General features: G+C 41.0%; 57 protein-coding genes and 1 pseudogene (1 of these 58 running past the window's edge). 36 read left to right on the forward strand and 22 right to left on the reverse strand.

Annotation, left to right across the window (positions count from 1 at the left end; all coding sequences use genetic code 11):
- The first annotated feature begins 84 nt into the window (after positions 1–84).
- The 10 genes from bshC (at position 85) to I5349_RS07100 (ending at position 10,141) form a co-directional block, all read left to right on the forward strand.
- Positions 85–1,647, forward strand: a complete 1,563-nt coding sequence (gene bshC, locus I5349_RS07055; protein ID WP_226390042.1) for a bacillithiol biosynthesis cysteine-adding enzyme BshC — start codon at positions 85–87, stop codon at positions 1,645–1,647.
- A complete protein-coding gene (locus tag I5349_RS07060; RefSeq protein ID WP_226390043.1) occupies positions 1,637–2,206 on the forward strand; it encodes a 5-formyltetrahydrofolate cyclo-ligase in 570 nt (189 codons plus the stop codon). The genes bshC and I5349_RS07060 overlap by 11 nt, the downstream gene beginning before the upstream one ends.
- A gap of 23 nt (positions 2,207–2,229) precedes the next feature.
- On the forward strand, positions 2,230–2,706 hold the full coding sequence (locus I5349_RS07065; protein ID WP_226390044.1) for a hypothetical protein: 477 nt from the start codon (positions 2,230–2,232) through the stop codon (positions 2,704–2,706).
- Positions 2,707–2,859: 153 nt separating this feature from the next.
- Positions 2,860–3,309 (forward strand): MarR family winged helix-turn-helix transcriptional regulator, encoded by a 450-nt coding sequence (locus tag I5349_RS07070; RefSeq protein WP_226390157.1) that lies wholly within the window; start codon positions 2,860–2,862, stop codon positions 3,307–3,309.
- Between the two features lie 55 nt (positions 3,310–3,364).
- Positions 3,365–4,072, forward strand: a complete 708-nt coding sequence (locus tag I5349_RS07075) for a pirin family protein (protein WP_226390045.1) — start codon at positions 3,365–3,367, stop codon at positions 4,070–4,072.
- A 4-nt stretch (positions 4,073–4,076) separates the two neighbouring features.
- On the forward strand, positions 4,077–4,619 hold the full coding sequence (locus I5349_RS07080) for a nitroreductase family protein (protein WP_226390046.1): 543 nt from the start codon (positions 4,077–4,079) through the stop codon (positions 4,617–4,619).
- 30 nt (positions 4,620–4,649) lie between these two features.
- Complete coding sequence (locus tag I5349_RS07085) at positions 4,650–5,177, forward strand: YceI family protein (protein ID WP_226390047.1); 528 nt, start codon at positions 4,650–4,652, stop codon at positions 5,175–5,177.
- 151 nt (positions 5,178–5,328) lie between these two features.
- Positions 5,329–6,957, forward strand: coding sequence for an alkaline phosphatase PafA (pafA, locus tag I5349_RS07090; RefSeq protein ID WP_226390048.1), 1,629 nt, complete (start codon positions 5,329–5,331; stop codon positions 6,955–6,957).
- A gap of 225 nt (positions 6,958–7,182) precedes the next feature.
- Complete coding sequence (acs, locus tag I5349_RS07095; protein ID WP_226390049.1) at positions 7,183–9,081, forward strand: acetate--CoA ligase; 1,899 nt, start codon at positions 7,183–7,185, stop codon at positions 9,079–9,081.
- 70 nt (positions 9,082–9,151) lie between these two features.
- Positions 9,152–10,141, forward strand: coding sequence for a M20/M25/M40 family metallo-hydrolase (locus I5349_RS07100; protein ID WP_226390050.1), 990 nt, complete (start codon positions 9,152–9,154; stop codon positions 10,139–10,141).
- 27 nt (positions 10,142–10,168) lie between these two features.
- On the opposite strand, the gene I5349_RS07105 is transcribed toward I5349_RS07100, so the two are convergent.
- From I5349_RS07105 to I5349_RS07120, 4 genes are all read right to left on the reverse strand, one after another.
- A complete protein-coding gene (locus I5349_RS07105; RefSeq protein WP_226390051.1) occupies positions 10,169–11,338 on the reverse strand; it encodes a hypothetical protein in 1,170 nt (389 codons plus the stop codon).
- 112 nt (positions 11,339–11,450) lie between these two features.
- Positions 11,451–11,933, reverse strand: coding sequence for a free L-methionine (R)-S-oxide reductase MsrC (locus tag I5349_RS07110; protein WP_226390052.1), 483 nt, complete (start codon positions 11,931–11,933; stop codon positions 11,451–11,453).
- 3 nt (positions 11,934–11,936) lie between these two features.
- Positions 11,937–12,971 (reverse strand): bifunctional diaminohydroxyphosphoribosylaminopyrimidine deaminase/5-amino-6-(5-phosphoribosylamino)uracil reductase RibD, encoded by a 1,035-nt coding sequence (ribD, locus tag I5349_RS07115; RefSeq protein ID WP_226390053.1) that lies wholly within the window; start codon positions 12,969–12,971, stop codon positions 11,937–11,939.
- A gap of 82 nt (positions 12,972–13,053) precedes the next feature.
- The gene (locus tag I5349_RS07120) at positions 13,054–13,854 is read right to left on the reverse strand and encodes a DUF4382 domain-containing protein (protein ID WP_226390054.1); all 801 of its coding nucleotides are present in this window, start codon (positions 13,852–13,854) and stop codon (positions 13,054–13,056) included.
- An 87-nt stretch (positions 13,855–13,941) separates the two neighbouring features.
- Between I5349_RS07120 and prmC the strand changes: the two genes are divergently transcribed.
- Positions 13,942–14,790, forward strand: coding sequence for a peptide chain release factor N(5)-glutamine methyltransferase (gene prmC, locus I5349_RS07125; RefSeq protein ID WP_226390055.1), 849 nt, complete (start codon positions 13,942–13,944; stop codon positions 14,788–14,790).
- Here prmC and I5349_RS07130 read toward each other — a convergent pair.
- Positions 14,782–15,360 carry a hypothetical protein gene (locus tag I5349_RS07130; protein WP_226390056.1) on the reverse strand — a complete coding sequence of 193 codons (579 nt, stop codon included), beginning with the start codon at positions 15,358–15,360 and terminating at the stop codon, positions 14,782–14,784. The genes prmC and I5349_RS07130 overlap by 9 nt on opposite strands.
- Positions 15,361–15,506: 146 nt before the next feature.
- Between I5349_RS07130 and I5349_RS07135 the strand changes: the two genes are divergently transcribed.
- Positions 15,507–17,681: a tetratricopeptide repeat-containing sensor histidine kinase gene (locus I5349_RS07135; protein ID WP_226390057.1), complete on the forward strand. Its 2,175-nt coding sequence runs from the start codon at positions 15,507–15,509 to the stop codon at positions 17,679–17,681.
- Positions 17,682–17,730: 49 nt separating this feature from the next.
- On the opposite strand, the gene I5349_RS07140 is transcribed toward I5349_RS07135, so the two are convergent.
- Positions 17,731–18,153, reverse strand: a complete 423-nt coding sequence (locus I5349_RS07140) for a nucleoside-diphosphate kinase (protein WP_226390058.1) — start codon at positions 18,151–18,153, stop codon at positions 17,731–17,733.
- A 278-nt stretch (positions 18,154–18,431) separates the two neighbouring features.
- Here I5349_RS07140 and I5349_RS07145 point away from each other — a divergent pair, with 278 nt between their 5' ends.
- The 9 genes from I5349_RS07145 (at position 18,432) to I5349_RS07185 (ending at position 26,955) form a co-directional block, all read left to right on the forward strand.
- Complete coding sequence (locus I5349_RS07145; RefSeq protein WP_226390059.1) at positions 18,432–19,448, forward strand: DHH family phosphoesterase; 1,017 nt, start codon at positions 18,432–18,434, stop codon at positions 19,446–19,448.
- Position 19,449: 1 nt separating this feature from the next.
- Positions 19,450–20,388, forward strand: coding sequence for an FKBP-type peptidyl-prolyl cis-trans isomerase (locus tag I5349_RS07150; RefSeq protein WP_226390060.1), 939 nt, complete (start codon positions 19,450–19,452; stop codon positions 20,386–20,388).
- 65 nt (positions 20,389–20,453) lie between these two features.
- Positions 20,454–20,957, forward strand: coding sequence for an FKBP-type peptidyl-prolyl cis-trans isomerase (locus I5349_RS07155; RefSeq protein ID WP_226390061.1), 504 nt, complete (start codon positions 20,454–20,456; stop codon positions 20,955–20,957).
- 45 nt (positions 20,958–21,002) lie between these two features.
- A complete protein-coding gene (locus tag I5349_RS07160) occupies positions 21,003–21,578 on the forward strand; it encodes a non-canonical purine NTP diphosphatase (protein WP_226390158.1) in 576 nt (191 codons plus the stop codon).
- 68 nt (positions 21,579–21,646) lie between these two features.
- Positions 21,647–22,276, forward strand: a complete 630-nt coding sequence (gene udk, locus I5349_RS07165; RefSeq protein ID WP_226390062.1) for a uridine kinase — start codon at positions 21,647–21,649, stop codon at positions 22,274–22,276.
- Positions 22,266–22,958, forward strand: a complete 693-nt coding sequence (locus I5349_RS07170) for a potassium channel family protein (RefSeq protein WP_226390063.1) — start codon at positions 22,266–22,268, stop codon at positions 22,956–22,958. Before udk ends, I5349_RS07170 begins: the two co-directional genes overlap by 11 nt.
- 45 nt (positions 22,959–23,003) lie before the next feature.
- Entirely contained in the window at positions 23,004–23,375 is a 372-nt protein-coding gene (locus tag I5349_RS07175; protein WP_226390064.1) for a hypothetical protein, read from the forward strand.
- A 94-nt stretch (positions 23,376–23,469) separates the two neighbouring features.
- Positions 23,470–26,415, forward strand: a complete 2,946-nt coding sequence (gene secDF, locus I5349_RS07180; RefSeq protein ID WP_226390065.1) for a protein translocase subunit SecDF — start codon at positions 23,470–23,472, stop codon at positions 26,413–26,415.
- 81 nt (positions 26,416–26,496) lie between these two features.
- Positions 26,497–26,955, forward strand: a complete 459-nt coding sequence (locus I5349_RS07185; RefSeq protein WP_226390066.1) for a hypothetical protein — start codon at positions 26,497–26,499, stop codon at positions 26,953–26,955.
- A gap of 25 nt (positions 26,956–26,980) precedes the next feature.
- Here I5349_RS07185 and I5349_RS07190 read toward each other — a convergent pair whose 3' ends face one another.
- The 5 genes from I5349_RS07190 to guaB all read right to left on the reverse strand — a co-directional run bounded on the left by I5349_RS07190 (position 26,981) and on the right by guaB (position 33,817).
- Positions 26,981–27,925, reverse strand: coding sequence for a VOC family protein (locus tag I5349_RS07190; RefSeq protein ID WP_226390067.1), 945 nt, complete (start codon positions 27,923–27,925; stop codon positions 26,981–26,983).
- 7 nt (positions 27,926–27,932) lie between these two features.
- The gene (locus I5349_RS07195; protein WP_226390068.1) at positions 27,933–28,562 is read right to left on the reverse strand and encodes an alpha/beta hydrolase; all 630 of its coding nucleotides are present in this window, start codon (positions 28,560–28,562) and stop codon (positions 27,933–27,935) included.
- Between the two features lie 9 nt (positions 28,563–28,571).
- Positions 28,572–29,615 (reverse strand): maleylacetate reductase, encoded by a 1,044-nt coding sequence (locus I5349_RS07200; RefSeq protein ID WP_226390069.1) that lies wholly within the window; start codon positions 29,613–29,615, stop codon positions 28,572–28,574.
- Between the two features lie 71 nt (positions 29,616–29,686).
- The gene (locus I5349_RS07205) at positions 29,687–32,143 is read right to left on the reverse strand and encodes a TonB-dependent receptor (RefSeq protein ID WP_226390070.1); all 2,457 of its coding nucleotides are present in this window, start codon (positions 32,141–32,143) and stop codon (positions 29,687–29,689) included.
- A gap of 198 nt (positions 32,144–32,341) precedes the next feature.
- Positions 32,342–33,817 carry an IMP dehydrogenase gene (gene guaB, locus I5349_RS07210; protein ID WP_226390071.1) on the reverse strand — a complete coding sequence of 492 codons (1,476 nt, stop codon included), beginning with the start codon at positions 33,815–33,817 and terminating at the stop codon, positions 32,342–32,344.
- Between the two features lie 237 nt (positions 33,818–34,054).
- On the opposite strand from guaB, the gene pnuC reads away from it, so the two are divergent.
- The 8 genes from pnuC to I5349_RS07250 all read left to right on the forward strand — a co-directional run bounded on the left by pnuC (position 34,055) and on the right by I5349_RS07250 (position 39,613).
- On the forward strand, positions 34,055–34,678 hold the full coding sequence (gene pnuC, locus I5349_RS07215; protein WP_226390072.1) for a nicotinamide riboside transporter PnuC: 624 nt from the start codon (positions 34,055–34,057) through the stop codon (positions 34,676–34,678).
- Positions 34,671–35,180 carry an AAA family ATPase gene (locus I5349_RS07220; protein ID WP_226390073.1) on the forward strand — a complete coding sequence of 170 codons (510 nt, stop codon included), beginning with the start codon at positions 34,671–34,673 and terminating at the stop codon, positions 35,178–35,180. Before pnuC ends, I5349_RS07220 begins: the two co-directional genes overlap by 8 nt.
- A 71-nt stretch (positions 35,181–35,251) precedes the next feature.
- Positions 35,252–35,761: a hypothetical protein gene (locus tag I5349_RS07225; RefSeq protein WP_226390074.1), complete on the forward strand. Its 510-nt coding sequence runs from the start codon at positions 35,252–35,254 to the stop codon at positions 35,759–35,761.
- A 5-nt stretch (positions 35,762–35,766) separates the two neighbouring features.
- Positions 35,767–36,492: a hypothetical protein gene (locus I5349_RS07230; RefSeq protein WP_226390075.1), complete on the forward strand. Its 726-nt coding sequence runs from the start codon at positions 35,767–35,769 to the stop codon at positions 36,490–36,492.
- Between the two features lie 4 nt (positions 36,493–36,496).
- On the forward strand, positions 36,497–37,255 hold the full coding sequence (locus I5349_RS07235; RefSeq protein ID WP_226390076.1) for a sensor histidine kinase: 759 nt from the start codon (positions 36,497–36,499) through the stop codon (positions 37,253–37,255).
- Positions 37,256–37,289: 34 nt separating this feature from the next.
- Entirely contained in the window at positions 37,290–37,916 is a 627-nt protein-coding gene (locus I5349_RS07240) for a response regulator transcription factor (RefSeq protein ID WP_226390077.1), read from the forward strand.
- A gap of 53 nt (positions 37,917–37,969) precedes the next feature.
- Positions 37,970–38,473 (forward strand): hypothetical protein, encoded by a 504-nt coding sequence (locus I5349_RS07245; protein WP_226390078.1) that lies wholly within the window; start codon positions 37,970–37,972, stop codon positions 38,471–38,473.
- Positions 38,474–38,566: 93 nt separating this feature from the next.
- Positions 38,567–39,613 (forward strand): DUF4407 domain-containing protein, encoded by a 1,047-nt coding sequence (locus I5349_RS07250; protein WP_226390079.1) that lies wholly within the window; start codon positions 38,567–38,569, stop codon positions 39,611–39,613.
- Between the two features lie 35 nt (positions 39,614–39,648).
- Here I5349_RS07250 and I5349_RS07255 read toward each other — a convergent pair whose 3' ends face one another.
- Positions 39,649–40,887 (reverse strand): purple acid phosphatase family protein, encoded by a 1,239-nt coding sequence (locus I5349_RS07255; protein WP_226390080.1) that lies wholly within the window; start codon positions 40,885–40,887, stop codon positions 39,649–39,651.
- Between the two features lie 184 nt (positions 40,888–41,071).
- Here I5349_RS07255 and I5349_RS07260 point away from each other — a divergent pair, with 184 nt between their 5' ends.
- Positions 41,072–41,545 carry a hypothetical protein gene (locus I5349_RS07260; RefSeq protein ID WP_226390081.1) on the forward strand — a complete coding sequence of 158 codons (474 nt, stop codon included), beginning with the start codon at positions 41,072–41,074 and terminating at the stop codon, positions 41,543–41,545.
- A 20-nt stretch (positions 41,546–41,565) separates the two neighbouring features.
- Positions 41,566–41,946 (forward strand): PH domain-containing protein, encoded by a 381-nt coding sequence (locus tag I5349_RS07265; protein WP_226390082.1) that lies wholly within the window; start codon positions 41,566–41,568, stop codon positions 41,944–41,946.
- A 79-nt stretch (positions 41,947–42,025) separates the two neighbouring features.
- On the opposite strand, the gene I5349_RS07270 is transcribed toward I5349_RS07265, so the two are convergent.
- The 3 genes from I5349_RS07270 to I5349_RS07280 form a co-directional block, all read right to left on the reverse strand.
- A complete protein-coding gene (locus tag I5349_RS07270) occupies positions 42,026–43,612 on the reverse strand; it encodes an amidohydrolase family protein (RefSeq protein ID WP_226390083.1) in 1,587 nt (528 codons plus the stop codon).
- 116 nt (positions 43,613–43,728) lie between these two features.
- The gene (locus tag I5349_RS07275) at positions 43,729–46,242 is read right to left on the reverse strand and encodes an ABC transporter permease (RefSeq protein WP_226390084.1); all 2,514 of its coding nucleotides are present in this window, start codon (positions 46,240–46,242) and stop codon (positions 43,729–43,731) included.
- Positions 46,239–46,934 carry an ABC transporter ATP-binding protein gene (locus I5349_RS07280; RefSeq protein WP_226390085.1) on the reverse strand — a complete coding sequence of 232 codons (696 nt, stop codon included), beginning with the start codon at positions 46,932–46,934 and terminating at the stop codon, positions 46,239–46,241. Before I5349_RS07280 ends, I5349_RS07275 begins: the two co-directional genes overlap by 4 nt.
- Positions 46,935–47,028: 94 nt before the next feature.
- On the opposite strand from I5349_RS07280, the gene I5349_RS07285 reads away from it, so the two are divergent.
- Entirely contained in the window at positions 47,029–47,730 is a 702-nt protein-coding gene (locus tag I5349_RS07285) for an arylesterase (RefSeq protein ID WP_226390086.1), read from the forward strand.
- A 4-nt stretch (positions 47,731–47,734) separates the two neighbouring features.
- On the opposite strand, the gene I5349_RS07290 is transcribed toward I5349_RS07285, so the two are convergent.
- The 7 genes and pseudogenes from I5349_RS07290 to I5349_RS07320 all read right to left on the reverse strand — a co-directional run bounded on the left by I5349_RS07290 (position 47,735) and on the right by I5349_RS07320 (position 54,534).
- Entirely contained in the window at positions 47,735–49,273 is a 1,539-nt protein-coding gene (locus tag I5349_RS07290) for a YifB family Mg chelatase-like AAA ATPase (RefSeq protein WP_226390087.1), read from the reverse strand.
- Positions 49,274–49,286: 13 nt separating this feature from the next.
- On the reverse strand, positions 49,287–49,598 hold the full coding sequence (locus tag I5349_RS07295) for a hypothetical protein (RefSeq protein ID WP_226390088.1): 312 nt from the start codon (positions 49,596–49,598) through the stop codon (positions 49,287–49,289).
- Positions 49,599–49,698: 100 nt separating this feature from the next.
- The gene (locus tag I5349_RS07300; protein WP_226390089.1) at positions 49,699–49,986 is read right to left on the reverse strand and encodes a helix-turn-helix domain-containing protein; all 288 of its coding nucleotides are present in this window, start codon (positions 49,984–49,986) and stop codon (positions 49,699–49,701) included.
- Positions 49,986–50,156 (reverse strand): annotated as a pseudogene (locus I5349_RS07305) (type II toxin-antitoxin system RelE/ParE family toxin); the annotation flags it as partial. The pseudogene I5349_RS07305 and the gene I5349_RS07300, both read right to left, overlap by 1 nt.
- Before the next feature lie 255 nt (positions 50,157–50,411).
- A complete protein-coding gene (locus I5349_RS07310) occupies positions 50,412–50,978 on the reverse strand; it encodes a pentapeptide repeat-containing protein (RefSeq protein WP_226390090.1) in 567 nt (188 codons plus the stop codon).
- Positions 50,979–50,980: 2 nt separating this feature from the next.
- Positions 50,981–52,816 (reverse strand): ABC transporter ATP-binding protein, encoded by a 1,836-nt coding sequence (locus I5349_RS07315; RefSeq protein ID WP_226390091.1) that lies wholly within the window; start codon positions 52,814–52,816, stop codon positions 50,981–50,983.
- A 44-nt stretch (positions 52,817–52,860) separates the two neighbouring features.
- Complete coding sequence (locus tag I5349_RS07320; RefSeq protein ID WP_226390092.1) at positions 52,861–54,534, reverse strand: hypothetical protein; 1,674 nt, start codon at positions 54,532–54,534, stop codon at positions 52,861–52,863.
- Between the two features lie 191 nt (positions 54,535–54,725).
- Here I5349_RS07320 and I5349_RS07325 point away from each other — a divergent pair, with 191 nt between their 5' ends.
- The 4 genes from I5349_RS07325 to I5349_RS07340 all read left to right on the forward strand — a co-directional run.
- Positions 54,726–54,968, forward strand: a complete 243-nt coding sequence (locus tag I5349_RS07325) for a type B 50S ribosomal protein L31 (RefSeq protein ID WP_226390093.1) — start codon at positions 54,726–54,728, stop codon at positions 54,966–54,968.
- 73 nt (positions 54,969–55,041) lie between these two features.
- A complete protein-coding gene (locus tag I5349_RS07330; RefSeq protein WP_226390094.1) occupies positions 55,042–56,229 on the forward strand; it encodes a GlmU family protein in 1,188 nt (395 codons plus the stop codon).
- A 3-nt stretch (positions 56,230–56,232) separates the two neighbouring features.
- A complete protein-coding gene (locus tag I5349_RS07335; protein WP_226390095.1) occupies positions 56,233–57,366 on the forward strand; it encodes a DNA polymerase III subunit in 1,134 nt (377 codons plus the stop codon).
- Between the two features lie 11 nt (positions 57,367–57,377).
- Positions 57,378–57,671: the 5' portion of an ATP-dependent zinc protease family protein gene (locus I5349_RS07340; RefSeq protein ID WP_226390096.1), read on the forward strand. Its footprint extends 135 nt past the window's final position; 294 of the gene's 429 nt are visible here — the first part of the coding sequence; it begins with the start codon at positions 57,378–57,380; its stop codon lies beyond the right edge, outside the window.

Raw genomic sequence — 57,671 nt, forward strand, 5'->3', positions numbered from 1 at the left:
CACCAGCGGTGGGGGATTTTAGAACTCTGCTTGAAAATTTGTAGTTTAGATAGCAGCAAAGTCAACAGACAAAAACCAACAGACATGACGCACGAAACGATAGCGCTGGAGCAAACCGGCCATTTTGCCCCTATTTTTTTAGATTATCTCAAACAAACACCTCAACTTAAGCCATACTATAGCTACTTCCCTACTTTAGATAATTTCAAGCAGGCAATTGCTGACAAGCAATTCAGCCAAGCCAACAGAAACATTTTAGCGGATGTATTAAAATCCCAGTATGTTACAACTGAAGGTGGTGATCAAGCAATGGCTCAGATCGAAAAGCTACAAAAAAGCAATACTTATACAGTGACTACTGGTCATCAACTTAATATTTTTACTGGACCGCTATATTTCATCTACAAGATCGTCTCTACGATTAATCTGACTAAGCAGCTGAAATCACAATATCCTGATCAGAACTTTGTGCCTATCTACTGGATGGCTAGTGAGGATCATGATTTTGAAGAGATCAGTCATTTCTTACTTTTTGGTAAAAAATACCAATGGGAAACTAGTCAAACAGGTGCTGTAGGACGTATGAATCCACAAGAGCTTAGTGCGATCTTAGAAGAAATGCCAGAGAAGCCAGCGATTTTTGAAAAGGCCTATTTAGGCCAGAAGACTTTGGCAGCTGCTGTGCGTCAGTATGTGCATGATTTGTTTGGAGCAGAGGGATTGGTAGTGATCGATGCCGATGATAGTCGATTGAAGAAAATTTTTGCCCCAATCATCAAAGATGATTTGATAGCAAATAAGGCTAATGAACTGGTAGAATCTACCACTCAGTCACTAGCTGACTTAGGATATAAAAGTCAGATATTCCCTAGGGAGATCAATTTCTTTTACCTCAAGGATCATTTTAGAGAGCGCATCGTGAGAGAAGGAAATCACTTTGAGGTGCTCAATCAAGGCATTCAGTTTACCGAAGAGGAACTATTAGCAGAGCTTGAGCAATATCCTGAGCGCTTTAGCCCTAATGTTGTGATGAGGCCACTCTATCAAGAGAGTATTTTGCCCAATATCGCTTATTTAGGAGGGCCTGCTGAGGTAGCTTATTGGATGCAGTTAAAAGGAGTTTTTGCACATTATCAAGTAGCATTTCCAGTGTTGATGCCGAGAAATTTCGCCCTTATTATCAATAAGACTAGTGCAAAGAAAATGGAAAAGTTGGAATTGACTACTACACAGATTTTCCAAGAGTTTCATGAGCTTAAGCATGCTTATGTTACTGCCAATGCTGATTCATCACTTGATCTAGGTCCGCAACGAGATGCTATTGAGAAGGTATTTGAGAGTTTGAAAAGTAAGGCGCATCAAATAGATCCTACGTTAGAAGGCTTCATAGGCGCAGAAGCAAGCAAGGCGCTCAAAGGACTAGAAAATATAGAAAAGCGACTAGAAAAGGCAGAGGAAGCTAAGCTAGAGACGGGCATCAAGCAGATAGAAAGTATCAAAGAAAAACTCTTTCCTGGTGGAGGGCTTCAAGAGAGAAAGGAGAATTTCCTTAACTTTTATCTAAATGACCCAGACTTTATCAAAATACTTTTGACTCATTTCGACCCCTTAAATTTCAGCTTTAATGTACTGACAGATGAAGGATAAAGCAGCACTCAGAAAGGCATATAAGCAAGCAAGATTAGCAATCACTGAAGCTGAGTTTGCTGGTAAATCTGCGGAAATCTATGCTCGACTGTTGCCGTGGCTCGCTAACCAGTCTGTTCGAGGTATCCATGTCTATATGCCCATAGAGAAGCATCGAGAGGTAAATACCAAGCCAATTTTAGAGGCGATATGGTCCAACCCTAAGCAGCTAGCGATTACTTCTATCAGTGATTTTTTTCAATTAAGCATGCAGTCGTTTTTGATTCATCCTGATACTGAATTTCAGAAGGATGCTTGGGGAATACCCAGTCCCATAGGAGCTGAAGGTGTAGCCGAAAAGGCTATAGACATTGTAATTATCCCACTCTTGGCATTTGATTTGCAAGGATACAGACTGGGTTACGGCAAAGGTTTTTATGATCGTTTCTTGAAAATCTGCCGAAAGGATGTACTGAAAGTAGGTATATCACTTTTTGAACCGGAAGACTCACTTCCGGTAGATCCGCATGACGTGAAGATGGATTTTTGCTTTACCCCGAGTCAATTATTTGAATTTTAAACAAAACCAAACCTAAGATTATTATGAAAAGGATTTTTGCAGTTGTTGCTCTTTTTTTCACCATTGGCGTGGCCTCATCTATGGCACAAAGTTACAATACTGGTATCGGTATTAGAGCTGGATTTGAAAGTGGACTTAGTGTAAAGCATTTTCTTAACGAAAAGGCAGCCTTAGAGGGTATTCTCGGCTCTAGATGGAGAGGCGTGACGATCACAGGTCTCTATGAGGTGCACAATGACATTGCGGATGCACCAGGCTTAAGATGGTACTATGGTGGTGGTGCTCACATCGGATTTTACGATAGCTATAGAGATAGACCTTGGGGTGATCCTAACAGAGATTATACAGTAGTAGGTATCGATGGTATTTTAGGTCTGGAGTACACTTTTAGTGAAGTACCTATTAACCTGTCCTTAGACTGGAAACCAGCCTTTGACTTCAATGGTGACAGAGGGTTCTGGGCTGATGGGGCGGCACTATCTATTAGATTTGTATTTTAATAACCAAACCATATCAATTTAAAAATCGGCTCATATGAGCCGATTTTTTTGTTTTTAGGGTGGTGATAAATTTTTTTTTTAAAAAAATGTATGCTTCTCAAAACCTTTTAATCGTATTTAATGTATATACATTGAATACTAATAGCATTAATGATGAGAATAGAAGATGTGATCAAGCAAAAGGCATTTAAAGATGAGTATAATAAGGTCATTGTGAATATGCTGTACACCAATAGCTGGATTATCTCTGAGCAAACTAGACTGATCAAGCCATATGGTATCTCTCAAGAGCAGTACAACGTCCTCAGGATCTTAAGAGGTCAAGCTGGCAAACCTATCACGATCTCATCTATCCAAGAGCGTATGCTCAACAAGATGTCAAATGCTTCAAGACTGGTCGAAAAGCTGAAACAAAAAGATATGGTGACTCGCGCAGAGTGTCCTAACGATCGCAGACAAGTAGATGTCTTGATTACCCAAAAAGGACTTGGTCTACTGCATGAGCTGGATGAGCAGATTATCAATCATAACAGGGCTATCATACAGCTGACAGAAGATGAAACAAGGTTATTGAATGACCTTTTAGATAAGTTAAGAGGCTAAGGCCTTTTTATTTGAATAAATACATGTATATACAGTTAATAAGGAAAGGAATCAAATGAAAACGATCATAGATAGAGCAAATACTAGAGGTAAAGCCAATTTTGGTTGGTTAGATTCTAGCCACTCTTTTAGCTTTGGTAGATATTACAACCCTCAAAAAATGGGTTTTGGTCTTTTACGTGTACTAAATGACGACTACATCGCACCGGGTACTGGTTTTGGTAGACATCCGCATGACAATATGGAGATCATCTCTGTGCCGATTTCTGGAGGACTAGCACACCAAGATAGTGAGGGAAATGAGCATGAAATACGTGCTGGCGAAGTACAAATCATGTCCGCAGGTACAGGCATAGAGCATGCTGAGATGAATTTGTCTAAGACAGAGACAACAAATTTCCTTCAGCTTTGGATCTTTCCTAAGCGTCAGAATATCAAGCCAAACTATGCACAGAAAAGCTTCCCTGCTGCAGAGAGAAAAAACAAAATACAGACTATAGTGTCTCCTACTGATGAGGAGGCTCTATGGATCAACCAAGATGCGGTACTCTCTCTAGCTAATTTTGAAAAAGAGCAATCTGCTGACTACAAATTTCACTTTAGTGGAAATGGCGTCTATGCCTTTGTGATCAAAGGACAGATCGCAGTAGGAGACCAAGTGATCAATCAGCGTGATGCTATTGGAATATACGACACGGAGCAGTTTTCTTTCAAAGCCCTCGACAATGCAGAGGTACTTTTGATAGAGGTTCCTTTGAATTAATACTATGCTACTAGATATTATCAAGAACAGAGTCAGTCCAGTCATATTTGACAAGAAAGAATTGACCGAAGAGCAGATAACAACATTATTGGAAGCCGCGAGATGGGCGCCTTCTTGCTACAATGAGCAACCTTGGCGTTTTTTTGTCATCAAAGGAGATAAGGATATCAGACAGAAGGTGATGAATACGCTTTTTGGGACTAACCCGATCATGGTGGCTAATGCACCACTCCTACTAGTGACAGTGGCTAAACGTAAGCTAGACATGACAGGAGAGGTGAATGCCTACAGCTGGCATGATGTAGGACTCGCTATGGGTCAGCTTGGATTACAAGCTACTTCTATGGGGCTAGTGCTACATCAGATGGGAGGATTTGATCATGCGAGAGTAAAGGATATCCTCAAGCTAGATGAAAACTTAGACGTGATCTCTGTGACAGCTATCGGATATAAAGGTCAAGAAGCTGATATCCATGAGTCACTCTTAGCTAAAGCAGCGAAACCTAGAAGTAGGAGAGCACTAGATGAAATCGTAACATATTTATAATCTATAATTTTAAACTACAAAACAATAATCATGAGTACTACAAAATGGAATTTGGACCCAACTCACTCTGAGTTAAACTTCAAAGTAAAGCACTTGGTCATCTCTACTGTGACAGGATCATTCAACTCTTTTGAGGCGTCTGTAGAGACTAGCACAGAAGATTTCGATGGTGCATCTGTATCTTTTGCAGGTGATGTAAGCACAATCGATACAAACAATGCAGATAGAGATGGACACTTGAAGTCAGGTGATTTCTTTGATGTGGAAAAGTATCCAAAGATGACTTTTTCAAATGGTAAGCTAACTAAGAAAGGCGGTGACTACGCTCTAGTAGGAGACTTGACTATCAAGGATGTGACTAAGCAAGTCACATTAAAGGCAACTTATGGTGGCACAGTAGTAGATCCTTATGGACAGACCAAGGCTGGATTTGAGTTAGAAGGAGAGATCAATAGAAAAGATTTCGGTTTAACTTGGTCAGCTGTGACAGAAGCAGGAAATGTAGTGGTAGGTGACAAAGTGAGAATCTTAGCTAACATCCAAGTGGTGAAAGCTTAAATAAAGCTCCTTTGTATATAAATGAAAAACGGCCTTGTGCCGTTTTTTTTTGCTCAAGCTCCACTCATCATAGATAACAGTTTCTTGAAATACTCTCTTAGGTACATCCAATAGAAGTCCTTAAATTAGAGACTTATTAGATAATGAAATCATGAAAAAATTACTGATAGCAGTTTTTGGAGCACTTAGTTTAGTGTCCTGTCAGCAAAATCAAAGAGAGGGTAAGCCTAAGTTGGTAGTAGGTATCGTGGTAGATCAGATGCGCCAAGAATACCTTTACAAATATCAAGATCGGTTTAGTGAAGGTGGTTTTAAGCGTTTGATGAGCGAGGGTTTCATGTTTCAAAATGCTCACTATAATTACACGCCTACTTACACTGGTCCAGGACATGCCTCTGTATATACTGGCACTACTCCTGCTAATCATGGCATCATCGCCAATGACTGGTATGTTCGTCAACTAGGAAGATCAATCTATTGCGCAGAAGATAGTCTAGTATCTAATGTAGGTGGCTCTGCCAAAAGTGGAAAAATATCTCCTCGCAATATGCGCAGTACGACTATCACAGATCAGTTGAGATTAGCTACAGGTAAGCAAGCAAAGGTTGTAGGTGTAGCAATCAAAGACCGAGGAGCTTCTTTGCCAGCAGGGCATATGGGAGATGCATATTGGTTGGATAAGGCTACAGGCGAGTTTATGACCAGCACTTATTATACAGATGTGCTGCCGCAGTGGGCGCAAGACTTCAATGCACAAAAAAGAGCAGATCACTATCTATCTCAGACCTGGGAAACGCTTTATCCGATAGAGACTTATACGCAGAGTACAGCAGGAGATGATAATGATTTCGAAGGCCCATTCATCGGTAAAGATGATACTGCATTCCCATATGACCTTTCAGCACTCAAAGATGATAATGGAGGCTACGACTTGGTGGCTAGTACTCCATATGGCAATGACTTAACTTTAGAAATGGCCAAGGCAGCTATAGAGGGAGAGCAGCTAGGTCAAGGAGATGTTACAGATTTCTTAGCACTAAGTTTTTCTTCTCCAGACTACATTGGTCATAGATTTGGTCCAAGTTCTGTCGAGCTTGAAGACAATTACCTCAGACTTGATCTGGCATTAGCAGATTTTCTAGCCTATTTAGATCAGACAGTTGGAGAGGGTAACTACTTGATCTTTTTGACAGCTGATCATGGTGTAGCTGACATTCCTGACTACATGCAGTCTGAGAATATACCTGCAGGTGGTTTGGATATGCGATTTATTACGACACAGTTGAGAGGCTTTACCAATGATAAATTTGGTCCAGGAAACTGGATTGAAAATGTATCCAATGATCAAATTTTCTTCAATCGTAAGTTAGCTGCGGAAAAAGGAATCAGTATAGAGTCTATGCAAAGACAAGTGGCAGATTTCCTTTTGAGATTTGATGGGATCAAAGAGACCTATACAGGCACAGATATGATGCGTGAAAACTATAGCTATGGGAAAAAACAATTACTCCAAATGGGTTATAGTCATAAATATTCAGGAGATGTGATCGTGATATTGGAGCCAGCTTGGCTATCTAGCTCATGGAAAGGAACTACCCATGGATCTGGCTATACCTATGATACCCACGTACCAGTGATGTTTTACGGTTGGGGTGTAAGGGCTGGTAGATCTAGCCAATATCACACGATCACGGATATCGCTCCTACACTGGCAGTGATGCTAGAGATCGGCATGCCTAACGCGACCACCGGTCAGCCATTGACGGAGATTTTAGATTAGATAGATAAAGCAAGAGATTAAAGAGCGGCTGTGTGGTCGCTTTTTTTATTGACTGATTTTCCCCTTTAGAAATAGCGATTTAGTTTTTCCTCTCATCACATTTACTGAGCTTTTCAGCCACCTTTTTATTAAATTGATATCTCAAACTCTGCTGGTCTATCAGCGTATGTTAAATGGGTGAAGTCCCCTTTTTTAAACACATGTTTCTTTAAATTTTCAAAACCTATGAGTGATAAGATACATACCCTTAGCGGATACTTTCATGAATATCAAAAAAGCGTACTTGAGCCAGAGAAGTTTTGGGCGCGCATCGCAGATTCTTTTCACTGGAAGAAGCGCTGGGATAAAGTACTCGAATGGGATTTTAAAACACCAGATATCAAGTGGTTTGTCAATGGAAAATTGAATATCACAGAAAATATATTAGACAGACACCTGTATACTTTAGGAGATCAACCAGCCATCATTTGGGAACCAAATGATCCAAAAGAGCAGGGAAGAAAAATTTCTTATCGAGAACTGCATGAGCAAGTTTGTCAGTTTGCCAATGTGCTAAAGGCTAAAGGAATCCAAAAGGGAGATCGAGTGATCATTTATATGCCGATGGTACCTGAGGCGGCAGTTGCTATGTTAGCTTGTGCGCGTTTAGGAGCGGTACATTCAGTAGTATTTGCAGGATTTTCTAGTACCTCGCTAGCCGATAGGATCAATGACTGTGAGGCTAAAATGGTTATCACCTCGGATGGAAATTTTCGCGGAGCCAAAAAAATCCCAGTCAAAGCAGTCGTAGATGAAGCTCTAGAAAAGACAAGTACTATCGAGTCTGTGATCGTCTATCAGCGTACAGGAGAAGATGTGAAGATGAAGTCTGGAAGAGATCATTGGTGGCATGAGGTCACTGAGGGTGTCTCCATAGAAAATAAGGCTACGGAAATGGATGCTGAGGATATGCTATTTATCCTATACACTTCTGGCTCTACAGGTAAGCCAAAGGGAGTAGTGCATACGACTGGAGGCTACATGGTGTATAGCCATTACACATTTACGAATGTTTTTCAATATAGCCCAGGGGATATCTATTGGTGTACAGCAGATGTCGGCTGGATCACTGGCCACTCTTATATTGTTTACGGACCATTACTCGCAGGAGGCACTACATTGATGTTTGAAGGTGTCCCTACTTGGCCTGATGCAGGGCGGTTTTGGGAGATCATCGATAAGTATCAAGTCAATCAGTTCTACACTGCACCTACGGCTATCAGGGCACTTCAAGCCTTTGGTACGAAACCTATAGAACCTTACAAATTAGATTCACTTCGCGTATTGGGATCAGTGGGTGAGCCGATCAATGAAGAAGCATGGCACTGGTATCATGCGCACATCGGCAAAGGAAAATGTCCGATAGTAGATACTTGGTGGCAGACAGAGACAGGAGGTATTATGGTCTCTCCTATCGCTGGAGTGACTCCTACCAAGCCTAGTTATGCTACTCTACCCCTCCCAGGAATACAGCTAGCGATCATGGATCCTGAGGGTAAGGAGCTCATGGGGAACTCTGTGGAAGGGAATCTCTGCGTCAAATTTCCATGGCCAGGGATGTTGCGCACTACTTATGGAGACCATGAGCGCTGTAAGCAAACGTACTTTGCTACTTACAAAGGAATGTATTTTACAGGAGATGGAGTCAAAAGAGACCATGACGGATACTACAGGATACTGGGTAGAGTAGATGATGTCATCAATGTATCAGGCCACAGAATGGGCACAGCAGAAGTAGAAAATGCTATCAATGAACATCCAAAAGTCATCGAGTCTGCTGTAGTAGGCTATCCACATGAAGTCAAGGGTCAGGGCATTTATGCCTATGTGATCTGTGATATGAGTAATCGTACAGCAGAAAATCTCATCAATGAGATCCGCGAGATGGTGAGCAATATCATCGGACCTATCGCCAAACCTGATAAAGTACAGATCGTGTCTGGCTTGCCTAAGACAAGGTCTGGTAAGATCATGAGAAGGATACTGCGTAAAGTAGCCGAGGGAGACACTTCTAATCTAGGCGATACTTCTACGCTACTTGATCCAGAAGTAGTCAAAGAGATCATAGAGGGTAGGATCAAGTGATTTTTACTCAGATAATGTAAATTCAAAAAATAGAGGTTAGCTTTAAGTTTAGATAAATAAAAAAGAACACATGAAAAAAATATTTTTAGCATTAGCCTTTATCTGTGCGGGATTTATTAGCCAAGCGCAAACTAGTCAAGAGGAGGTAAAAGAGTGGCTTAGTATCCTTTCTTCAGATGAGATGAAAGGTCGCAAAAGTGGTACCTATCAGATGCTTCAGGCAGCACAGTATATCGCCTCACACTATGAAGCTGCAGGATTGAAAATGATCCCAGGGCAGGATAATTATTTCCAGCCAGTGTCATTTAGCAATCGCCAAGGTGAAAAAATCATAGATCGAAATGTAGTGGGACTATTGGAAGGAAGTGACCCTGCATTGAAAGATGAATATATCCTTGTCACAGCACACTTTGATCATATAGGGATCAGTAGAGCGGTGAATGGCGATTCTATCAATAATGGTGCTGATGATAATGCCTCTGGAGTAGTCGCTATGTTGACGATGATGCATAATTTCAAAAAGCAAGGGATTCAACCTAAGCGTTCGATCATCTTTGTGGCTTTTACTGGTGAAGAGATGGGACTACAAGGCTCTAAATACTATGCAAATAATCCAGTATATCCACTAGAGAAGACTAATGTGAACCTCAACTTTGAGATGGTGGCTCACTCTGAAAAGCTCGGTAAACGTAAGTTTTATCTCACAGGTGACACTTATTCTGATCTAGCTACAGTGATCAGATCATCCCTTAATGGTACTGATTGGGAGTTGATCGATGACCCCTTTAGAGAGATGCAACTATTCTATAGATCAGATAATGCTTCTTTTGTAAGCATGAAAATAGAAGGTGATATGAAATATGGAATCCCTGCACATACACTTTGTACTTGGGGAACTGAGAGTCACTATCATAGGCCAAACGACCAAGTGGATATCGTAGATTTTGAAAACATGACATCATTTGTCAATATGATTTCGAAAGTATCTCTAGATATAGCCAATAGGCCAGCTCAAATCAAATGGACAAGTGATGAGTTTAGCAGATATGCTGGAAAGTAAAAGAAAAGGAGCCAAATGGCTCCTTTTTCATTGTGTGGCTAATTTGTAGATAACAAAGTCTGTGAACTCCTCCTCCACTTCTGTGGAGGCAGGTCTTCTGACAAGTAGTCGACCATCTCCCATAGTTACTAGCATATCTTTTGAAAGTAATGGGAGGGTGCCATCTAGTTGCTTTCCATCTTTAAAGAGAAGCATTCTCAAGTTCTCTGGATCATTTTTAGGGTCGTACGACTCATCGATGGCTACCTTTGCTTCAAAGGTACTTTCACTGATGCCAGTATAATACTCTAGCAACCAAAAGCCATTTCCAAGATCAATAAAGCTTTTATTGCGTCCAGCTATATAATTGAAAGCTTTCATCGCAGGATCTTCTGATGGGGTCTCGATAGAGATTGGGTCTAGTCTTTTGAAGTCTTCATAGTTGACAGGTATTTTTTCACTTAGGGCAAAGTCATTAGTAATGTCATAGACTTGGATCTCTTGTCCCACTTCATGAAGCAGATAGAGTTTTTGATCAGCTATAAAAAATCTTTTCCCCATCACCTCAGGATAAAAAGTCTTCGATTCAGGGCTGTAGCCAGCTAGGTCATAGGGGATGATAGAACCTTGTGTTTTATCATCTTGCTTGAAGGTATGGAGGCTTTTGAGTGTATCCTTCATTACAGGTACTTGTGCGATATGGTGCGCAGATATGTAGGCAGTAGGCCCTACGATATATACGGGCACGTCATCTTGCATATAATATTGTGTACGGCCCAGCGGAGCAAATGTCATGACAGGGAGAGGGCCTCTGACGATGCTTTTGTCAATCAAGTTCCAGTTTTGATCATATCTAGCCCAACCCATGGAAGGCTCTACGATTCGCTCTCCATTTTCCCCAAAACCTAATCCTAAGAGAGCCCTTGGTCCATAAGTGTCAGGGCCATCTCCTTTTCTATAAACTGATTTCAGCACTTCTCCTTGCTCACTGATTTCCATCAGCGTATCAGCTATGGATAGGTGTCCTAGGAAAATCTTTTCCTCTGGGCTGTAATCTGTGATAGTGACTCTAGTAAGCCGCTCTATGCGAAATGAATCAATAGGGATGAGTGAATACGCTGATGCTTGATCTGCAGAAGAATCTTTTTGTTCTTCTGAACTGGTACAAGCTATCGCTAGGGTAGCCGTCAGAATAGCAGCTAGTTGAATGTATTTCATAGTCGCTTTTGATTTTTCAACTAAGAAATTAATAATAAATAGATAATCAAAGAGATCGACTAAATATTTAGTAGACTTGACAAAAAAACCGACTCCAAGGTCGGCTTTAGCACTACAAAAATTTCTCTATGCTTCGCATCAATTGCTCTAGATACTCCTGATCAGTTTCGTCAAAGTCTGCAAGCTGGTCACTGTCTACATCTAGCACGATAGCTACTTCACCATTTTTGAATCCAGGTACCACGATCTCAGATTTGCTATCAGAACTACAGGCAATATGGCCTGGGAATGCATCAACATCGGGAACTAGCTGAGTTTTACCTTCAGACCATGCTGTCCCACAGACTCCTTTTCCTTTTCGAATGCGTGTGCAAGCGATCGGTCCTTGGAATGGCCCAAGCACCAGCTCCTCTTGTTTGACAATATAAAAACCCACCCAAAAGAAGCCCATAGCTTGTCTCAATGCTGCTGCTATATTGGATAAATTAGCTACTACATCTGGTTCACCCATGATCAGGCCTTCGATTTGTGGAAGTAGCGCCTCGTATTTTTCAGCTTTGCTGACTGTATTTGGTATATAAAGTGATTCTGCCATGATTTATTGATTATAATATATGCTTAGGGTATCCCCCAAAATGTCCACTTGTTCTGATGGCGCAATATTGAGCCTAGGTGAAGCTATGCCCTCTTTAAAAATGGATTGACCTGTAAACACACGTGCTTCATCCCAAAGTTCGTCATTGATAAATTTTTGTAAAAGTACTGCGCCTCCCTCTATGATCACAGATTGTACTTTTCTTTTATGAAGGTCAGCCAAAATTTGTGGAATCAGCTCTCCCTCTTCGAGTTTTACATAGTCTAAGTTTTCTTTTTGGGAGGTTTTTATCAGATTGTAGCAAATAGTGGGCTGCGTCTGATCAAATAAGGAGAGTTGGGGTTCTAATTTCAAATATTTGTCAATGACTATTCTTAAAGGATTCTTTCCTTTCCAATCCCTTACATTAAGTTTAGGATTATCATGCTGAGCAGTTCGAGTACCTACCATGATAGCATCTTCTTCCGCACGCCATTTGTGTACGAGCTGTCTGGCTTGAGGATTACTGATCCACTTACTATCAAAGTCCTTTCTGGCAATAAAGCCGTCTTGAGTCTCTGCCCATTTTAGGATGACATATGGTCTATTTCTTTCTATTTGATTAAAAAATCTTCTGTTGAGTGATCTGGCTTCATCATTTAGCACACCTAACTCAACTTCAATGTCTGCAAGTTTTAGTTTTTCGATGCCCTTCCCACCTACGAGTGGATTGCTATCGGTGGCTGCTATCATTACTTTTTTGACTTTATGTTTGACTAATAAGTCAGCGCAGGGAGGAGTTTTACCAAAGTGAGCACATGGCTCTAGCGTGACATAGACAGTTGCTTGAGATAGCAAAGATGGATCTTTGATAGCATTGACAGCATTTACTTCTGCGTGTGGCCCACCATATACTTGATGATATCCTTCTCCTATGATTTGATTTTGATGTACGATCACACATCCAACCATTGGATTAGGGCTTACTTTTCCTCTCCCTAAAGCTGCGAGCTGTAGGGCACGCTGCATATATTTTATGTCCATCGGGTCAAAACTCATGACGTAAAGGTAAACACTAAAATCAATAAAAAAGGAGAAAGCTAATAGCCTTCTCCTCTTAAATGGTTTGGTTTAGGATGGTTTATTCGTTTCCGAATGCTACAGTTTCTACTGTAGTGATTTCGCCTACTTCAGTTTCGACACCTTCTATCGTCACAGCTTCGAAGCCTGTTTCTTCTGCTGGAACGATCACTACACGATACGTTGCTGGAGCCTCTAGTCCTCTCAGATAGTAGATTCCACCAGCATTTGGATAAGCGCTGACAGTGTCTTCATCTATGATACCATAAACTACAGCTTGTAGATCAGCAGGGTCTATAGCGCCAGATATCACAGCTTCTTCGCTGATAGAAGTGATCACTTTGATAGTTGGTTTGAGTATGTACTGACCTGAGTTGCCAGCTTTCACCACTGATCTGGCAGCATCAAAGTCCAAAAGAAACTCATATACTCTACCTGCTTCTAGAGTTTCATTGACTAAAAGTTTCAAGCCAGATTGATGTGCGCTTGGTGTAGTAAGACGAATTTGCTCACCATCTATAGTGACATAGTTTTCAGATCCTAAGATTAGTCTGATTTGACCGATTCTACCTGCTGGCAGATCCACTTCTGTAAGCAATGTATCCACACCAGCCGTCAGTTTTAATAAGTCGTACTGACCTGCTTGGACATTGTCTAGTGAAGTCCATCCATTCTCTCCCTCTTCAGTAGTAGATTTTACTTGGATGTCTACGATGTCTATCCAGACTTCTTCATAGTCAGCTGGCGCATCAGTAAGTTTGATCGAAAGGCGAGCATTGCCTTCTTCTGGGGCATCATCATTACATGCTGTAAATCCGAATGCTAGCGCAAGAAGCGCTACAAATAAAAATGACTTCTTCATGATTAATATTTGGTTTTGGTTGAGTCTTGAAGTTTCAAAATCAATGCCAAATTCTTATATCAATAAAATTCTATCTTTGTAGCTACTATGAAAGCTACCCAAGAGATCTTGCGCGATGTGAAGGAAAGATTGGTAAGTGTGTATCAATCTGATGAAGCTGAAAGCCTATCTATGTGGTTAATAGAAGAGATTTTGGAGCTGAAAAGAATGGACATTTTGCTTAATCTAACTTATGAACTAAATGCAGCACAACAGCATAAGTTAGAAGAAAGTATAGCACGACTACTTAGGCAGGAGCCAGTCCAATATGTGTTAGGTAAAGCACCTTTTTTATCTCATGAGTTTAATGTGAGACCTGGTGTGCTCATTCCTAGACCAGAGACTGAAGAGCTAGTTCAGTGGATACTCAAGGAAAACGCTCAAGCTGATCTCCGGGTTTTGGACATTGGTACAGGTAGTGGTTGTATACCTGTTTCGCTATCAATTGCTAAGCCCTCAGCGACTGTCTATGCCGTGGATATCAGTGAGGAGGCTTTGATGATCGCTAAAGAAAATAATGATCTACTTGGTGCCACTGTAGCTTTTAGCAGACTAGATATTTTAGCAGAAGAGATTCCATTCAAAAACTTAGACATTGTCATCAGTAATCCTCCCTATGTTCGTAATTCAGAGAAGCAATCCATGCAAGTCAATGTACTCGATCACGAACCTGAGTTAGCTTTATTTGTCCCAGATGAGGATCCACTCCTATTTTACAGGGTTATCGCAAGCAAATCTAAGGCAGCACTGAAATCAGGTGGTAAACTTTATTTTGAGATCAATGAAGTGTTCGGAAAAGAAATGGAAAAGTTACTTTTAGAGGAGGGTTTTCAGGAAGTGCGGATTGAAAAGGACTTTAGAGATAAGATGAGGTTTGCGATCGCTAGTTTAGTGTAAGCGTTCACCTATCCAAAAGGGGGATTGCGCACATAGCACATGAAGTCCTTCTTGACTGATTTTTTCAACATTATCTCCATGAGGGTCTTTGATACTTACTTGATCGAAAAATCGGAGTTCAGTCTGAGCAAGAAACCATTTTTTCAGCGTGTTTGAGCGACTATAGTAATATCTCCAGCCAGCCGCAAAACACACTATATTGATCGTATGAAGAGATTCCAATGGGATGCGTTTTGGGACAAATTCTGGCAGAATGACATTGACAGCATGGTGATGGGTAGATTTTAATATTTCTAGACCTGTCTCTAGAGCTGTCTTATCAGTTTGTTTGACGATCAACTGATAGGGCGCTTGATGCATGAGTTGCGTGATGAGCTCATCAGTAGGTACTTCATCTAGGAGTACAATGTCAATCTTGATGCCCCATGATAGTGCAAGTGGTAACTGAGCAACATCTACAATCACCGTAGGCACCCACTCTAGTAGTGGGCCGATCAACTCAAAGCTTACAGTGTCTAAAATAAGTATTGCGGGCTCTTGTTCGTCTCTGACAAAGTGGTGTGAAGACATCAGATTTTCTTTTTGTTAAAAAAAGTACATTTTTTTCAATTTCCTATGACTGTACTAGAATAAAAGTATGAATGGTGCATGACTTGATCATTAATTTTTTCATATTTATAGGTCAGATTTAAGAACATTCCCATCCTACCTTTACCATGTTGAGAGCCATTGCTGTTATTTCTATCATTTTCTTATTTATCACGAGTGCACGTGCTCAGAACTGGGATTTAAATCAAATAGACAGTCTTTCTCAAGTTCTCAAAGATGATATTGGTAAAGGAGAAAGGTTATCTACTCTTGTCAAATTAGCAAGGGCTCAGCTCAAAGTAGATCAAGGGGCTGCCGCTAGAGAATCTCTCAAAGAAGCCCAAAACCTAGCAGAAGAACTGAGAAATAAAAGACTCCAAGCCGAGATTAACTTCATGCATGGATACATCAAGATGCGCTCTGGGGACTTTGGAGGAGCATTGGCGGACTTTAGGTCTGTAGATAGTGTGCTCAAGGATACAGATGAAGGAAAGGCTACCAAAGCAGAGTCAGCGCTAAAGTCAGGAGATGTTTTTGCACTTTCGGGTAACTTTGATAGTGCTGTTTATTACTATAATAAGACGCAGAGGATATTAGACGAGGAAAAAAATCCCTTTTTACAGTCGGCTCTAGATCTTAGCTTGGGCAACCTTTATGATGATATTAACCCAGAAATTGCACTGGAAAAATATCTCTCAACTCTCAAATACTTTGAAGATAAAGAAGATAAGTACAATGAAGTACAGGTGCTTAATAACCTGGGGGAATTGTACAGAAAAGCGTTTAAAGACTTTGAAAAGGCTGAAGAGCACTACCTTAGAGCGATAGCAATCAACGAAGAATTGGAACAATTAGCTTCTCTATCGATGAATTATGTAAACTATGGGATATTACTAAGAGAAAATGCCACAGCATATGAGCGTTCACTAGAATACACGAAAAAGGGATACGACATTCAAAAAGCATCTAATAATCCACGTGCGATAGCCAATGGGGCATTTAATATGGCACAAGTTCATCTGGCTTTAGGGAAGAATGAACTAGCCAAGCAATACTATGATGAGACGCTAGAAATGAGTGAAAAAGGTAATTTACTCATTGGCAAGTATTTTGGTAATTCAGGATTAGTAGTACTTTACTTACAGGAGAAAAAACCAAATCTGGCACTTAAGTATAGCGAAGCGCAATTAGCCCTTGCTCAGCAGATGGGTACGATAGATTTTTTGCTAGAGTCGTACGAAAGTTTGTATAAATCATATAAGGCCAGTGGAGATTATGCTAAGGCCCTCGCTAATCTGGAACAAGTAAAAGTCTATGCAGACTCAATCGAAAAGCAAAGAAACGCTGATAAGTTACTAACGCTTCGAACACAGTATGAGCTGGATCAAGCAGAATCTGAAAATGAGTTGCTCAAACTCCAGAAAAGTGAGCAAGAAGCAAAGATTGAAAATAAAAATAACACCCTGATCGGTATTATCTTAATCGCCTTTTTACTCATACTGACAACTTATATTTTATATAGATACTCTAAGTCAAAAGAGAAAGCTAACAAGAAGTTGGCTCTTCGAAATGATGAAATAGCCGCTCAAAACGAACTTTTAGAGGACCAGCAATTGAGGTTAAAAGAAGTAAATGCTGCTAAAGATAAGCTCTTTTCGATCATCAGCCATGACCTCAGGGCACCCATTGCCTCTATCAAAGGCTTCATAGAAGTGCTGAAGGACGGAGGTTTTACCGAAGAGGAACTAGAACTCATCCTCAACAAGCTACACGTGGAGACAGATAGTACTTATAAGATGATGGATAACCTTCTGCATTGGGCTAAGATCCAGATGCAAGGAGTCAATACAGAGAAAGTTTTCTTCAAACTTGATCATTTGATTGAAGAGACGATCAGACTATATGCTCCTATCTCAGAAACTAAGCAGATCCTTGTGATCAATGAAATATCGGAAACGGTGGTCGTCAAAGCGGATGAAAATCAAATTAAAATAGTCTTTAGAAACCTGCTTAGCAATGCCATCAAGTTTACCCCTGAGCATGGTCAAATCACCATATCCTATGTGAAGTTAGAGACCCACATCAAAGTCTGCATCAAAGATACTGGAGTGGGCATTACTCAAGAGTCCTTAGAAAAAATCATGAAAAATGACCATTTTTCTACACAGGGGACTTTAGGTGAAAAGGGAACTGGCTTAGGTATCCAGCTTAGTAGAGGTTTTATAGAAAACAATGGGGGCAGTCTCTCCATTGAAAAAAATCCAACAGGAGGAAGTATATTTTGCTTTACACTTCCTAAATAAAAAAGGGTGCCTAGTCACAAGCACCCTTTTCGAAATCATTTTCTTCTTATTAAGCAATCCTCTCAAATTGTGAGAAGAAGAAGTTGCCTTCAATAGCAGCATTCTCATCTGAGTCAGATCCATGTACTGCATTGGCATCGATAGACTTAGCAAATAAGTTGCGAATTGTACCAGGGGCAGCTTCTTTTGGATTAGTTGCACCGATAAGTGTTCTGAAGTCAGCCACTGCATTTTCTTTTTCTAAGATCGCTGCGATGATAGGTCCTGAAGACATGAAGTCACAAAGCTCACCATAAAAAGGTCTTGCACTATGTACTTCATAAAATTTACCTGCTACCTCTTTAGTCAGTTTAGTGGCCTTTAATGCTACGATTTTAAAGCCTGCCTCTTCGATCATCTTCAAGATCGCTCCTGAATTGCCCGCTCCAAATGCATCAGGCTTAATCATCGTGAATGTTCTGTTAGTTGCCATATTCTTACTTTTGATTTAATTTCTAATTTGGGTGCAAAATTACAACAAATCATAGAAAAGCGAACATTCCCTTCATTTAATTGATTGCTAAGATTTTTGATAGATAAAACACTTTGAGCTAACAATTGATTCATAGGAAGCTTGATTCAGGATAGAAACTGTGAAGATTCAGGTTTACAGACACTTGAATAAAGCATTTGTAAATTCAAAATTAATGCAGACCTTTGCGTCTTACCTTTTGAAAAAATCACTTTAGCAAAAGGGTAAAAAAATTTCTAATGCAACAACTCGAAGATTTCAAATCGAAAATCAACGGCCCAAAGCAAAAAATAGTCATCACTACCCATCACAAACCTGATGCAGATGCACTGGGCTCTTCCCTTGGACTTAAAGCATATCTTGATAAGAAAGGCCATAAAGTGACAGTCATCACTCCCTCTGATTACCCTGCGTTTTTGTACTGGATGAAGGGCAATGACACCGTCATCAACTATGAAGAGTATCCTCAAAAATCAGCTGAACTAGTCGCTACTGCGGATATGATCTTCGCTACCGACTTCTCATGTCTAAGCAGGATCAATGACCTCGGAGAGCTTGTCCAGCGATCAAAGGCCTACAAAGTAAACATTGATCATCATCAAGATCCCAAAGATTTTGCTGATATCAGAGTATGGGACACTGCAGCCGCTGCTACTTGTGAGCTAGTCTATCAGCTCATCGTAGATATGGGTGATAAAGATCTCATCGATAAAGAAATGGCAGAGTGTCTCTATGCGGGTATCATGACAGACACTGGAGGATTTAGACATCCAAATACTACAAAGAATGTACACCTTGTGGTGGCAGAACTGATTGATCTTGGAGCTGATGGCTCAAGAGTGACTCGGATGATTTATGATACCAACTCTGTAAATAGGTTAAAATTTATTGGCTTCGCTTTAAGCGAACGTCTGGTAATTTTGCCACATTTGCAGGCGGCATATTTTGCTATTACCAAGGAAGATTTAGAGAAATATCACTCTAAAACTGGAGATACAGAAGGCATTGTCAATTATGCCTTGTCCCTAGAAGGAATCAAAATAGCGGCTCTTTTTACAGAAAGAGAAGATGCTATTAAGATATCTTTTAGATCAGTGGAAGATGTAGCTGTTAATAAGTTTGCTGCGGAATTTTTCGATGGAGGCGGACACAAAAATGCCTCAGGTGGAAAATCATACCTAGGGCTAAAAGAGACTACAGATAGATTTGAGCAGCTTTTAGCGGAGAAAAAAGAAGAACTTTATAACCAAAAATAAAATGACCAAAACGACAATTAAACTATTTACACTGGCGCTTGTAGCAGGTACACTAGCGCTTACGTCTTGTGGTAAGAAGACTGCCGAAACTTCTGATGGTATCAAGTATACTTACATAGAAGAGGGTGATCAAGCTCCTAAAGATGGAGAATTTGTGATCTACAACTTCAGTATGAGAAATGATGAAGACTCCACGATAGTAGACTCATATGTTGATAGAACGCCACAATATTATCAATTTGTTGATTCTTTGATGGCTCAAGAGGTAGGTGTTGGTGAGATCATCAGAGTATTGAAAAATGGAGATAGCATTGTCGTTAACTTGACTGCTGCTCAGCTTTATTCGAATGGAATGGGCATTCCTCCGTTTATGCAAGAGGATGATCAACTACAAATTTCTATTGGTGTTTTAGCAGTACTAAAAGATCAAACAGAGTTGAGTGATTGGATGAGAAAGTTCAATGAAGAGTCTGCGAGAATAGAGGAAGAAAACAGTAAGGTTACTTTCGAAAAGGATGTTAAGACAATAGACGCTTTTCTAGCAGAAAAAGGCCTGGAGCCAACTGTGATCACCGAGTCTGGTGTGCGTGTAGTGATAGAGCAAGCAGGTACTGGTGAAAACGCTCAAGCTGGTCAAGAGGTAAGTGTTAATTACTTTGGAACCCTACTTGATGGAGCCGTATTTGACACCAACGATGCAGAAAAAGCTAAAGAAAATAATGTCTTTATGGAAGGCAGGAACTATGAGCCGTTTACATTTCAGCTTGGAGCGGGTATGGTGATTAAAGGTTGGGATGAAGGTTTGGCAGCATTGAACAAAGGAGCTAAGGCGAAACTCTACATTCCATCTACACTTGCCTATGGTAGCAGAGCAAGATCTGAAGTCATCAAAGCAAACTCAATTTTGGTTTTTGACGTAGAACTTTTAGAAATAAAGTAAAAATGAAAAATTTAATTAGATTAACAACAACTCTTTTTTCTTTGACTTTATTGTTATCATCATGTATGAATAATAATGAAGACGATTTCGATGCTGTAGCTCAGTTAGAAGCTGATATCGCTGCCATCGATGCGCATATAGCCGCTAACCCAGCTACGTATGAAGAGATCGAATATACGATAACGGTAGATGGCGTAGAGGAAACAAAAAATAGGAGATGGATTAATCTTGAAAATGGTGTTAGAATCTTTGTTACTGAGGAGAGATCAGGTGCAGAAAAACCAGCTTTAGGAGATCAGATTACTACTCATTATACTGGCAGATTTTTGTCAGGAACAGTTTTTGATAGCTCGAATCCTGGTACTGGCAATCCCTTTAGATTTAATTTAGGAGGCGGAGTTATTGCAGGTTGGAGTATAGCATTTTCCGAACTTACAGTTGGAACTAGAGCTATACTGCTCATACCTAGCCAATTTGCATACGGACGCCAAGGAAGTAGTAGCATCCCTCCTAACACACCTTTAAGATTTGAGGTTAATTTTATTTCAAAGTCATCAAGTAATATTTAAAATTCAAAAGCTCCTGATCAGGAGCTTTTGTTATTTTTGAGCATGATGGAAATTTGTTTTGCTACTAATAACGCTAAAAAGCTAGCCGAAATCCAAGCAGCGATAGGTGAGGAAATATTAATTCGTTCACTTGAGGATATTGACTGTATCGAGGAGTTGCCTGAGACTCAGGAGACCATAGAGGGCAATTCATTGCAGAAGGCAACTTATGTGCATGAGCATTATAAAATTAATTGTTTCGCTGATGATACAGGCTTAGAGGTAGAAGCGCTCGGTGGTGCACCAGGTGTTTACTCCGGCAGATACGCAGGAGAGCCGCGCAGTGATGAGAACAATATCGATTTGCTCTTGAAAAATCTATCTCCACACAGAAATAGAAAAGCTAGGTTCAAAACAGTCATTACACTTATCATTAATGGACAAGTGAAAACCTTCACTGGAATAGTCGAGGGGCAAATTCTGAAAGGTAGAACTGGTGTAGGGGGCTTTGGTTATGACCCCATATTTCAGCCGCTTGGCTATGATATCAGTTTTGCACAAATGAGCATGTCTGAGAAAAATAAAATCTCGCATAGAGGTATAGCTGTGCAGCAACTTATCAAGTACCTGAAGGGTCTCTGACAAAATACACACTATCTAAAAGGACATCGTTGCCAATTTATCTCTGAAAATGCTTAATTTTGTCTCCCATGAGCAAACCTTATATCGTGGGTATTACTGGAGGAAGCGCATCTGGTAAAACATTATTTCTCAAAAAACTCCTCAGCGCATTTTCTGAGAAAGAAATCACTCTTATCTCTCAAGACAACTATTACAAGCCACGAAATCTACAGCCTATAGATGATAAGGGTATCTATAATTTTGATACGCCCAATTCTATAGACTTTGAACAGTATGCTCAAGATATCACTCATCTCAAAGAGGGAAAATCAGTCTTTAGACAAGAATATACCTTCAATAATCCGAATAAAGTGCCTGAGATGCTCGAGTTCAAGCCAGCTCCGATCATCGTAGTGGAGGGGATATTTGTGTTTTACTACCCAGAATTAGAAGAGCTTCTCGATTTGAAAGTTTTCATCGATGCCAAGGATTACATCAGGCTAAAGAGAAGAATCATTCGCGACAATGAGGAAAGAGGCTATGGCTTAGATGATGTTTTATATAGATATGAAAATCATGTGATGCCTACTTATGAGAAGTATATTGAGCCATTTAAACATTATGCGGATATCATAGTCCCTAATAATACACACTTTGAGAATGCACTTAATATGGTGACCGTTTTTCTCAAAAATAAGATCAAAACTCATGACCAATAAATTTGCTGTCATCGGCCTGGGACTTTTTGGTAAGTCTATTGCCAAGAGCTTAGCCAATAAAGGGGCTGAAATCCTCGCGATAGACCATGATATCCATGAGGTAGAGTCTATCAAAGATGACGTGGCCTATGCAGTAGCTTTAGATGCTACTGATATCAAAGCGATCAAAGCTCAGAATATCACAGATTTTGATGCAGTGGTGGTGGCGATCGGTGAAAACTTTGAAGGGCTTCTCATGACTACTGTACTGCTTATAGAACTAGGAGTAAAAAGAGTCATCGCTAGAGCTGCTAATGAGCGTCAGAGAATCATTCTAGAAAAGCTTGGTGTCAAAGAGATACTATCGCCAGAAGGTACTATCGGAGAGTCTGTAGCGGAGATGCTCCTCAACCCTGATCTCAAGTCCTACCTCAAGTTACCAGATACTTATCAGATCATAGAAGTGACCTTGCCTACTAGCCTGATAGGTGCTAGAGTCAGAGAAATCAAGCTCAGAGAAAACTATAATATCAACCTGATCACTGTCAAAAGAAAGTTTGTAGAAGTCAAAGATGGGGAAGAAGTAGAGGTAGAGCATGTGATAGGAGTGCCTAAACCAGACTCAGAGCTTCTCAAAGGAGATCAACTACTCTTGATGGGAAAAGAAATAGACTTTGAGAAGTTTTTTGATGTAAACAAATAATCTTGTTTGTTTATCTCTTGTCAATAGTTACTTTTGTGGTAGAACATGAAAAAGGCAGATAAAATATCGATGATCAAGCAAAGACTGATGCTCTTATTGGCAGCAGCTTTTTGTGCGCTCGTATCTGTCCACGAGTCTCAGTTCGCAAATGTCAATCTATCAGAAAGCACTCCTGTACAGCAAACAAGTGCAGCAGAAAATCAAGATAGCCAAGACAGTGAAAAAACTTACTTCAGCATAAGTATAGATGCGGTCGTGCCATTTGCTGTGCAAGCAGCAGAGCAAGTGCTCTATTTTATTTATGAACTTTTTGTACCAAAGGACATCATGTCTTTTGAGAGTGTTTCAGTGAAGCCCGACTTGGCCCATTTTACAAAAGTCCTACTGAGACAGATCATATCCCCTAATGCTCCCTGAGTAAAATTGCCTTTTATCAATCAGCTCTCTAGAATTCTTGACTAGAGCTGCTTTCTTGTGTATTATTTTCAATCAATTATAATTTATTTCAACCATGCGTAACAAAGGAATAATTGTTTTCCTGACGGTAATCATTACAGCTTTTTGTTTGTATTACCTTCACTTTACTTGGGTGTCAAACAACATCCAAAAAGAAGCTACCGCCTATGCTACTGATGCTAATGGCAATGTAGACTTTGATAAAAGACAAGGCTATTTAGACTCTATTTATAGAGAGCCTGTGTATAACTTCTTAGGGTTATATGATTTCACTTATCAAGAGATCAAAGAGACGGAGCTAGGACTCGGACTTGACCTTCAAGGTGGTATGCAGGTGACATTGGCTGTCTCTCCAGTAGAAATTGTCAAAGGTCTTTCTGGCAACTCAAATAACCCAGCTTTCATCAAATCTTTAGAGGAGGCGCAAATAGCAGCAAGAACGTCAAACGATAAGTTTGTCGATCTTTTTTATGATGCTTTTCAGAAAAATAGTCCTGATACTAAACTAAGCAGCATATTTGCTACTGCGGCAAATAGAAATAAAGTGAGCTCTGAGACTTCTGATGCAGATGTGCTAAAACTTATCGATACAGAAATCGAAAATGCGATCGATAGATCATTCAACATCCTCAGAACAAGGGTAGATAGATTTGGTACTTCTCAGCCAAACATCCAGCGTATTCAGGGTACTGGTCGTATCCAAGTAGAACTCCCTGGTGTGGACAATCAAGAGCGTGTAAGAAAACTACTTCAGGGTACTGCACAGCTTCAGTTCTGGGAAGTCCTAGAGATCGGTGAATATAGTGGCTCTCTCGAAGCAATCAATTCGCTACTTGTCGCTCAACAAAAAGCAGAGGCTAGTAATTCAAGTACTAATGAAGCAACTGAGGCTAATACATCTACTGATTCTACTGCTACATCACTAGAGGAGCAGTTAGCTCAGGCAGAAGGAGATTCTGCCACGACAAATAACGATGTGTCACCTATATTCTCATTACTAAAAGCGGATTTCGGTCTTGTTTATAGTTTGAGAGATACTGTTCAAATCAATAGAATTTTGGCAAAGGATGAAGTAAAGGCACTTCTTCCAGCCAACTTGAAGTTCTTATGGTCTGTAAAGCCTATCAAGGCTGATGATGGTACTGAACTTTTACAGCTATTTGCTATCAGGTACAATAGGTCTGGTAAAGCATTGTTGGAAGGTGATGTTGTGACTAATGCGACTCAAGTATTAGATCAGTCATCAAGACCTGCTGTCAGCATGCAGATGAACGCCACTGGGTCTAAAGCTTGGAGAAAGATCACTGGTGAAAGTGTAGGTAAAAGTATAGCTATCGTCTTAGATGACTATGTATATACGGCACCAACTGTTCAAGGAGAGATTCCAAACGGGATATCTCAAATCACTGGTAACTTTACATTAGAAGAAGCTAAAGATTTAGCTAATATCCTCAAGGCTGGTGCACTTCCAGCACCTACACAGATTGTAGAAGAAGCTTTCGTAGGTCCTACTTTAGGTAAAGAAGCTCAAGCTCAAGGTATCAACTCAATGCTTGGAGGTTTGGCTATTGTGGTGCTTTTCATGATCGCTTACTATGCTAAAGGTGGTTTGATTGCAAACGCTGCTTTGTTATTTAATATCTTCTTCATCTTAGGTATTTTGGCGCAGCTGGGTTCAGCCTTGACTTTGCCAGGTATCGCGGGTATCGTATTGACAATCGGTATGTCTATCGATGCTAACGTGCTTATCTTTGAACGTATCAGAGAAGAGATGCGCAATGGTAATAAATTACTTGCAGCGATCAGCGCAGGTTATGACAAAGCTTTCAGCTCTATCGTTGACTCGAATGCTACGACTTTCTTGACGGGAGCTGTTCTCTATGCTTTAGGTCAAGGACCAGTCAAAGGTTTTGCGATCACTTTGATGATTGGTATTGCTTCATCTTTCTTCTCAGCAGTATTCATCACAAGAGTGATCGTCTACTGGTTGAGCAAAAAAGGTGATCAGAGCAAAATTTCATTTGAGACAGGTTTGTCTAAGTCTGCCTTCAAAGATTTGAACTTGGATTTCATGTCTAAGAGAAAAGTGGCTTATATCATCTCTACTGCAATTATTGCTGTAGGTATCGCTATCATGGCGACTACTGGACTTAAGTTTGGTGTAGACTTTACAGGTGGTAGATCATATATCGTAGAGTTCAATGAGCCGATGGTGGCTTCTGATATCAAGGTAAATCTAGACGCTGAGTTTGACGGATCTACAGAGGTGAAAACTTACGGATCAAATAATATCCTTAAGGTAACGACTTCATATAGAGTAGATGAAGATTCTGATGAGGCAAATGCTGAAGTAGAAGAAAAGGTGATCGAAGGTATCAAAGCGATCACTGGTAAAGAGTATGTTGGTAAAAATGCTCCTGCAGATGGTCAGTTTGCGATCACAGGTACTTCTAAAGTAGGTGCTACTGTAGCGGATGATATCAAGAACTCTTCTTATCAAGCGATTGGATTCTCACTTTTGATCATTTTCATGTACATCTTATTGAGATTTAGAAAGTGGCAGTATTCATTAGGAGCAATCATCGCTCTAGCGCACGATGCCCTATTTGTATTGGCTGCTTTTGCTATCGCAGGTGTGTTGGGTATGAATTTCGAAGTTGACCAAGTATTTATGGCAGCCATGTTGACCATCATTGGTTACTCAATCAACGATACAGTGATTGTGTTTGACCGTATGAGAGAAAACTTTGCCGCAAGAGGTACGCACAAACTACTCAAAGTCTTCAATGATTCAATCAATCAAACGCTTACAAGAACATTGGTCACGTCATTTACAACATTGATCGTAGTGGTGATATTACTAGTATTTGGTGGAGAAGTTTTGAGAGGTTTCTCATTTGCATTACTAGTCGGTATTCTAGTTGGTACTTACTCATCGATCTACATCGCTACGCCAGTAGTAGCTGATTTGATGAAAAGAGAGATCGATAAAGAAGGCTGATTCAAGCTTTAATTAAAAATTCTTAGACCCTTGATATTTGTCAAGGGTCTTTTTTTATGCTTATTTTTAAAATAAAAAAGAATGAATCCAATTTTTAAAAAGCTCAAATACAAAGATCAAAAAACAGTTTTGGTCATGAATGCACCTGATTCTTTTTTGGAAAATATGGAGGAAATGAAGGCTTTTGCTAGAGTTGAATCAAATCCTAAAGAAGTTCAGGAGATTGAGTTTGCATTGGTATTTGCTATGAAGCTAAAGGAAGTGGCTGATAGTATAGCCAGTGTAGGTCCTAAGTTAAAAGGGGATGCGATCTTATGGTATGCATATCCCAAAGGAACCTCAAAAAAATATAAGGGAGAGTTTAACAGAGATAATGGTTGGGCTGCTATAGGTCCTTATGATATGGAACCTGTCATGGCGATAGCGATAGATGAAGATTGGAGCGCGATCAGGTTTAGAAAGGTAGACTATATCAAAAAAATAACTAGGGATAAAAGCTGGGTGCTTTCTGAAAAAGGAAAAGCCAAAAAAAGCGAGTAGTCAGTTAAGAATACTCGCTTGGATTTTATTTGATATAAGGCTGAAGTTGTGCTTCTATGCGGGCTCTATTGGGCTCTTGCCAATCTGGAAGTTTGAGGCCATTACCCATCGCTTCTCTAGTTTCATCTACTAAGAAACCAGGACCCTCGGTAGCGATTTCAAATAATACTCCTCCTGGGATTCTGAAATAAATGGATTCAAAATACTTTCTGTCCTTTACATCGGTAGCCATGATGCCTAAGTTGTTAACTAAAAAGTCTTTGATACGTAATGAGTCTGCTAAACTAGCCACTCTATGCGCCACGTGGTGTACGGTGCCGATACCATTGACACCTTGATGGGCTGTTTTACCATCTTTGACGATGAGTGTATTGCCTGCGCCTCCATCTCCAGCTTCTAATAATGTCAAGTCTCCTTCTTGCTTTTTAATTTCATATCCAAATAGCTCTAGAAATCCGATCGTAGTCTTGATATCAGAGATTAGAAGGGTGACATTATGAATACCTCGAATGGCATTTTCTTTAGAAATATCAGCAGTGGACCAAACAGGAGTACGCTCGTCTACAGCTTCCATGATGTCCAACTTAAGCCCAGATGGATCCTCAAATACTAGGATTTCTTGATCGAATCTCTGTTCTGTACTATATGAAACTCCTTGCGCTTTGAGTCTTTCCTTCCAAAAGGTCAAAGTGCCCATAGGTATAGAAAAGGATGTCTGACTTACCTGTCCAGAGCCAATAGCGCCTTTTCTTACACCTTGGCCAGCGTAGGGAAATGTCGTCATGATCGTTGAAGGAGAGCCTATTTCATTTCCATAATAAAAATGATAAACGCTTTCATTATCAAAATTCACAGTTTCTTTGACTAGCCTCAGCCCAAGTGTCTTTACGTAAAAATCATAGTCTTCTTGTGCTCCTGCTACAGTAGCAGTCACGTGATGTAATCCTTTTATTAATCCTTTGATATCCATTTTCTTATTATTTGAGCATTTCTTTTACTATTTCTATCTCATCTTCGCTGATGATGTGATCCATTCCTGGATAGATTTTTAAATTTACTTTTGCGCCCATTTTAGTGAGCTGTTTTTCAGAATCCTCTAATCTATGAACAGGAATGTGGTGGTCTATATCACTACATCCCATGAAAATAGGTGTCCCTGAAAAGTCTCCAGTATAATTCTTTGGCTCTACTCGAGGGCCTATTAGTCCTCCACTAAGTATCATCACTCCAGCATACTTGGTGGCATTTCTTGTGACATACTCTAGAGAAAGACATGCTCCTTGTGAAAAGCCCAAGAAATAGATGTTTTCCTTTTTAACCCCTGCAGCAGTGATCTCTGAGACTATTGTATCCAAAAGTGTCAACGCAGAATCTAACCAAGGCTGATTGATAGACCACTCTTCTAAGAATCCCTTGGGATACCAAGTGCTAAAGGTAGCCTTTGGGAATATCAGTGCTCTATCAGGATCTTCAGAGATGATCTCCGCTAGGTTTTGCATTTTGTCAGAACTATCGCCTCTACCATGTACCATGATCAGTGCACTTTTAGCTTTGTCTAGTGGACAGCCAGCGTAGACGGTATTTTTTATTTGATGTAAGTTTTCCATTTTTTGTTTTTATGAGCTTTTACAAGCATTTAAAACCATTTTTTTTAATTTTTCAACTGAAAGAGGAGCTACATTAGGATAAGGATTTGAGAGCATTAATGTTACAGCCTCATCCACTTGCTCTATTTTAAATCCTATAGAGCACAAATCTGTTTCTGCGCCTGCATTTTTAGTTAGGTATTTTAAGTATTGCGAGGGATTTTTTCCTAGAGCGCTCTGAAAATCAGCTTGAATATCACTTGTTAGATAAGGCCATTGGTATGCGAGTACATGTGGCAGTAATACGGTATGCACTTTGGCATGATCTAGTTGATACTTGCCACCAAGTACATGAGCAGTTTTGTGGTGGAGCGACATGTCTACTTCTGCTAAACATTTCCCTCCTAGATAGGCTCCATAGAGCAGCTCCTCATTTGCCTCATCATCAAGCTGCCCTAACTCAATGATTCGTTCTAGACCATACTTGATAGTGCTCATGCCTTGTAGTGCTTGCATCGTAGTGATAGGATTGCGACTAGGTGCATAAACCGCTTCTACTAAATGCGCCATAGCATTCATCGCACTTGTGACTGTGATGTGTTTAGGTAGCTCAGCAGTGAGCTTAGGATCGTAAATTACCAACCTTGGGAGTACGATATCTGTTCTTCCAGTGACTTTTCCCTCTGAGGTACTTTTGCCCCAAATCGGAGTTTGTTCTGATCCTGAGTAGGTTGTCACCGCTGCGATGATTGGCAGTGAAGTCTCTAATGCAATGGCTTTAGCAAGTCCTATAGCAGATCCTCCTCCTATGGCTAAGATCATGTCTGGCTTTGAGTCTTTGAGGAGAAGTAAGGCTTCTTCTACGAGTGATACTGGCACATGCTGAATGATATTATCTATGCGAGTGACTTGAGTCTTTGGCAGCTTACTTTGTAGTTCAGCTACTATAGGATCCACTCGCTTGGAACCGATGATGAGGAGGTTTTCAACATCCTTTAATCTAGTAGGAAGTTCTAAGAACTTGTCTCGGCCGAAGAGCACTTCGCTTGCGTATGATTTATAGCTAAAATTCACAGATTGTTACTTTCTAGTGAGATACTTTATAAACAAAAAGAGGAGCTTAAAAGCTCCTCTCGATGAATATTTTAGAATCCGTAGTCTTGGTCTCCACCATTTCCTCCGGCATCTGCTCTACCTTCTTTTTCTTTAAATCCACCGAATCTGTAGGTGAAAGTCAGTGTGGCGATTCTACTTTCTCTTCTTCTCAGACTTTGTTGACTAAAGCCAATTCCAGAAGTCTCTACTTCGAATCGTCTGGTGTTAAAGACGTCACTGACATTCATACTGATGGTACCTTTGTCTTTCAAAATATCTCTTCTCAAACCCAGGTTGATAGAATAGAAATCTTTGAGGATTCCTTGTGCTAATGCGATAGGTCCTCTGTAGAAACCCTGTACTTGGATGTCTAATATCTCAGGAATTTTGATGTTTGACTGAAGGTTTAGTGACCAGCTGATATTGGCATTGTTGAAGTTGGTGCCCAAGCTATTGCCATTTACTTGCTGACGGAATAGGTTGTAAGTCAGTGTCGCATCGAAGTTGTTGCTAGGGGTGATTCTATTAATAAACTCCACACCAAAGGCAGTTCTACTGTCTAGGTTATCAAAAGTGACTGTTGAGACATTGTTTTCATCTACCGAGATCACTCTTTGGATGATATCCTGCGTATTTCTATAGAAGATCGATGAAGTGACAAATACTTTTTCCCAACCTTTCAAATAGCTTAACTCATAAGAGTCTGTCAACTCAGGGTCAAGCTCAGGATTACCAAATCGTATATTGAGCGGATCTGAATTATCTACAAATGGATTGAGGTTCCAAATGCTAGGTCTACGGATTCTTCTGCTGTAGTTTAGTTGGATATCCTGCTCTACACCAAGATTGTAAGAGAAAAAGACACTTGGAAATAGATTAGCGTAGTTGTTTTCAAATGGTTGCACTGTTTGACCTTGATCAGAGAAAGTGACTGATTCTGTGAGTGTCTGCTCAGCTCTTAAGCCAAACTGATAGCCAAACTTATTTATTTCATTCGTGTATATCGCATAGAGCGCGTGTACCTGCTCATCAAAGATGAATCTATTTGATAGGTCATTATTCAATTGGTACTCTTGAGCTTCATTGTCAAAGTTTTCAAAGAGTTGGTCCCTATCCACTTTTCTGAAAGTACTTCTATAGCCAGCTTCAAACTTACCAGTTTCGCTAAATGGGTTGATAAAGTCTGCTTGAACTATTGAGAAAGAATTAGCTCTTGTATTCGTATTTCTTTGAATAAATGGATCAAATGGAGCCTCAGTGAAATCTGGATTAAGTGCTCTTTGATCAAAGAACTCAAACTCATCTCTGCCATTTTCAGAATAGGAGGCTATGACAGATAGCTCTGTGCCAGAGGTATCAAACTTATGCATGAAGTTAGCTGCTACTTCATAGTTTGATCCTGATTCTCTTTGGAGATTATTTCTCACATACAAGCTGTCTATTTCTCTTTGAAAATTGAGATTTCTAAACTCGATACGCTCAGTGTCATTTTCATCTTCGGTGTTGTACACATAAGAAAGACCAAAAGAGGTATTATCAGTGATATTATAGTCAGCGCCTATTCTGAAGACATGGTCGATATCTTTTCTATCTCCACGAGTATTTTGATCTAGGAAAGTAGCTTGTTCAAAATTGGTATTTTCTCTAGAGTTTTCTCCGATATTAAATCGCTCGTTATATCTGTAGCTGTATCCTCCGAAGAAGTTAAATTTATTTTTGCGGTAATTTAAGTTAACACCGCCATTGTATTTATTTCTAGTTCCGACCGAAGCGTTTACGTTACCATTAAAGCCTTGGACTTGATCTTTTTTCAAGATGATGTTGATGATACCTCCAACACCCTCTGCGTCATATTTGGCAGATGGATTGGTGATCACCTCTACTTTAGCGATGATATTAGCAGGTAATTGGTCAAGAATAGCGCCTCTATCTGTTCCTGTAAGAGAAGAAGGCTTACCATCAATCAGCACGAGGATAGACCCACTACCTCTCAAGGCGATACCACCGTCTTGATCGACTGTGATAGAAGGGATAGTCTCTAAAATATCTGTAGCAGATCCACCCTCAGATACGATGCTGTTTTCTACATTAAAAGTTCGCTTATTGATATCACTTTCGAAGAGTGGCTTACTCGCTTGCACGACTACTTCTTCTAAGTTTTGACCTTCAGAGACGATAGCTAATTTACCTAAGTCTACATTCAGATTATTAGCAGACAAGTTGACAGTCTTAAATAAAGACTCATAACCTACAAAACTCAGTCTAAGGATATAATTACCTGTATTTAAGCCTCTGATCTGAAAGCTACCATCTAAATCGGTATTTGCTCCAGTGACTACTGTAGAGTCACTAGCTTTCAATAGTGCTGCGTTGGCAAACTCTACAGGCTTTTGATTAGACTTGTCTACTAAGACTCCTTTGATAGTCCCTTGCTGGGCATAAAGTCCCATCATACTAGTCAAAAGTACTGCTACAGTAATAATCCCTTTTTGTAAAAATAAACGCATGATCAATTTTCGATTTTGAATACATGTTTAAACACGTAAATTTCATACCATGTTTTCAAAATGAGACACTAGTTTTATAAGCGGTCGTTGAGTTGTCTGAATGGGGATTTCAATGTAAAGTTTTGATAATGTGTGTTTAATAAATAAAAAAGGCTGAAAACAAATGCTTTCAGCCTCTATATAAAAGTTTATTTGGTATTACATCTTTACGCTGTAGTTTGGCGCTTCTCTAGTCACCATGACATCGTGAGGGTGCGACTCTCTGACACCAGCAGCAGTGATTTTGACAAATTTACCATCTCGCTGTAAGTCTTCAATCGTCTTGGTACCACAGTATCCCATTCCCGCTTGCAATCCTCCTACTAGTTGATAGAGTACTTCAGAGACTAGACCTTTATAAGCGACACGTCCTACGATACCTTCTGGCACTAGCTTTTTGATATTGTCTTCGGCATCTTGGAAGTATCTGTCTTTAGATCCAGCCTCCATGGCATCAAGTGAGCCCATACCTCTGTATGATTTATATTTTCTGCCTTCAAAGATGATCACTTCACCAGGAGCCTCTTCTGTACCAGCAAGGAGAGAACCAATCATGATAGAGCTTCCTCCTGCTGCGATAGCTTTGACCAAGTCACCTGAGTAGCGTATACCACCATCTGCAATCACAGGTACTCCAGTACCTTCTAGCGCTTTGGCGCACTCAAATACAGCAGAGAGTTGTGGTACACCTACACCTGCGATGATACGTGTAGTACAGATAGAGCCAGGACCTACACCTACTTTGACAGCATCAGCTCCTGCATCTGCTAGCGCTTTAGCAGCTTCTCCTGTGGCTACATTACCTACGATGAGATCTAAGTCTGGGAAGGTTTGCTTTACTTTTTTAGCAGCATCTATGACACCTTTGCTATGACCATGGGCAGTGTCTATACTGACTACATCTACGCCTGCATTTTTGAGGGCAGTCACACGATCTATCAGATCAGGTGTCACACCTACTGCGGCTCCTACTCTTAGTCGGCCAAACTCATCTTTACATGCATGAGGCTTGTCTCTTCTTTTCAAGATATCCTTGTAAGTGATGAGTCCTGTGAGCTTGCCATGCTCATCTACGATAGGAAGTTTTTCGATTTTATATTCTTGCAGAATGCTCTCTGCTTCATTGAGTGTGATACCAAGTTTAGCGGTGATGAGGCCGTCTTTGGTCATGATGCCCTTCACCGGAAGTGTTGGATCCTTAATAAAGCGAAGGTCTCTATTGGTCACAATGCCTTTGAGCATGCCTTGGCTATCGATGACAGGGATACCACCGATTTTGTATTCGCGCATGATGTGTTCTGCATCAGCTACCTTGCCATCAATATGGAGTGTGACAGGGTCTAAGATCATCCCGCTTTGTGATCTTTTGACTTTACGCACTTGGGCAGCTTGTGCTTCTGTGCTCATGTTTTTATGGATGAATCCGATACCTCCCTCTAATGCTATCGCAATCGCTAGCTCTGCTTCTGTGACTGTATCCATAGCCGCAGATACCAAAGGGATGTTCAATCTGATGTTTCTAGTAAGCTGTGTGGAAGTTTGGGTTTCTCTAGGGAGTACTTCAGAGTAACCTGGTACGAGGAGCACATCATCATAAGTGAGTGCATCGAAGATAAATTTGTCGTTTGTGCTCATAGCAAATAGGATTATAGGAACCTTACTTGCCGGTCAAAATTACGCAAAAGCACTTGATCAAAAAATATATTTGGAAATATTATTTCAAATTTCGTTCTGAGTATGAAAAAATTAGAAGATTCTTTTGATAAATCTAAGACCTGATCATGGATTGACTATTTTATGATTAGCCTAAAAGAGCCACGCTTGACTTTTTATCCACAGCTAAAATGTTTAATTAGCACAAAATTTTAACCCATGTCTTTTCAAGATATATATATCAGCATGCAAGAAGGCTTCTCTGCCATGACTTGGCGAGAGTTGATCGCAGTGATTTTTGGCCTTGCAAGCGTGTGGTATTCTAAGCAAGAAAACATCCTAGTGTACCCTACAGGTCTAGTGTCTACCTTGATCTATGTGTGGATTTGTTTAGAAGTAGGGCTTTATGCAGACATGGGGATCAATGCCTACTATTTTGTGATGAGTATTTACGGATGGTATGCTTGGACGAGACCTACAGCAAGTGGTACCAGCCCTAAGATCACTTGGAATAGTCTCAATGAAAATATCCTGTCCATCACTATCCTACTCATTTCTTACGCCATTCTATATTGGGTATTGTCAAACTACACAGACAGTGATGTGCCTTATTGGGACTCCTTTACTACCGCGAGTGCCTTTGTAGGGATGTGGCTGATGGCCAAAAAGAAAGTGGAAAACTGGATCGCTTGGATCATCACAGACTTAGTATCTGTTCCTTTGTATGCCTACAAAAATCTTTGGCTCACAAGTTTTCAATTCTTAGTATTCACAGGACTAGCCATCTGGGGACTTGATGCCTGGATAAAATCAGCTAGACAAGCCAATACCAATCATGCGTAAAGTAGTCATCATCGGGCCCGAGTCAACAGGGAAAAGTACGCTTACTTCTGCTCTAGCCGAGCATTTTGCAGCGCCTGCGGTGCCTGAGTATGCTAGAGAGTATTTGATCAAAAGAGGCGGTAGATATGTTAAAGCAGATTTATTAGAAATCGCCAAGGGTCAAATGGCACTTGAAGATCAGCTAGCTTATCGAGCTGATGATTGGCTATTTTGTGATACGGACTTGCATGTGGTCAAGGTATGGAGTGAACATAAGTATGGCACCTGTGATCCGTGGATACTCCACCAAATCAAAGAAAGGTCCTATGATACCTATTTGGTCACAGATATCGATATGCCTTGGGAAGCTGATCCACTCAGAGAACACCCTGATCCAAAGATGCGCCAATACTTTTTTAATCTTTATGTTAAACTAGTCAAGCAAACAGGTAAACCCTATCAAATCATTAGTGGTACGGTAGAGGAAAGATTGGCTCAAGCGATTAGTTTTTTGACAGCTTAGGACAAATACAAAGTACTGGGTATTTGGCAGAGAGGATAACTTCCTTATTTTTAGTGCTTATCTAAACAACTATGGAAAAAGAAAGACAATCTGCAGCTGATGAAAAATTAGCTTTTGAAGATTTTAAAAAAATGATCAATCGCTACAATAGCGAGATTAAAGCAGGCAAAGCAGGTAAAGGTCCTGCTAGATCTACTCCAGGTAACCCACCCAATAGAGAAGATATCAAAAACCAATCAAAGTGGGTCTGGTTTGATCGCGATACTTTAGAAAAGCTACTAGCACTTACGGATAGAAATGATGGTGGTATCAAGATGTATTTTTGTCAGTATGATGAAGAGACAGCTCCTCCCAAAAATCCAAATAAGTATATTGGTAGACTTACATTAGCGCTTGTAGCTTCTAATAAAGTAGGTGATGAGATCGTAGATATCAAACCAAGCCCGGTACAAAAATCATTAGTAATACCGCATGTGCTAGATAAATCTGATAGCTTAGAAAATGCAGGTCAACTCTGCCCTCCTAACTGCAATAGTGATCCTTGTTCAGATTTGGCGGATTTAGATAACTGCCCTGAATAGTCTATATGCTATCGATCATCTACCAGTATGTGCTTTTTTTAGGACTGCTTTTGGCATTGCTATATTATATCTTGCCCAAAAAAGAAGCCCCGCAAACTTATCATTTTGTAATCACAACACTCTTAGCGGTGGTGCTGATAGTGGAGACCTATGGCTATACACTCAATGTCAAAGGACAGTATAATCTCTGGGTTTATAACCTCTTCAACCCACTTCTCATGGGTGGATTTTTGCTCTATTTTTATTTGATACTGCATGGCACTCTAGTCAAGAAGTTTGTCATATCAGCTATCATCCTAGTGATCTCAGTAGGCCTGATTTCTAATTTATTCATTGATATCCAGACCAACTTTAATGCTTCCTCTTTTTTATTAGGTTATGCAGCATGTTTGATTTTTGCCGTGTATTTTTTCTATGAGCTTTTCGCAGAGGAAAGCTTGATTGAATTGCACTTGCTGAGCTACACACCTTTTTGGATGACCAGCTTCATGTTGTTTTATTTTGCGGGGACGCTGATCTATTTTATTTCTGTCAATTATCTATTTACGCTCAGCATGGAAGTAGCGCTCCGTTTATTTTTGATCAATCAGATCATGGGCATGACACTATATCTGGCGATCGGTCTAGCTTTTCATGCACCATGGCTAAAAAAACCTAGAAAACGAGATGAAGACCTTGGATTAGGCTTGCCAAAGGATATCTTTAAGTCAAAAGAAGACCAAAAAGCTTGAATCTATGGAGCAGGATTACTCTCAGATCACTTTTATCATACTAGCGAGTACTTTTTTTATGCTATTGATGGCGGGATTTATCATCCTGCTAGTATTCATTCACCGCAATAGACAGCTCAAAAACAGACAAAAAGTAGCAGAGTTGAAAGCTACGCATGAGCAAATCCTACTGACTTCAAGACTTGAAATGCAGGAGGAAACGCTTCATTTAGTGGGGCAGGAGCTTCATGATAATATTGGTCAAATACTATCTCTCGTCAAGCTCAACCTGACGCACAATTTGGAAGATGAAGCAAATCAAGCAAAACCATTACTTTCTCAAGCGATCAAGGAAGTCCGCGCACTGTCCAAAAGACTCAATCTCAGCTGGGCAGAGGAGATTTCTTTGCAAGCATTTATACATCAGGAGCTGGATAAGATAGAAAATACAGGCCTTATCAAAACGGTTCGTGAAGTAGCTGAGGAGTCATCAGCCTTGCTCACCAATCGAAAAGTAGTTCTTTTTAGAATCATCCAAGAGGTGCTTAACAATGTCCTCAAGCATGCACAAGCAGATAAAATCACCTTTAAGCTAGCTACTCAAGGTGATCAACTCATGATCGAAATCAGTGATAATGGAGTCGGCTTCGATATAGCAGAAAAAAGCACAGGAAGTGGACTTTATAACTTGCACAGTAGAGCCATGGCTATAGGAGGAGACTTTCAAATTCAAAGCCTTTCTGGCCTCGGAACAAATGTCAAAATAAAATTGCCTCTACTCTGATTATACGCTATCTTCAAGCAAAGATTGACTTGAAATGATAAGACTCGTACTTGCGGATGATCATACTTTATTTGCCGAAGGAGTAGCTAATCTACTTCGCAAAGAATCGGATTTTGAAGTGCAAGGAGTGTTTAATAACGGTCTAAGTGCACTGCGTCATCTGGAGAAAATGCAGTCGGATATCATCCTATTAGATCTCAATATGCCTGATATGGACGGCATCGCTACACTCAAGGAGATTAAGTCTCGTAGACTGCCCGTCAAAGTCATCATCCTCTCTATGTATGATGAAGAAAACATCTTCAAAAGCTGTGAAAAGGAAGGAATAAGTGCTTACATCCTCAAAGATGCAGATCCTGATGAGCTCATTTATATCATCAGAGAGGTATTTGAAGATAGACACTTGCTGAGCTACCAGCGTGTACTTAAGCAAGTAGATGAAGACGCTTTTTATGATAGCTATAAGAAAAAGCTGAAACTTTCTCGTAGAGAAATCGAAATTCTCAAGCTCATCAAGGATGGAAAAACCAATAATGAAATTGCTGAAGAGTTATTTTTGAGTGTTTTCACGGTAGAGACTCATCGCAAAAACATCAATGCTAAAATTGGAGCTAAAAATCTCGCTGATCTGATCCGTGTAGCCCTCGAATTAAATCTTTGATCAAAAAGTGCTTAGGCATGTACTTTGCTGATGGATGTGCAAAAAGTAAATACATGCAGTTTAAACAGTTTTCTTTAGGTCTATTGCTGGTTTTTACCACTTTGTCAGTAGCCGCTCAGCAATCCGAAAAGTTAGAAAAACTCCTTCAAGAACGCTACTTGCTAAATGAAGCTTGGGAAGAAAGTCAAAAGCAAAAAAGTGGTTTTTTTGGCAATCGTACCAAAGCTGATATGCAAAAGACCATCAGCACTCTAGAGCGTATCTTAAGAAAGGACAATGAAATAGTGGATGAACTCACCATCCTGACTAAAAATGAGAAGTTTGACTTAGTGGGAGAAAATGCCGACCTCGCTAATCAAGTACTGCTTCTCAATAGAAAATTAGCCAACGCACAACAAGCCTATCAAGATGCACAATATCGTGTAGACAATGAAGGTGGGACAAGGAGGTTCTTTGAAATACTCTCATTACTTGGAGTAGCTGGCACAGGAGTATTTGGCTGGCTATACTGGAAGCAACGCAAGTCTTTGATGCTCTCTAGTGTAGAAAAAAATTAATTAATCTGTGAGCTACAATAAAGCCATTATTTTGCTAGTTTAGCTATCGTAAGCCCCCTATTAAGCTTATTGTTTCACTTTAAAACCTTTCATATGAATAAGCTGAGGCATTTTCTATGGCTTTGCTCTGGGGCGCATTTTTCTTTGCTTAAAAGAGCCCCTACAGATACTGAAAAGTATGCAGGCATCGGAGCCACTATTTTTTTTACAGGACTACTAGCCGCCATCTCTGCTGGATATGCACTATATACAGTCTTTGATCAAGTATGGATAGCTGCACTGTTTGGCTTGGTTTGGGGACTGATGATTTTCAACCTAGATCGCTACATTGTGTCAAGCATGAAAAAGAGCGATCAAAAGTGGCAAGAGTGGAAGACTGCAACTCCAAGAATCTTCTTGGCGGTTTTGTTGGCCATAGTCATCTCTAAGCCACTTGAGCTGAAAATCTTCGAAAAAGAGATCCAAGCAGAACTCATCATCCAAGAGCAAGCAATCTGGAAGCAACAAGAAGATACGCTCAGAGCACGCTATGGAGAACAGCTAGCACGACTAGATAGTCAGATCATACAACAAGAACGTGCGATAGTGGCTCAAAAAGCCAAAAGAGATCAGTTGGAAATGCTAGCACTCCAAGAAGCTGATGGGACAGGGGGCTCTAGAAGACCTAATCTCGGCCCGATATACTTGGCTAAAAAAGCAGATGCTAACAAAGCTGACTTAGAACTCCAAGCCATGGAACTAGCACTCAGTGAAACGCAAATGCAAAAAGGACAGCTAGACCAAAGTATCAATGCGGAGATCATAGCGCTTGAGCGCAAGCCTTACAATGGTCTCGCTGCACAGTTAGATGCCCTACAGATCCTCACCAAAAAAAGTACGGCTATATTTTGGGCGAATTGGTTCATCATGTTGCTATTCATAGCCATAGAGACTGCGCCAGTTTTTGTGAAGTTGATCTCTAGCCGTGGACCTTATGATGATCTTTTGGAACCTGTTGAGCACAACTACTCTAAACGAAAAGTCAGACTCATGGCTAAGTCAAATTTTGATACGGAGAATTACCTAGAGGCACTAAATCAGGATAAATCAAAAGAAGTAGCCAGAAAATCAGCCCAGCTTCATCAAGCTCAAGAGGTATAAAAAAAGGTTGTCAGTTCACTGAGAGCCTTTTTTGATTAGTCTATGATCATATTTGGCCTATTGGCTTGCTTGCGCAACGTAAAGTGATCAAACAGCTCACCAGTGACTTTGTAGGCATTGTACTTGAGCTCATCTCCATCGATGCTGATCAACTGATAAAGCTGCGTTTGCATGATGCCTTTGTCCCACCAGGCATCCTCTCCATGCTCATACATCTTAGGGCCACTGACAGAGACGACATACATCGTTCCCGTCCATTGGTCTTGCGTTTGCACACCGATAGGCGCATTGTTTCCTCTGGCGTAAGTATGGTCATGACCTTGTAGGATCAGATCTACTTTATAAGCATCAAATATAGGCTTGAAGGAATCTCTCAGCTCTTTATTGTCCCTTCCGCGAGCGGTAGAGTACACAGGATGGTGAAAGGTGATGATCGTCCACTTATTTGGATTGTTCTCAAGTACTTTTTTGAGCCACTCGGCCTGTACTTGTCTATCTACCTCGCTGCCAATGATGCGATAGGAGTCTAGAGAGATGATACGCACACCTTGGTAGTCGATATAGTAGACAGTCTCTTCAAATCCAGCTGGACCATTTGCAGGCAGGCTAAAAGTCGCTTGCCAGTAAGGGTTTAGTTGTCCACGTCTATTTGGCCCGTAGTATTCATGGTTGCCAGGAGTGACGATACTTGGGATCATCCCATGGATGAAGCTTCCAGCATAAAACCACTCATCCCACTCTTGATTGATCTGGTAGCCATTGATCAAGTCACCCGCGTGGAGCATAAAGTTCGCCTTAGGCAGATCACTGTAAGCTTGTCTGATGGCACGAGACCACATGGACTTGAGGTCGTTTTGTGCATCTCCAAAGTAGATAAAAGAGAAGGGCTTAGCCTCAGCAGCGGCAGTTTTGTACTGTAGCCATTCGCTCCAGACTTCTCCATCTCCTACTCGATAGGCATAGAGGGTCTCTGGCTGGAGACCAGTGAAGTTGACTGAGTGAAACTGACTGACTAAGCTATCAAAATCAACGATGGTACTCTTGGCCATCACAGTTTTTGCACTGTCTTTGAGCGTAGGTGCTGCTGTAGCGAGTGTGATCTGAGCCTGAGCTGGGGCATCACTTGGTGCCGTCCGCCAAGTCACCGCTACAGAGGTAGCAGGATCTGTCATCATGTTGAGGATGATGCGGTCTGGCGTCTGTGCGGGTTGCTTTAGCTGTGCTTGAGCCGCAAAACTTCCAGCCAAAAACAAAGAGAGTAGTATTTTTTTCATGGTATTGTCGCTTGTCAAAAGCCAAAAATGCGATAAAAATGCTTGAAAACCATGATTTACGTAAAGCTTAACAAAAGGGTAATGAATGATTACTTAAGGATTGGGGGAAAGTAAAAAGTCAAAAATCACCTTTTTTCTTTATATTGAAAATCAAATATTTATAAGTTCAATTTTACAGAATGACATGCAGTTAAAAACAGCTTTAGATTTTTTCAATAGTTTAAGATCTGATACAGAAGACAAGAAAGCCTTAAAACTATATGATCAGTATATTTTGATCTTGGAAGATCTAGTAAATAGAGAGCTGACAGCCACCCAAATACAAGTGATAGAGCGGGAACTTGAAAAACTACCGATGGATGTCGCTCTCGCAGATCGTAAGGCTTCCTTAAAAAAGTATCTCGCCACTTTTCAAAAATTCTTAAATCAAAAAATCGCTTTGGTGATGAAAGGTCATTACTCCAATGCATTTGGTGGTGGCGGACTACTTTTTGGAATGATACTAGGATTATTCTTCAATGTGTTTTTGCAAACACAGTTTGGCTTAATAGCGGGGACAGTTGGAGGGCTATTTATAGGATGGATGATAGGCTCCTCTTTAGATAAAGAAGCAATTGGTCAAGGACGTGTTCTGGGAGCACCCGCTAAATTGGTATAAACACAATAACTAAAAAAGACATGGGAATATTTTCAGCCCTGATGGGCAATGCAGGGGCAGTGAGCCAAGAAGAATTGATGAAAAAGTACGGTCAACTGCTGATAGAGGGCGAGCAGATTGAACTTGGATTCAAACTGATCAGAGATACCTTTATTTTTAGCAACAAGCGACTCATCTTAGTGGAGGTGCAAGGCCTCACTGGGAGCAAGACTGAGTATAAATCCATTACTTACAAGAGCATCTCACGCTTTAGCATAGAGACAGCGGGTACATTTGACTTAGATGCGGAATTGAAAATCTGGATCTCAAGTGAGGCCCAACCAAGTATCAAAAAGCAATTCAACAAATCAGTCAATGTTTATGAGGTGCAAAAAGTACTGGCACATCATGTAGTGGGTTGAGGAAAGTGAGGATTATATTTAATGTTCAAAACCTACGAATGCACAAATGACTTTCTATTAGTGCATTCGTGGCTTTATCTTATTCCATTCCAGGCTGTGTGATTTTCTCCCCCTTTTCTTCTTTGATCTTTTGCACCATCAAGCGGACATCTTCGAGAAGCTGCTTAGCGTCATAGATGATCCCGTCTTTGATTGTGTATTTTACACCACCGATGCGTACAGGTTGATTTTCCTCATTGAGACTGATGGCTCCTGTGCCGTAGAGCACTTTGAAGTTTTGTAAAGGATTTTCTTCTACGATCACAAAGTCTGCTAGTTTGCCTACTTCCACAGAGCCGATCTTATCTGCCATACCGAGTGCCTCCGCGCCATTGAGCGTAGCAGATCGAATGACTTCTAGCGGATGAAAGCCCGCCTCACGCAGGAGCTCAAGCTCACGAATATAGGCAAAGCCATAGAGCTGGTAGATGAAGCCCGAGTCAGAACCTGCTGTTACTCGACCGCCTCTATTTTTGTACTCATTGACAAAGGTCATCCAGAGGCGATAGTTTTCCTTCCACTGCACCTCTTGCTCTGTACCCCAGTTGAACCAGTATGATCCATGTGAGATGCGGCTAGGACTATAAAATCTCCATAAAGAAGGCAGCGTGTAGTCATCATGCCACTCAGCTCTGCGAACCATCATCAGGTCACGATTGGCTTCATAGATATTGAAAGTAGGATCTAGGGTAAAGTCCAGCGAGATGAGTTCATCCATGACTTTATTCCAGTGCTCACTGTAAGGTGAAGCAGCTTGTTTCCAAAGCTTGCCGGCTTCGGAGAAGCGATGCTCTTCATTTTGATAGTTGTAGTCGAGGCGATAGTCTTGCACTGTACGATCAGTAAAGAGCGCTTCAGGCAGTCCATACCAGTGTTCCATAGAGGTGAGTCCTGCACGTGCTGAGTTGAGGACATTCCAGCGAGCTACATCCATTTGTGCATGGTGCATGGCAGAGCGAAGTCCCAGTTTCTTATTTTCCTCGAGAGCTGCTTGCATGATATCTGGTGCTGCTCCGAAAAATTTGATGCCATCTGCACCATTTTTAGCATTTTGCTGTACCCAAGCACGTGCTGCTGCGGGACTTTCTATGCTACCAGCTCCCTGACCAAAGCTCGTATAAGCTAGGATTCTTGGGGCAGTGATTTCATTTTTTGCGCTTTTGGCTTTTTGATCTAGCACCCATTTGAGGCCATTGCCTGCGGAGGGATCTCGGATAGTGGTGATCCCGTGAGCCATCCACAGCTTGAACACATACTCTGCTGGCGTGCCTTGACCTGAGCCTCCTATGTGACCATGCATATCAACAAAGCCAGGGAGTAGATACATCCCTGTAGCATCCAGCACTTTATCATTGGGGCCTGCCTTGGGTCTGCGGGCTTCGTTGATCGGGACACCTGGGTATCCGACTGTCTGTACACTTTTGATGATGTTTTGCTCTACTACGATGTCTACAGGGCCGATGGGCGGGGCTCCATTGCCGTTGATGAGGGTGACTCCTCGGATGATGAGCTTATTAAAAGGGCCTTCTCCTTCAGCTCGAGCGGGCGCTTCTTGTATCTGTGCATGGACTAGAGTAGCCACTAGCAGGCATAAGAAAGCAAATAGGTAAGTGGTGATTTTCTTCATAATCTTCCGTGTTTGACTACTCAAGATAAGCTATCCTTGGCTTAACCGAAAACCTTTGGTATAAAAGAAAAGCCGATCAGTGAGATCGGCTTTCATGTAGTATGTGTATCGTTGATTTATTCACTTCGTAAAACTTCCAGCGGAGGTCTGTTAAGTACACCCCTGCCATTGAGCATCCCGAGGATGACGGTAATGCTAGTGATGATCAAGTATAAATACAATACTGGTAGAAGTGCAGGTGTGAATTGCATCTCAAAGGTGAACTTGCCTAAGAGCCAAGTGGCGATCAGGGAGAGTATAATTCCACTTAGAGAGGCCAAACTACCGAGAAAGAAATATTCTAAGACATTGATCGTAGTGATCTGATTGCGGCTACCACCTAGTGTCCTTAGTAGGATGCTTTCTCTCATACGCTGATACTTACTGATGATCAGTGAACCTATCAGCACTAGTATCCCTGTCAATATGCTAAACAGTGCCATAAACTGAATCACGAAAGTGATTTTGTCTAGGATATTTTTTAGTGTACTGATGATGGTACCCAAGTTGATGATGGAGATATTTGGATAAGTACGCACAACTTTTCTTTGGACCTGAGCAGCTTCTCTATCTGTCTCGGAGCGTGTGATGATCACATGAAACTGGGGAGCTGACTCTAATACACCGCTAGGAAAGAGGATCAGGAAATTGGTCTGTGCGCTCTTCAGAAAATCAACTCTACGTGTGCTACCAACGTAAGCAGTAAACTCTCTTCCTTGCACATCAAAGGTCATCTCAGTACCTATTGGCATATTATTACGCATAGCAAAGTCACTATCTAGTGAGACAAATATGCTGTCAGTAGGACTGGTGACTGGTCTTAGTTTTCCAGAGAGTAAGGTCTCTGAACTAATAAGCGAATCACGATAAGTCACGCGATACTCTCTTCTAAAAGCTCCTGTGCCTAGATCTGTGCTGTCAGAAGCTTCTATCTCTTCTTTGGTCATGCCATTGACCTTTTTGACATCCACAGTGACGATTGGGACGCTTTGCATGATAGGAAGTCCTTCACTTTGTACGATATCCGTCACATCTGCTAGCTGTGCTGGCTGTATGTCAAATATGAGTAGGTTGGGTTGATCGTTTTCCCCTTTGATTTCTAGCTGACCGACTAGTAGGCTTTGGATGAAAAAGAGTGTACTAATCATAGCAGTACCCAATCCTATGGTAGCGATCAATATCACCGTTTGGTTATTTGGACGGTAGAGATTAGCAAGTGCTTGTCTTGAAAGGTAGTTCCAGCTGATAGGGAGAAATTTTCTCACACTCCACATGGTCAGTCTCGCTACACCGAAAAGTAGCGAAAAAGAAACACCTAAAAATAAGGTGAAGAAAATGGCAGGAACTACCTCGCCTAACTGCTGATAGGTAAAACCCCAAACAAACAGTACAATCCCAGCAAAAACTAACCATCTCAGAGGATCTTTGATAAAGGCTGTACTCTCATCAGATGATCTGAGGGTGTACATCGGAGAAGTGTTGCGAATCTTCAGTAGTGGTAGCATCGCAAATAGAAAAGCGACCAATACGCCTGTGATGATGCCTTGAGCTATAGCAGACCAAGATAAACTCACTGATACTTCAACAGGTAGGAAGTCTTGAAATAAGCTAGGAAGGGCAAACTGGATCAAACTTCCCAGTGCGGCTCCAAGTATAGAGCCTAGTAATCCCATAGTTAGGATCTGTACAAGGTAGATCAAAAAGGCTTCTTTGGCACTGACACCTAGACATCTGAGGATGGCTACTGTAGCTAACTTTTCTTTTACATAGACATGTACCGAGCTCGCCACACCCACACAGCCAAGTAGTAGGGCTATAAAGGCAATGAGTGATAAAAATTCTCCCAACGCCTCAAAGTTTCTACCGGTGCGTTCTTGACTACTTTCTACCGTTTCTAGTCGGATTCTCTGCGAGCGTAAGGTATCGCGATTATCTTCTACCCATTTGTCAAGGACTTTCTGATCATCTATCTTATAATAGTTCTTATACTCTACCCTGCTACCAAACTGCACCAGATTAGTTTCTTCAAGGTATTTTTCAGGAATAAACATAGAAGGAAGCGCCAAACCAGCTATCCCAGTCTGACCTGGAGTGCTGATTAGTTTGCCCTCAATCTTAAAGAAAACACCACCTACACGTACAGAGTCGCCTGGCTCAAGCTCGTATTGGATCATTGTCAGTTCATCGACTAGGGCTTTCTTTGTACCGTCTCTAAAAGTTCTAGAGGCTGTCACAGGATCTGTCTCAAAGTCTCCGTAGTAAGGGAAATCTCCAGAAAGTGCTCGAACTTGCATGATGCGAGAGTCCTCATTTTTTGGAAAGAAGATCATGCTAGTCGTGCTCGCTTCGGTACTGATCGCACTGGCTAGGCTATCTGCGGGTCCATTTTCCAAGACATCTCTACTCTCTACCACTAGATCGGCTCCAATCAGTTCTTTTGACTGGTTGTTGATGTCTTTTGAGAGATTGTCACCGAAGCTATTGATAGCGACAAGTGCAGCTATGCCGAGGACGATCGAGGAAATAAAAAGTGCAAGGCGTGTTTTGTTTTTGCGACTATCACGCCATGCCATCATTAGGATCCACTTCATACTTTGGCCTCCTCCTGAGCGGTGTCAGAGATGATTTTACCTCCCTTGATGCGGACGATTCTTTGTGTTCTGGCAGCAAGTTCAAGGTCGTGTGTCACGAGGACTAGTGTAGTGCCACTCTCTTTGTTCAAATCAAAGATCAAGTCTTCTACTATTTTGCCTGTTTCTTCATCCAAGTTACCTGTAGGTTCATCAGCGAAGAGAATCTTAGGCGCATTGGCAAAGGCTCTAGCGATAGACACGCGTTGCTGTTCACCGCCTGAAAGCTGTGTAGGATAGTGGTGTGAGCGATCTTTCAAGCCTACTTTTTCGAGTAGTGTAAGTGCGCGCTCCTTGATGTTTTTTTCTTTGCGAAGCTCCATAGGCACCATCACATTTTCTAGCGCGGTGAGTGTAGGGAGCAGCTGGAAGTTTTGAAAAATAAAGCCCACATACTGATTTCTTAGCGCAGCTCTTTCATCTTCATTTAAGTTTTCAAGAGCGATGCCATTGATTTTGACACTTCCTGAACTAGCTTTGTCCAGTCCTGCGGCAAGTCCAAGTAGGGTGGTTTTTCCACTTCCAGATGGACCGACTATAGCAAATGTGGCGCCTTCGGCAATTGAAAAGTTTACATGATCTAGTACAGTGAGGGAGTGTGAACCAGATTGGTAAGTTTTGGTCAGCTGGCTGACCTCTAGGATATTTGACATAGTATAAAAATTAAATTTTTGAGCTTTCAAAAGACAGGAACATAACAAATGCGTTATAGTTTTGATTGCTCTTAAACTTGAAATTAAACATAAAATGAGACAAACACTCCATAATATCTTATTGCTGGTATTTTTTGCAGGGCTACTGGCATGTGGAAGCGCTTCAGATTCTACTGACAGTACTCAAGCACCTGTAGCTCCTGAGGCTTCAGAAACTGATATATCCAATGAAGAAATAGCTGATACGCGACCTCGAATAGTATTTTTTGGCAATAGTCTCACGGCTGCTTATGGGCTGGATAAATCTGAAGGCTTTGCAGGACTCATTCAAGTCAGACTAGACTCACTGGGCTATGACTATCAGGTAGTCAATGCTGGGCTAAGTGGGGAAACTACCGCTGGAGGTGTCACGAGAGTAGATTGGGTTTTAGAAAATCCACTGGAGATATTTGTGCTGGAGCTTGGCGGCAATGATGGCTTAAGAGGTATCGCTACAGAAGAGACTTATAAAAACTTAAAGCAAATCATCTCTAAAGTACGTGCCAAGTATCCTGAGACTAAAATCCTGCTCGCTGGTATGCAAGTGCCACCTAATATGGGAACCGAATACAGTACAGACTTTGCAGCAATCTATCCAAAGGTCGCTAAGGAGATGAATGTAGCACTAATTCCTTTTCTTCTAGAAAATGTAGGAGGCATCAAAGAACTCAATCTACCAGATGGCATCCACCCAACTGCTGAAGGACATAAGATCGTGCTAGAGAATATTTGGCCATATCTCAAGCCGCTTTTGTAAAGGATCATCCAGCCCAGCCTTCTCGATCTAGGCTTCTGTATTGGATGGCTTCAGCTAAGTGTTCTATCATGATATTTTCGCTTCCTTGTAAGTCTGCGATTGTTCGGGATACTTTGAGGATGCGGTCATATGCTCGAGCAGAAAGCCCTAATTTTTCCATGGCAGTCTTGAGTAGCGTTTTCCCTGCTTCATTGATCTGACAGACTTTTTTGACCATTTGAGAGGGCATCATGGCATTGCAGTGGACATCATCTACGTCCCTGAAGCGTGCGTTTTGAATTTCACGTGCTTTGATGACTCTTGATCGAATCTCCTCACTACTCTCCGCTTTGCGATTGGCAGTCATCTCATCAAATGACACAGGCGTCACTTCTACATGCAAGTCTATGCGATCGAGTAGTGGACCGCTGATCTTGTTGAGGTATCGCTGGACGACACCTGGTGCGCAGACACATTCTTTTTCAGGATGATTGTAGTAGCCACATGGGCAAGGATTCATGCTGGCCATGAGCATAAAGTTGGCAGGATAGTCCACGGAGATTTTTGCTCTGGAGATAGTGACCTTACGCTCCTCTAGCGGCTGACGCATCACTTCTAGTACGGTTCGTTTAAACTCTGGCAACTCGTCTAAAAACAGTACGCCATTGTGGGAGAGTGATATCTCACCGGGCTGTGGATTGCCACCACCTCCGACAAGTGCGACATCACTGATGGTATGATGCGGGGACCTGAAAGGTCTGCGGGATACCAGCGCAGCATCTGCACCTAGCTTGCCTGCTACGGAATGAATCTTAGTAGTTTCTAAAGCTTCATGAAGCGAAAGTGGAGGTAGAATAGAAGGTAGGCGCTTTGCCAGCATCGTCTTACCTGCTCCAGGAGGACCGATCATGATGACATTGTGCCCGCCCGCGGCAGCGATCTCTAGCGCACGTTTGATATTTTCTTGCCCTTGGACATCTGAGAAGTCAGCTTCATAGTCATTGAGTGTATTGAAAAAAATCTCTCGGGTATCAGTGACCAGTGGCTCAATCTTTTTGACTCCTTCAAAGAACTGAACTGCTTCCTCTATAGTCTCCACCCCGATGATGTCAAGATTATTTACTATAGACGCTTCAGGCGCATTTTCTTTTGGAAGGACGAAACCTTTGAAGCCATTTTTTCTAGCTTCTATGGCGATAGGAAGTACACCTTTGATTGGCCTGAGTTGACCATCTAGAGAGAGTTCTCCCATGATCACGTATTGGTCTAAGCTGTCGGCTACGATTTGCCCAGAGGCTTTTAGGATGCCTAGTGCTATAGGTAGGTCATAGGCGGAGCCCTCTTTGCGAATATCTGCAGGGGCTAAGTTGACGACTACTTTGATGCGGGGAAAATTATAACCGAAGTACTTGATGGCTGATTCGACTCTTTGAGCACTTTCTTTGACTGCGCTATCTGGCAGTCCGACCATGAAAAAATTGGTGCCTTGTCCTACATCTACTTCTATCGTGATGGATCTGGCATCTACTCCAAATACGGCACTTCCAAAAGTTTTTGCTACCATATAAAATCTGGGTTTACTTGGCTACAGGGTCATCATTTGTAGCATTTGGTTTTCTACCTGTTTCTGTTGCTTGATATAGTTTGAGTTTAGTTTTATCTAGTTCTTGCTCAAGTTGTTTGATACGTTTGATAGTCGCTGAGTTATCGATGTATTGTGCCAAAAAAGCCGCGACAAATAAGACAGTTCCGATCAGTGACCACTTGATCATAAAGCTTGCGGAGAAATTATTCTCACTGCCGAGACTATCAAATATGATGAAGAAAATAGATGATCCAGCTAGGTAGATCAGCAAGAGTAAATTCGCAATTTTAGCCACTCTTTTCATCAATAGTATTTTTAATTAAGACAAGAAATATAAGGATTTTTTTAGCTTAAAAAGAGAAGGAAGCTTAAAATGTATTTATATCCATTCGTTTAGTGGGCCATTACATCTGGAGGTTTAGACTCATTTTAGCTCCCAGCGCATTAAATATTTTCAGAACGGTTTCAAAAGTCACATTGCCAGAGCTATTCTCTAATCTGGATATCTGTGATTTTTTCACTCCTACTAGCTCTCCTAGTTGTTCCTGTGTGAGATTTCTGTTTTTTCGAGCAGTTTTGATCATATCTCCTATGAGTTCGAGTTTAAGTTCAAATTCATATTCATTTCTTTCTTTGGTGCCTTTTTTACCAATTAAAAGGTCTTCTGCTTCATCTAGTTTATAGCTTTTCATTACTTTTTACTTTTCAAATAAACGGTTCTGATTCTATCAGCTTTTTCTATTTCCTTTCTATCTACTTTACTTGTCTTTTTGACAATACCGTGAGTTGCTATCACAAGTGTTTCATTTTTATCTTCTTTGTCCCAAAATGCTAGAAGACGATATTGAATTCCTTCATATAAAGTTCTAAACTCCTAAATTTCACTATTGAGCTTCTTGAAAAATTTCGAGTCAGTATTTTGTTCAGCGCGTCTGATGTTCTGAAGTATTTTCTTTCTCGCTTTTAGGTTCTGGTTTTGGATAAATTCAAAAGTTTCTTCTAAAAGCTTTGTTTCAAATCTTTTTTCAGTCATCCTATTGAATACAGATTTACGACTTAAAGTTACTAAAGTTTACTTAAATGTAAACTATTCAATAATTTAAAAATACCTTAATTTTTATGGTTGAATATCTAACTGAAAGGAACTCAACAGACCCTGTAAGTTATCAGCGCTAAATTTAGCTTTTTTGAGCTTGTTGTTGAGCGGGTTGATTTGAAAGTGATGACTTGTGCGGAAGTCAGCTTGCTCTAGGTTAGACTGGTCAAAAACGGCATTGAATAGATCGCTATCACTAAAGACAGATTTATTCAGATCAGCTTGACTGAAGTCCACTTGCTCTAGTTTGCAATTCTTGAATTGAGTAGCACGAATGCTCAGTTTGAAAAATGAGCTAAAGCTCAAATTACAGTCTTCAAACGTAAAGCTCAGAAGCATTGGATTGCACTCATCAAAACGGACACCCAAGATTTTACAACCTTTAAAAGACACTTCTTGAAAGGATGCTCCTCGAACTTTAAGACCACTTAGATTACAGTTTTGAAAGCTACAATCATCAAATAAACAGCCTTTGACATCTACTTCAGTGAAGTCGCAGCCGTCAAATGTGCATTGGAGATATTCGCCTTTTTTAAGCGTTTTTTCTACAAATGATACTTGCTTAAATAACTGATTTTGAGCGCTCATGACTACTGGAAGGACTGCATGTTAGACAGCTTGTGATACAAACCTTTGTTTGCAAGTAATGCTTCGTGTGTACCTTTTTCGATGATCCGTCCTTTTTCTATCACTACGATTTCATCGGCATGTTGTATTGTGCTGAGCCTATGAGCAATGACCAAAGAGGTTCTATTTTGCATCAAGTTAGTCAGTGCCTCCTGTACAAGTCTCTCCGACTCAGTATCGAGTGCAGAGGTAGCTTCATCCAATATAAGTATGGGAGGATTTTTGAGTACGGCACGGGCGATGCTGATTCGCTGACGCTGACCACCAGAGAGTTTGGTGCCTCGCTCACCGATATTGGTTTCATAGCCATTTTCTAGCTTGAGGATAAACTCATGGGCATTGGCTATCTTAGCCGCATGCTCCACTTGCTCTTGACTTACATCAGTCATTCCAAAAGCGATATTATTGAAGATTGTATCATTAAAAAGGATTGACTCTTGTGTTACGATTCCCATCTGCTTTCGAAGAGAGTCGATATCTATTTGCTTCAGATCAATGCCATCTATCAAGATACTACCTACAGTAGGGTCATAAAATCTAGGAACTAAGTCAGCCAAGGTGGACTTCCCGCCACCTGATGGACCTACTAGCGCGATGGTTTTTCCTTTTTCAAGTGTTAAATTGATGTCTGAGAGCACTACATCCTGTTCATAGCTAAAAGAGACACTATTAAATGTGATACTCTTATCAAAGCCACTGATTTGAATGGCCTTTGGATCGTTTTGGATTTTCGTCTCTGTATCTACCACAGCAAAGATCCTCCTTGCACTGGCTAGTCCTCTTTGAATAGAGCTCAAAGCGCGCGAAATCTCTTTAGTCGGGATGAGTATCTGAGTGAAAATGATGATATAAGAGAGGAATGCACTTGGACTAAGTGGGCTTTCGTTGGCTAAGACAAGACTACCACCAAACACCAAAATACCTGCCACTACTGACACTCCAAAAAACTGCGAAATAGGCCCTGCAGCTTCATTTTTCTTAGCCATAGAGATATTGACTTTGGAGTAGAAATCAGTCTCCTTGTCAAATTTCCCTACGATATATTTACGTGCATTGAAGGCTTTGATGACGCGCATCCCGGAGATGGTTTCATCTAGGATATTGACGATTCGTCCGAGAGACTCTTGACTTTGAAGAGCTCTTCTTTTGAGTTTTTTAGTGATATAGCCTATGATCCCGCCTGATATAGGGATCAATACCAAAGTGAAAATTGTCAGCTTAAAAGACATAGCAAAGAGTACCGCAAAGTATAGAATCACGGTAGCAGGCTCTTTAAAAATCACTTTGAGAGATTGTACTACGCTATTTTCTACTTCTTGTACGTCATTGGTGATTTTCGAGATCAAGTCACCTTTACGCTCATCAGAGAAATACCCGATATGTAGGGTACTGACTTTTTCAAAGATATCCATTCGCATCCTTTTGATCACCTTAGCACGCACTCTGGCGAGTATCACTCCTGAGATATAGGTGAAAAGATTGCTCAGAAAAACAGAAGTGACAATGATCAGACAGACATAAACCAAAGAACCAAAGGCGCCATAAATCTCAGTAGCTTCTATTAAATAATAGTTGAAGAGATGGTTGAGATAGTTTATACTCGGCTCGAACTCAGGGTATACGCTATAGGCTAGTAGTTCGTCAGGATCTGCTTGTTTGAAGATTACGTCAAAGAGCGGCTTCAGCAAGGTGAAATTTAGGAGTCCAAAAAGTATCGCCAGCGTAGCACACAATATATAAAGTGGCACATGCTGTCTGAAGGGACGCGCGTAGGAAAGTATTCTAAAGTATGTATTCATTCAATCTTTTATTTCAGGGCGCAAGTTAGCCCTTTTGTATGGGATCAGAAAAGTAAATCTCGGGAGGCTGCATTGAGCCTGATGCCGACACTAGTTACGGATACACTACTATTTCGTTCTGGAAGCGCGCTATCTTTTTGTCTGATGATCTGATTAAACTCCAAAAAGAGGTTATGCCTCACTTGGTAGCTTAGCTGTAGCTGCCCATAGAAGAGGTCTGTTCGGACACCTTGACCGATAAAGTTGCCATAAGTGCGCTCTCTTGTATCTCGGTTTTTGAGAAGATCTCCGCCCCAGTTGGTATCTGCTGTATCTTCTCCAGTTCTTAGATAAAAAGCATTGGCTGTAACTTGCAGACGCTTAAATGGCTGATATCTCACCGAGCCTATCACTTCTCTGAAGTTGGCACCAGCTGGATGTGCTATGGGTTGGTTGAAGTTGGTGTAGGAGATCACCGAATCTCTCGCAGCAAATAGATAAGGTCGTGCGTGATTGTACTCGAGCTGTAGGTCTAGATTTTTGATTTGAAGTGCATCGATGTATTTCACGCCAAGTTGCACGGCATGTTTATTACCCCACCATTTTCTCCCACCAAACACTTCACTGAATACAAATTCATCAAAGGTGAACTGCCCATAGGCTTGAAATTGATTGAGAAAATTCCATTTGAAATCTATACCCAGTGCGACATTGTCTGGAGTGCCTAAGTTATGCTCTACATATCTGTAAAATATGATAGGATTGAAATAAGCTAAATTGATGCGCTCAGAGATCACTCGCTCAAAAAGTCCTACATTTAAGTTTGGACGGATATTCATCCCAAGTCTGTGGAGGGTTACATACTTTTTGGTAGTGAGTCCATCTCTAAACTGCCCCCTGCTACCGATAAAACCTCCCGTCATCTCTGCAAAGACATTGGTGTATTGTAGCTTCCAGATGTTGGTATTGAACTTCAGGAAAAGATAGTTGCTCGAGAAATCAGACATCAACATAGACCGGAGGCCTTCCCCGATAAAATTTCTGTCATGACCAAACTGTAAATTGATACTTTTGCTAACATCAAATGTAATGTGACCTGTGGCAGTGAAGAAGTCATATCCCGTAGCGTTGAACATGTCATAATCTACACGCTTAGATACTCCCTCTTGTGGGACGGTTGCGCGTTGATCAACTAGATCTACTCCAAAAGTAGGTAGGATGAGCTGGGTTGAAGTCAGTGTAGAGTGAAAGCCGATCTTGTCATCGATCATACCATGAAATCTGATGCCTCGAGTATTGGTAAAAGGAATGGCTGTTTCACCAGCTTCTTTTCCGACATTCATATTGAGCATAGGATTTACGCGCACGTAGAAGCCTTCTTTTTCAACATGATAGAAATCCGTAGTCTTCGTGTAAAGCTGTTTTAAGAATGGTTTCTTGCTGGCATTCTCAGCCATATCTGAAAACTCCCAGTTATCATTTGCTAGATAGGCGATATTGAACCTGTCAGCTTCACTTAGGCCAGATAGGCGCAAGCTAAGACTATCTGTAAAAGCCGCTACAGCTTCTCTGGTGTATGGTTTAAATCCAGTATGAAAACTCTCTGTAAATTTGCCTTGTAGGATCTCATATCGGCCGATGAGGTGATAGTAGTCTTTGTCATAAGGGATGTAGGCGCTTTGTGCTTTAGCCAAAAGACTGAAAAGCACGAAAATTACAGAGAGGGTGGTTTTTTTCATGGATATGTATTTCGCACTCAAATTAAGACAATATAAGCATTTGAGGAGGCAATCATTTGTTAATTTTTATTCAAATCACTTATCAAAAGACTTTCACTCAGATATTTTCACTAAATGTTTGGTGAGTATGTAGATATGTTTTAATTTTGTGCCTCATTTAGGAAAGACGTAAAGTTCAAAATTATCATACAATGAAAAAAGATATCCATCCAGAATACAGAGAAGTAGTGTTCCTAGATACATCTAGCGAGTACAAGTTCTTAACACGCTCTACAATGAGCACTAATGAAACTATCGAGTGGGAAGACGGTAAAACTTATCCATTGATCAAGATAGAAGTTAGTTCTGCATCGCACCCTTTCTACACTGGCAAGAAAATGCTATTGGATACTGCTGGTAGAGTGGAGAAATTCAACAGAAGATACAAGAAGTAATTATTACTTTATATTCAAAGTGAAAAGTCTTTCGGGTTATGATATCCGAAAGACTTTTTTATTTTTGTAACCTATGGAAAATATCACGCTTTTCGATGATCCGCATATTAGGCAGTCACTTTTGCCTTTCACTTTTACCCGTCCTGTAGCAGCTATCAGAGTCGGTATACAGACTATAGCAGAGAAGTGGCAATCACGGCTTCAAACCAATGTAGGATATGCCACTTCAGATTATCTAGCGAGCAAATTTCCACGGCTAAATACTGCTGGTCTTTACATCAATGGAGCACTCTGTCCCAATGATGCTTTGATCAAAGCAGTCATGTCGCTAAAGAGTGGGCAAGTGCTAACTGTAGGAGATCATGCATTGGCAGCCAATTTATCTTCAGGTCAGTCTATCGAGGATATTGATTCTTTTCAAAAAGTTACTTTTGAGGGTAGTTATACTTTCATCCAATTTCCATGGCAGGTTTACAAAGTAAATGCTGCGGAAATCAGAGCAGATTTTGAGTTTTTGACAAAGGGACGAACCTCTGCCAAGATCACCGATCCACATACCATGACTTATGGTATAGAAAATATATTCATCGAAGAAGGCGTCAGTATTAAAGCAGCCATACTCAATGCGGAGTCTGGCCCTATCTATCTAGGAAAAAATGCCCAAGTACACGAGGGGGCGATCATTAAAGGTCCATTTGCTCTAGGAGAGGGCGCTCATGTCAATATGGGAGCCAAAATCAAGGGAGATACTACTGTAGGACCTTACTCCAAAGTAGGAGGTGAAATCAGCAATTCGGTCATTTTTGGCTATAGTAACAAGGGACATGATGGTTTCTTAGGGAACTCTGTAATAGGTGAGTGGTGCAATCTTGGAGCAGACACCAATACCTCTAATATGAAAAATAATTATGCGCAGGTCAAACTTTGGAGCTACACCAAAGGAGGATTTGTCAACACAGGTGAGCAGTTTTGTGGCTTGATGATGGGAGATCACGCCAAAGCTGGGATCAATACCATGTTCAATACAGGCACTGTAGTCGGAGTTGGAGCTAATATTTTTGGAGATGGTTTTCCGAGAAATTTCATTCCATCTTTTTCTTGGGGAGGAGCTGCTGGCTTCACGACTTTTACCCTCAATAAATTTTATGAAGTGGCTGAAAAAGCCATGGAAAGAAGACAAGTCCAACTCACTGAGGTGGATAAGGTACTTTTTTCTGAGGTTTTTGATTTGACCAAGTCATACAGAATCTGGGACAAATAGCCTATGCAGTTTGCTGATATCAAAGGACTTCAAGACACCAAGCAGCACTTGGTCAATGCCATTAAGCATAACCATTTGGCGCATGCTTTACTATTTCTAGGTCCAGAGGGGAGTCCGAATCTGGCGATGGCACTTGCGATGGCTACCTACATCAACTGCGAAGATAAAGAGGAGGCAGATGCCTGTGGTGTATGTCCAAGTTGTCAAAAGATGGCCAAACTCGTGCATCCAGATGTGAACTTCGTCTATCCAAGTGCCTCACGTAGCAAAGAAGATGAGGAAAAAGATCCCGATCCAGATAAGAAATCCGATATACAGTCTCTTTGGAGGCAGTTTTTGATCGATTTTCCTTATGGGAATATCAACGACTGGATGCGTCATACTGGTCTAGATAATAAGCAGCTCATCATCAGTGTAGGTGCTGCTCGTCAGATCGTCAAGACACTTAGTTTAAAATCCTTTGAGGGCGGCTACAAGATCATGTTGATCTGGCTTCCTGAGTTGATGAATACCCAAGCAGCCAATGCAATTTTGAAAATACTCGAAGAGCCACCTGCCAAGACGCTCTTTTTCATGGTAGGAAATCACATTGAGCAGCTTCTGACTACGATACGTTCACGTGTGCAAGTCGTCCAAGTGAGGTTGTTTTCTGATGAAGAGATCCTATCATACTTGTCGGAAGCAGGCATAGCTGAGCCTCGAGCAAGGGAAATCGCAAGATTGGCTGATGGGAGCTTGAGAGAAGCTTACAGACTGCTTGAAGAAGATGAGGATGAAAGTACGCAGCAGTTTAAAACATGGATGAGACTCTGCTACAACTTCGACTTTACAGCTATAGTTAGGATGTCGGATGCGTTTTTCTCTATGACCAAAGAATCTCAAAAGGGACTTTTCTCTAGTGGTTTGGCTATCTTGCATGAATCCCTAGTCAAAGATGCAGCGGCAGATGAGCTGCTTAGGGTGCTAGGAGACGACTTGGTTTTTGTACAAAACTTCAGTAAAGTACTTACTGCAGATAAGATTTTAGCACTTTCTCAGCAGCTGAGCGAGTCGATTTATCACTTGGAGCGAAATGCGAATCCGAGGATCATATTTACTAATCTTTCTCTACAACTGGGAAGGATCATGCGAACCTAAAGATATGCTTCATGAAAATCATCGGGAGAAAAGAGCGAATTCACTTGCCTGATTGGGGAGTGAAAAACATCATAGCAAAAGTAGATACTGGTGCTTATACAAGCTCAATACACTGTAGCCATATAGCCGTAGATGATGGAGGTGTTCTGCACTTTGTGGTACTTGACCCTTCGCATAAGCAGTACAAGAATACAGTTCAGCAGACCAGTACTTACGAGGTCAAAAAAGTAACGAGCTCCTCAGGTCAGTCCGAGATGCGATACAAAGTCAAAACCCGAGTAGTTATTTTTGAGGAGGAGATTGAA

Source organism: Penaeicola halotolerans, from assembly GCF_016464625.1.
Lineage (GTDB): Bacteria > Bacteroidota > Bacteroidia > Cytophagales > Cyclobacteriaceae > Penaeicola > Penaeicola halotolerans.

What these genes read in the sequence shown, in the direction of transcription:
- bshC (WP_226390042.1), top strand. Translation starts at nt 85, where the DNA reads ATGACGCACGAAACGATAGCGCTGGAGCAAACCGGCCATTTTGCCCCT.
- I5349_RS07060 (WP_226390043.1), top strand. Translation starts at nt 1,637, where the DNA reads ATGAAGGATAAAGCAGCACTCAGAAAGGCATATAAGCAAGCAAGATTA.
- I5349_RS07065 (WP_226390044.1), top strand. Translation starts at nt 2,230, where the DNA reads ATGAAAAGGATTTTTGCAGTTGTTGCTCTTTTTTTCACCATTGGCGTG.
- I5349_RS07070 (WP_226390157.1), top strand. Translation starts at nt 2,860, where the DNA reads ATGAGAATAGAAGATGTGATCAAGCAAAAGGCATTTAAAGATGAGTAT.
- I5349_RS07075 (WP_226390045.1), top strand. Translation starts at nt 3,365, where the DNA reads ATGAAAACGATCATAGATAGAGCAAATACTAGAGGTAAAGCCAATTTT.
- I5349_RS07080 (WP_226390046.1), top strand. Translation starts at nt 4,077, where the DNA reads ATGCTACTAGATATTATCAAGAACAGAGTCAGTCCAGTCATATTTGAC.
- I5349_RS07085 (WP_226390047.1), top strand. Translation starts at nt 4,650, where the DNA reads ATGAGTACTACAAAATGGAATTTGGACCCAACTCACTCTGAGTTAAAC.
- pafA (WP_226390048.1), top strand. Translation starts at nt 5,329, where the DNA reads ATGAAAAAATTACTGATAGCAGTTTTTGGAGCACTTAGTTTAGTGTCC.
- acs (WP_226390049.1), top strand. Translation starts at nt 7,183, where the DNA reads ATGAGTGATAAGATACATACCCTTAGCGGATACTTTCATGAATATCAA.
- I5349_RS07100 (WP_226390050.1), top strand. Translation starts at nt 9,152, where the DNA reads ATGAAAAAAATATTTTTAGCATTAGCCTTTATCTGTGCGGGATTTATT.
- I5349_RS07105 (WP_226390051.1), bottom strand. Translation starts at nt 11,338, where the DNA reads ATGAAATACATTCAACTAGCTGCTATTCTGACGGCTACCCTAGCGATA.
- I5349_RS07110 (WP_226390052.1), bottom strand. Translation starts at nt 11,933, where the DNA reads ATGGCAGAATCACTTTATATACCAAATACAGTCAGCAAAGCTGAAAAA.
- ribD (WP_226390053.1), bottom strand. Translation starts at nt 12,971, where the DNA reads ATGAGTTTTGACCCGATGGACATAAAATATATGCAGCGTGCCCTACAG.
- I5349_RS07120 (WP_226390054.1), bottom strand. Translation starts at nt 13,854, where the DNA reads ATGAAGAAGTCATTTTTATTTGTAGCGCTTCTTGCGCTAGCATTCGGA.
- prmC (WP_226390055.1), top strand. Translation starts at nt 13,942, where the DNA reads ATGAAAGCTACCCAAGAGATCTTGCGCGATGTGAAGGAAAGATTGGTA.
- I5349_RS07130 (WP_226390056.1), bottom strand. Translation starts at nt 15,360, where the DNA reads ATGTCTTCACACCACTTTGTCAGAGACGAACAAGAGCCCGCAATACTT.
- I5349_RS07135 (WP_226390057.1), top strand. Translation starts at nt 15,507, where the DNA reads ATGTTGAGAGCCATTGCTGTTATTTCTATCATTTTCTTATTTATCACG.
- I5349_RS07140 (WP_226390058.1), bottom strand. Translation starts at nt 18,153, where the DNA reads ATGGCAACTAACAGAACATTCACGATGATTAAGCCTGATGCATTTGGA.
- I5349_RS07145 (WP_226390059.1), top strand. Translation starts at nt 18,432, where the DNA reads ATGCAACAACTCGAAGATTTCAAATCGAAAATCAACGGCCCAAAGCAA.
- I5349_RS07150 (WP_226390060.1), top strand. Translation starts at nt 19,450, where the DNA reads ATGACCAAAACGACAATTAAACTATTTACACTGGCGCTTGTAGCAGGT.
- I5349_RS07155 (WP_226390061.1), top strand. Translation starts at nt 20,454, where the DNA reads ATGAATAATAATGAAGACGATTTCGATGCTGTAGCTCAGTTAGAAGCT.
- I5349_RS07160 (WP_226390158.1), top strand. Translation starts at nt 21,003, where the DNA reads ATGGAAATTTGTTTTGCTACTAATAACGCTAAAAAGCTAGCCGAAATC.
- udk (WP_226390062.1), top strand. Translation starts at nt 21,647, where the DNA reads ATGAGCAAACCTTATATCGTGGGTATTACTGGAGGAAGCGCATCTGGT.
- I5349_RS07170 (WP_226390063.1), top strand. Translation starts at nt 22,266, where the DNA reads ATGACCAATAAATTTGCTGTCATCGGCCTGGGACTTTTTGGTAAGTCT.
- I5349_RS07175 (WP_226390064.1), top strand. Translation starts at nt 23,004, where the DNA reads ATGAAAAAGGCAGATAAAATATCGATGATCAAGCAAAGACTGATGCTC.
- secDF (WP_226390065.1), top strand. Translation starts at nt 23,470, where the DNA reads ATGCGTAACAAAGGAATAATTGTTTTCCTGACGGTAATCATTACAGCT.
- I5349_RS07185 (WP_226390066.1), top strand. Translation starts at nt 26,497, where the DNA reads ATGAATCCAATTTTTAAAAAGCTCAAATACAAAGATCAAAAAACAGTT.
- I5349_RS07190 (WP_226390067.1), bottom strand. Translation starts at nt 27,925, where the DNA reads ATGGATATCAAAGGATTAATAAAAGGATTACATCACGTGACTGCTACT.
- I5349_RS07195 (WP_226390068.1), bottom strand. Translation starts at nt 28,562, where the DNA reads ATGGAAAACTTACATCAAATAAAAAATACCGTCTACGCTGGCTGTCCA.
- I5349_RS07205 (WP_226390070.1), bottom strand. Translation starts at nt 32,143, where the DNA reads ATGCGTTTATTTTTACAAAAAGGGATTATTACTGTAGCAGTACTTTTG.
- guaB (WP_226390071.1), bottom strand. Translation starts at nt 33,817, where the DNA reads ATGAGCACAAACGACAAATTTATCTTCGATGCACTCACTTATGATGAT.
- pnuC (WP_226390072.1), top strand. Translation starts at nt 34,055, where the DNA reads ATGTCTTTTCAAGATATATATATCAGCATGCAAGAAGGCTTCTCTGCC.
- I5349_RS07220 (WP_226390073.1), top strand. Translation starts at nt 34,671, where the DNA reads ATGCGTAAAGTAGTCATCATCGGGCCCGAGTCAACAGGGAAAAGTACG.
- I5349_RS07225 (WP_226390074.1), top strand. Translation starts at nt 35,252, where the DNA reads ATGGAAAAAGAAAGACAATCTGCAGCTGATGAAAAATTAGCTTTTGAA.
- I5349_RS07230 (WP_226390075.1), top strand. Translation starts at nt 35,767, where the DNA reads ATGCTATCGATCATCTACCAGTATGTGCTTTTTTTAGGACTGCTTTTG.
- I5349_RS07235 (WP_226390076.1), top strand. Translation starts at nt 36,497, where the DNA reads ATGGAGCAGGATTACTCTCAGATCACTTTTATCATACTAGCGAGTACT.
- I5349_RS07240 (WP_226390077.1), top strand. Translation starts at nt 37,290, where the DNA reads ATGATAAGACTCGTACTTGCGGATGATCATACTTTATTTGCCGAAGGA.
- I5349_RS07245 (WP_226390078.1), top strand. Translation starts at nt 37,970, where the DNA reads ATGCAGTTTAAACAGTTTTCTTTAGGTCTATTGCTGGTTTTTACCACT.
- I5349_RS07250 (WP_226390079.1), top strand. Translation starts at nt 38,567, where the DNA reads ATGAATAAGCTGAGGCATTTTCTATGGCTTTGCTCTGGGGCGCATTTT.
- I5349_RS07255 (WP_226390080.1), bottom strand. Translation starts at nt 40,887, where the DNA reads ATGAAAAAAATACTACTCTCTTTGTTTTTGGCTGGAAGTTTTGCGGCT.
- I5349_RS07260 (WP_226390081.1), top strand. Translation starts at nt 41,072, where the DNA reads ATGCAGTTAAAAACAGCTTTAGATTTTTTCAATAGTTTAAGATCTGAT.
- I5349_RS07265 (WP_226390082.1), top strand. Translation starts at nt 41,566, where the DNA reads ATGGGAATATTTTCAGCCCTGATGGGCAATGCAGGGGCAGTGAGCCAA.
- I5349_RS07270 (WP_226390083.1), bottom strand. Translation starts at nt 43,612, where the DNA reads ATGAAGAAAATCACCACTTACCTATTTGCTTTCTTATGCCTGCTAGTG.
- I5349_RS07275 (WP_226390084.1), bottom strand. Translation starts at nt 46,242, where the DNA reads ATGAAGTGGATCCTAATGATGGCATGGCGTGATAGTCGCAAAAACAAA.
- I5349_RS07280 (WP_226390085.1), bottom strand. Translation starts at nt 46,934, where the DNA reads ATGTCAAATATCCTAGAGGTCAGCCAGCTGACCAAAACTTACCAATCT.
- I5349_RS07285 (WP_226390086.1), top strand. Translation starts at nt 47,029, where the DNA reads ATGAGACAAACACTCCATAATATCTTATTGCTGGTATTTTTTGCAGGG.
- I5349_RS07290 (WP_226390087.1), bottom strand. Translation starts at nt 49,273, where the DNA reads ATGGTAGCAAAAACTTTTGGAAGTGCCGTATTTGGAGTAGATGCCAGA.
- I5349_RS07295 (WP_226390088.1), bottom strand. Translation starts at nt 49,598, where the DNA reads ATGAAAAGAGTGGCTAAAATTGCGAATTTACTCTTGCTGATCTACCTA.
- I5349_RS07300 (WP_226390089.1), bottom strand. Translation starts at nt 49,986, where the DNA reads ATGAAAAGCTATAAACTAGATGAAGCAGAAGACCTTTTAATTGGTAAA.
- I5349_RS07310 (WP_226390090.1), bottom strand. Translation starts at nt 50,978, where the DNA reads ATGAGCGCTCAAAATCAGTTATTTAAGCAAGTATCATTTGTAGAAAAA.
- I5349_RS07315 (WP_226390091.1), bottom strand. Translation starts at nt 52,816, where the DNA reads ATGAATACATACTTTAGAATACTTTCCTACGCGCGTCCCTTCAGACAG.
- I5349_RS07320 (WP_226390092.1), bottom strand. Translation starts at nt 54,534, where the DNA reads ATGAAAAAAACCACCCTCTCTGTAATTTTCGTGCTTTTCAGTCTTTTG.
- I5349_RS07325 (WP_226390093.1), top strand. Translation starts at nt 54,726, where the DNA reads ATGAAAAAAGATATCCATCCAGAATACAGAGAAGTAGTGTTCCTAGAT.
- I5349_RS07330 (WP_226390094.1), top strand. Translation starts at nt 55,042, where the DNA reads ATGGAAAATATCACGCTTTTCGATGATCCGCATATTAGGCAGTCACTT.
- I5349_RS07335 (WP_226390095.1), top strand. Translation starts at nt 56,233, where the DNA reads ATGCAGTTTGCTGATATCAAAGGACTTCAAGACACCAAGCAGCACTTG.